Genomic DNA, 56,053 nt, shown 5'->3' on the forward strand with positions numbered 1-56,053 from the left:
CCGTAGCCAGAGACGCCGTCGAACACCGGGCGCAGATCGAGCAGCTTACCCGGGCGCGGTGAGTCGTACATCATGCCGTCGCCGGCGTAGATGCCGATGTGGTAGGCCGGGTAGCCGTAGAACACCAGGTCGCCGGGCTGCGGGTTGCTCACCGGGGTGGCGTACGCCTGCTGGGCGGCGGCGGTGCGCGGCAGCGAGATGCCCACCGCCGCGAAGACGTAGCTGGTGAAGCCGGAGCAGTCGAAACCGGCCGGGGTGCTGCCACCCCACTGGTACGGGGTCCCGACCAGGCCGGCGGCGATGCCGAGCACGCCACCGGTCGGGGCGGGAGCCGCGGCGGGCTCCGGCTGGGACTGCACGGCCGGCTCGGCCGGGGCCGCGGGCTCCGGGGTGGCGGTGCGCTCGTTGGTGCGGCTCGCGCTGGTCTCCTCACGGGCGGAGACCTGCTCGGTGACCTGCTCCTGCGCGGGAGCGGCCTGCTCCTGCTGCGCGGGGGCGGCCTGCGCCGGCTCCTCCACGGCGACCTCGACCTCGGGGGTGTAGGCGGAGAACCCGCCGATGCCGAAGGAGTCGAGCTCGATGTCGGACGGGGCGGCGACGGCCTGCGCCGGACGGTCCACGGTGACCGTGCGGTCGGCGCTGACGCCGGGGCCGAGACGGAGCAGCCCGTCACGGTCCTGGGGCACCTCGGGTGCTGCGTTGGCGCTGAGCGCCGCGCCGGCCAGCAGGCCGGTCGACGTCGCGGCCACGGCCGCCGTGCGGGTCAGGGTGGTGCTGGTCGTGCGGAGACGACCGGGCCGACGGTGGCGGCCGGTGGTGCGCTGCGTCATGTAGATCCTCCAGTGCCTGCGGGGTGAGCTGTCGGGCTTCGGGCTGGAGTGCCCCTGGACCGGGCTGGCCGGTCCGTCGCCCCGAGGAGCCGCAGGGGCGGCTCCAGAGGTGGTTCCCCCGCTCCTGTCAAAGCGGTGTCGTACGTGCCACGGCCCCGATCGACGCGCGGACAGGACTAGGCAGTCGCGCTCGGGGGTCCCCCCAGGGAGGAGGACTCTTCGAGGTTACACAGAGCCGCCGCCAAATGTCACGCTCAGGTAACGACGGTGTGGACAACTCGTGTCGTCCTCACCCGCCACAGAGGCTCTGACCTGCGACGATGCCGGACGACTTGACCGTTCTTCCAGGTAACGAGTGAGTCATCTCACAGCAGCATCGGCACCGGTCACGACACAGAAGACGTGCCCTGCCACGTCCTGCGGCAGGGACACGGCCTCCCCGTCGACGGCGCCGACGATGGTCCGCCCCTCCTCGCCCCAGATCTCCACCTCGGCCCCCGGGCGGATGCCCGAGTCGAGGAGCAGACCCAGCACCTCGGGGTCCACCTGGACCGGTTCGCCGAGCCGCGCGACGCGGGCCGCCGTGCGCCCGCCCCGCTCGGCGATGTCGCTGCTGGCCTGCCCGTCCGCCGCCGGGGCGTCGTCGCGTCCGAGCTCGGCCAGACCCGGCACCGGGTTGCCGTAGGGCGAGCTCGTGCCGTCCTCGACCAGCTCCAGGATGCGCCGCTCGACCTGCTCGCTCATGACGTGCTCCCACCGGCACGCCTCGTCGTGCACGAAGGCCGGGTCGAGGCCGATGACATCGGTGAGCAGGCGCTCGGCGAGCCGGTGCTTGCGCATGACCCGCACGGCTGCGGCGCGCCCGGCCTCGGTGAGCACGAGGTGGCGGTCCTCGGCCAGCTCGAGCAGGCCGTCGCGCTCCATCCTCGCCACGGTCTGGGAGACCGTGGGACCCGACTGGCCCAGGCGCTCGGCGATCCGTGCCCGCATGGGCAGGACGCCGTCCTCCTCCAGCTCGAAGACGGTCTTGAGGTACATCTCCGTCGTGTCGATCAGATCGCCGCTCACGGCGCCATCCTACGGTCGGGGGCCGACACGGCGCCCCGGACGGCGGGGGTCACGGCTGGATCCGTCCGCGCCGCCACGCGTCGGGCTCGTCCAGCCCGCCGGGGGCCACCCGGGTCCAGACCAGCCGGTCGTGCAGGCGGTTGCGCCGTCCGCCCCAGACCTCGACCCGCTCGGCGCGCACGCGGTACCCGCCCCAGTGGGCCGGCAGGGGCACGTCCTCGGGGTCACCGGTGTCCGGCCAGCGCTCCTCGCAGCGGCGGTATGCCTCCTCCAGGGCCGCGCGGCCCGACACCGGGTCGCTCTGGGCCGAGGCGTGGGCGCTGATCCGCGACCCGTAGGGGCGGCTGCGGAAGTAGTCGGCGACGAGGTGGTGCTCCAGCGCCTCGGCATACCCTCGGAAGCGCACCGCGCGGAACATGGAGGGCCAGGTGAGCGAGACGGCGATCGCGTCGTTCTCCCGCAGCTGGCGCCCCTTGGCCGAGGCCGTGCTGGTGAGGAAGCCGGGGCCGCGGCCGTCGAGAAATCGCATGAGGACGGTGCGGACGTCGGGCATACCGTCGCCGTCGACGGTCGCCACCGAGATGGCCGACGGCTCCGGGACGTCGCCCTGCTCCTCCTGGCGCGCGATCGCGGCGTCCAGCCACGCCTGCACCAGCGGCAGCGGCGCGTCCGGTGCGTCCGCCTCGACGATGCCCTCGCCGCTGTAGTCGGTGCGCCCGCCGAGGGCCGGCGTGCCGGTCACCGCTTGCCCCGTCGGGGCAGGTGCACGGTGCGGCGCAGCTCGTCGGGGGTGTGCCGCTTGCCCGGGTCGGCGTTGAGCAGCAGCGTGTCGAAGGCGGCGTCGGTGTGCGGGTGGACCCCGACCGGCTCGTTGCGCGAGAACACCACCCAGTAGGGGTGCCCGCGGTGGAAGACCTGCTGCAGCGAGCCGTCCACGACGGTGTCGGCGTGCGCCAGGGCGTGCTTGCGCGGGTTGGTGCGGGCGCGGGACGCCTGGTCCTGCACGAACTTGGTCGCCGGCTCACGCTGCTTGAGGATCTGGTCCACCACCTGGGGGCCGTACTTCTGGGCCAGCGCGTAGACGACCGGACCGTACTTGATCGCCTGCTTGGCCAACCGTGTCTTGCCAGCCACGGGTCCTCCTGCGGGTCTCGGGGTGCGCTGCCAGCCTAGGCGGTGCACCGGTGTCGATAGGTCAACGCCCGACGGCATACCCCTGCATCCCGCGCGGGTTGGCGGCGGCACCGAGCACGCCGGTCTCCGGGTCGCGGCTGACCGCGCACATCCGCCCCAGGCTCCAAGGGCCCTGGTCCAGCACCTCGTGGCCACGGGCCCGCAGCCCGTCCAGCACGTCCTCGCCCAGCCGGGACTCGGCGACGAGGACGCCGGGCTCACTGGCGCGCGGGTGGAAGGAGCCGGGGAAGCTCGTCGTGTGCACGTTGGGGGCGTCGACGGCCTCCTGCAGCCCGAGCCCGCCGACGAGGTGACGCAGCAGGAAGACGCTCTGCCACTGGTCCTGCTGGTCGCCACCGGGGGTTCCGCAGGCGAGCACCGGTATGCCGTCGCGCAGGACCATGGTCGGCGTGAGGGTGGTGCGGGGGCGCCGCCCGGGGACCAGCGAGCTGGGCAGCCCCTGCTCGAGCCACATCATCTGCAGCCGGCTGCCCAGCGCGAACCCCAGCTCGGGGATGAACGGGCTGGACTGCAGCCAGCCGCCGCTCGGCGTCGCCGAGACGAGCATGCCCCACCGGTCGACGACGTCGACGTGGCACGTGTCGCCGCGGGTGGCCCCGTCGCGCTGGACCGTGGGCTCCCCGGCCGTGGCGTCGCCCGGGTCCACGTCGGCCCCCTCGGTCTGCCGGGCCTGGGCCGCGATGCGTGGGGTGCGGCCGCCGGGCGACCCCGGGCGCAGGTCGCGCGAGGCGTGGGCGTCGATGAGGGCGGCCCGCTGGGCGAGGTAGTCCGCGGCGAGCAGCTCGGCCACGGGCACGTGGGCCTCGGAGCCCTCCTCGGCGCTGTCCCCGAGCCACGCCTCCCGGTCGGCCATGGCCAGCTTCCAGGCCTCCACGAGGGTGTGCACGCCCTCGACGGTGTCGAGGGCGACGTCGGCCTCCGGCCCGCCGGAGGCCTCGTCGACCATGGCGAGCACCTGCAGGAGGGCCGGCCCCTGCCCCCAGGGACCGGTCTTGGCGATCGTGTGCCCGCGCCAGGACGCGGTGACGGCGTCCTCCCAGGTCGCCTCGAAGGAGGCGATGTCGTCGGCGGTGATGACGCCCGGCAGCACGGCGCCGCCGCTGTGCCGGAACGCCCGCCCGGCGAAGGCCCCGATCGCCTCGGCGACGAAGCCCTCCCGCCAGGCGCGCAGCACGGCGTCGATGCCGCCCTCGCGGGTGGCCCCTCCCCGCACGGCTGCCTGCTCCTCGGCGAGCAGCCGCTCCAGGGTGTCCGCCCACGCGGGGTTGGTGACGAGGCTGCCCGGCTCGGGCGGCGCTCCGTCGACGAGCCACTGGTCGGCCGACGGGTGCCAGTCGGAGGTGAAGAGCTCGGCGACCGAGGCGATCGTGGCGCTCACCCGCGGCAGGACGGGGTGGCCGTGCCGGGCGTAGTGCAGGGCGGGCTCCAGGGCCTGCCGGGCGCTCGTCGTCCCGCGGTCGCGCAGGAGGGTCAGCCACGCGTCGACCGCACCGGGCACGGCGGTGGCCAACGGACCGGAGCCGGGGACCCGGTCCAGCCCCGCCTGCGCGAAGTGCTCCGGGGTGGCGCCCGCGGGGGCCGGCCCCTGGCCGCACAGCACCCGCGGGGTCGGGTCCTCCACCGAGGACACGATGAGCGGGAGGTCACCCCCCGGGCCGTTGAGGTGCGGCTCGACGACCTGCAGCACGAAGCCGGTCGCGACCGCCCCGTCGGCGGCGTTGCCGCCGAGCTCGAGCATCCGCATACCGGCCGAGGACGCGATCCAGTGCGTGCTCGACACCATGCCGAACGTGCCGGTGAGGGTGGGGCGCGTGGTGAACGTCGTCATGATGCCTCAGCCCAGCGTCGCGAGGACGGGGACGAGGATGAGGGCGGCCAGGGCCACCAGGACGACGACGCGACGGGTTCGGGCGCTCATCAGACCACCTTCTCAGGGAGGGGCTCGGTCATGCGCACCAGGTAGACCGGACGCGGCCAGGTGGCGCGGAAGCGCAGCCGCAGCTGGTCGTGGCGCATGAGGTAGAGGGTCGCCAGCACCGCGGTGCCGCCGCACATGAGGGTGGCGATGAGCACGGTCGGGCGGGCGCCGAACTGCTCGGCGAACCAGCCGAGGAACGGCGACCCCACCGGGGTCCCGCCCATGAAGACGGCCATGTAGAGCGCCATCACCCGGCCGCGGACCGCCTGGTCGACGGTGAGCTGCACCATGGCGTTGGCGCTCACCATGACGGTGAGGGCGCACAGCCCGGTCGGCACGAGCAGGATCGTGTATGCCGTGAAGCTCGGCGCGAAGGCGAGCGCGCCGGTGAGGACCGCGAAGACGAAGAGCGAGCCGAGCAGGAGCCGCCACCGCGGACGCTCCCGCCGGGCGGCCAGGAGGGCCCCCGCGAGGGAGCCGATCGCCATGACCGAGCCGGTGATGCCGAAGTCGGTGACGCCCTTGCCGAAGACCTGGGTGGACATGAGGGCGTTGAAGATCTGGAAGTTCATCCCGAAGGTGCCGTGCATGAAGGCGACGACGAGGATGAGCATGATGTCCGGTCGACCGCGCACGTAGGCGATGCCCTCGCGGACCCGGCCGCGCGGGCCGGTGCGCGGCTTGCTCGTGAGCTGGCGGGGGTCCATGGCCAGCAGCGCCACGATGACGGCGACGAAGGTCAGCGCGTTGAGGAGCAGGGTGGGGCCGGTGCCGAAGGCGGCGATGAGCAGGCCCGCCACGCCGGGGCCGAGGAGCCGGCCGGAGTGGAAGGAGGCGGAGTTGAGGCCGACGGCGTTCGTCAGCTGCGCCTTGGGCACCATCTCGGAGACGAAGGACTGCCGGGCGGGGGCGTCCACGGCGGCGGCGGTGCCGGAGAGGAAGGCCAGCACGAACATGTGCCACAGCTGCATGTGCCCCGTCAGCACCGCGACCCCCATGACCACGGCGAAGAAGGCCATGGCCGACTGGCTGACGAGCATGACGTTGCGCTTGGAGAAGTTGTCGCTGATGGCCCCGGCCAGCGGGGTGAAGAGCAGGATCGGCAGGAACTGCAGGCCGGTGACGATGCCGAGGGCCTGGGCCGAGTTGTCGGTCAGCTCGGTGAGGACCACCCAGTCCTGGGCGACCCGGCCCATCCAGGTGCCGGTGTTGGAGATGATGGCGCCGGTGGCGTAGATCCGGTAGTTGCGCACCGACAGCGCGGAGAACATCGCGCTCATCGGTCCTCCCCCCTGCGGGAGGGCCGGTCGCCCGCCCGGTCCGCCTCGAGGACCTGCTCGAGGAGGTCGCTGGCCCGGCGCAGCAGCGCGCGGTCCTGCTCGCTCAGCCCCTCGAGCCGGGCGGCCATCCACGCGTCCCGGTGCTCGCGCTCGCGCTCGACGACCTCCCGGCCCTCCGCCGTCAGCGAGAGCCGCACGAGGCGGCCGTCGTCGGGGTCGGGCGAGCGGACGACATACCCCTGGTCGGCGAGCTGGGCGACGCTGCGGCTCATGCTCGGCGCGCTCACCTGCTCGATCGCGGCCAGCTCCCCCAGGGTGCGCGGTTGCTCGTGCAGGCGCACCAGGACGCTGAAGTGGTGCGGGGCGATGGTGTTGTCGGCGTCGAAGCGCACCCGCCGCGCCACCCGCATGCAGGCGATGCGCAGGTCGTGCGCCAGCGCCGCGGTGGCGGGGTCCGGCGTGAGGTCAGGCATACGGTCGTTAGTCTATCTCATTACCTCAACTAACGATCGGCCGAGGGTATGCCGCCTGCCCCGGCATCACCCCTCCGGAGGCAAGTCCGTGTGCACTCATAGCCCCTGCAGGGCCACCACCGCGCACAGTCGTGTGCCCTGCGGGCGCCACCTGCCCCGGCACCACCCCTCCAGAGGCAAGTCCGTGTGCACCCATGGCCCTTACAGGGCCACCACCGCACACACTCCCTGCCCGACGGGCCCCACCGGCCCTCGGCCCGCTGCGGCGCTGGCCTCCTCCTCAGGACAGCCGTACATCGCCGGCGAGGGCGCAGCCCGGGGTGCAGCCGTGCGGGCGTCCGGGCCACCCGTGCCGGATCTGCACCAGAGCCACCTCGACGGCCAGCTCGCAGGGCCGCAGGACGACGTCGCTCCAGCCGGCCCGGAGCATGGCCCGGCCCGCCACCAGGCCGCTGCGGTCCCGTGCCCGGTCGAGGTGCACGCGGTCGTCGTGGAACAGCGCCCCGTCGATCTCGACCCCGACACCCCGCTCCGGGTCGAGGAGGTCGAGGTACTGCAGCCCCTGCGTCGGGGTGGCCCCTCGGATGCCGACCAGCTCACCCGACGGGGCCACTGCCACCTGCGGGGTCATGGTGGGGAGGCCGTGGGCCCGCTCGACGTCACGGACGTAGCGCCACTCGGCCACGCTGCCCAGGCCCAGCTCGGCCGCCTCCAGCACGTCGTCGAGCTCGGCCCGCCGGCGGTGGCGCGGGTGGTGGGCCAGCTCGGCCCGCAGCGCTGCCGGGCTGGAGCGGCCCGGCCGGCACGCCCGCAGCAGCAGGGCCACCATCTCGTCGTCGTCGGTCCGGGGCAGGGCCAGGACGTCGAGGACGCTCTGGTGCAGCCCGGTCACGGGGATACCGGAGCGGACAGCCCGGGTCAGCCGCCGTCGACGACGCACCCGGACACCGCGCAGGTCCGCGCGCAGCGTGCGGGCGGCCGGGATCGCGACGGTGACGACCGGGGGCCGGCGGTCGGTGAGGCCCCACAGGGGCAGGGCGCATCCCTCGCTCGCGACCGCTCCCGCACCGGCGGCCAGCACCGCCGCGGCGACGCGCTCCTCCCAGGAGACCGGCCCGGAATGGGTGAGGTAGACCCCGCGGTGCATCAGCTGCCACTGCCCGCGGCCGAGCAGGCCGCGGACCTGCTTGGCCGACCACCCGTCGGCCAGCGCCTGCGTCCTCGTCACGACCCCCTGCACGGGACCAGCCTGGCAGCGCGACCACGCCGCCGGGCCCCGTCGTCCACAGGCCCCTCCCACCGTGCGCGGTCGTGGCCCCCAGAGGGCCACGCGTGCGCACGGTCACGGCCCCGAGGTGGCCTCGAGCCCGAGCGCGGCCCCACCGTGCGCGGTCGTGGCCCCCAGAGGGCCACGAGTGCGCACGGTCAGACGCCGAGCAGGCCCCGGATCGGGTCGATGCCGAAGTAGACGATGAAGAGCACGGCCACGAGCCACATGAGCGGGTGGACCTGCCGGGCCTTGCCGCGCACCACCTTGAGCAGGACCCACGTGACGAAGCCGGCGCCGATGCCCGCGGTGATGGAGTAGGTGAAGGGCATGAACACGATGGTGAGGAAGGCCGGGAAGGCGATCTCCAGATCGTCCCAGTCGATGCCGACGACCTGCTGCATCATGAGGAAGCCGACGACGACCAGCGCGGGCGTCGCCGCCTCGTGCGGCACGATCGCGACCAGCGGCGACAGGAAGGTCGTCAGCAGGAAGAGCACGCCAGTGACCACGGAGGCCAGCCCGGTCCGCGCGCCCTCGCCGACCCCCGAGGCGCTCTCGATGTATGACGTGTTGCTGCTCACCCCGCCGGCGCCACCGGCGATGGCGCCGATCGAGTCGACGACGAGGATCTGGCGGGTCCGGGGCGGGTTGCCCTCCTCGTCCAGCAGCCCGGCCTCCGCGCCCACCGCGACCATCGTGCCCATGGTGTCGAAGAAGTCGGCCAGCATGAGGGTGAAGACGAGCAGGAACAGCGCGGTGACGCCGATGGCCTCGACCGAGCCGAGCAGGCTGAACTGCCCCAGCAGCGAGAAGTCCGGAGCGGCGACGACGCTGTCCGGCAGGGCCGGCACCCCCAGCCCCCACCCGGTGGGGTTGCTGCCGTCGGGGGTCTGCGGCCCGATCTCGAAGACCGCCTCCACGAGGATGGCCAGCAGGGTCCCGCCGACGATGCCGTAGAGGATCGCCCCCTGCACCCGCAGCGCCATGAGGGCGGCGATCGCGAAGAGCCCGACGAGGAAGACGACCGTGGGCCAACCGGCCAGGAAGCCTCCGACACCGAGCTCGACCGGCACCGGCCCGCTGGCCGGCCGGCGCACGATCCCGGCGTCGACCAGGCCGATGATGGTGATGAACAGCCCGATGCCGACGCTGATGGCCGTCTTGAGCTGGGTCGGCACGGCCCGGAAGACCGCCTCCCGGAAGCCGGTGAGCACGAGGACGAGGATGATGATGCCCTCCAGCACCACCAACCCCATGGCGTCGGCCCAGGTCATCCCGTCCAGGCTGGCGATGCCGTAGGCGACGAAGGCGTTCAGGCCCAGCCCGGTCGCGAGCGCCAGCGGGTAGTTCGCCACGACCCCCATGAGCACGGAGAGCACCCCCGCGACGAGCGCGGTGCAGGCGGCGATGACGGCCAGGTCGCCGCCCGCGAGCAGCTCGCCCGTGCCGTCCGGCACGGTGCCGATGATGAGCGGGTTGAGCACCACGATGTAGGCCATCGTGAAGAAGGTGGCGAGCCCGCCCCGGAGCTCTCGCGCGAGCGTGGACCCGCGCTGCGAGATCTGGAAGAAGCCGTCGAGAGAACCCGTGGAGCGCGTGTCCGGCGCGGTGGTCGACATGCGCGTTAGCGTAGTCGGGTGAGCACCGGTCCCCAGCACGCCGACGACGACCCCGGCGCGGCCGGCCGCGGCGGCAGCCTCGCCCCCCTGCACCCGCCGGAGGTGCCGCTGCGCACGATCACGCTGGTCCGCTGGGGGATCCTCGCCTGGGGCGTCGTGCTGCTCGTGCTGCTGGTCGTGCCGACCCTGCGCAGCGGCGAGCGCGACTGGTGGGTGTGGGTGCCCGTCGCCGGGATCGTCGGTGGGCTGCTGGGGTATGCCTACCTGCGCCGCGGCAAGGGCAACGCCGCCGAGGCGTGACTCAGCGCTCGGTGAAGACGATCTCGGTCTCGTCGTCGAGCACCGGGGGGTCGATCTTCTCGCTGGGCCGCTGCTCGACGTCGACCTCGCTGTGCGCCCCGCAGCCGAAGTCGAGGGCCACGACGGCACCGTCGGCCGGCGACCACTCGTTGGCGCACACGCCGAAGACCGAGCGCAGCGCGCCGGACATGGGGACGAAGTAGCCGCAGGTGCGGCAGGGGGCCGGCGCCTTGCGGGCGGCCTCGCTGCCCGGGCCGCGCTCCCCGTCGTGCCAGCGGGTCGCGGCCGCCTCGCGACCCTCCGGGGACAGGACGCGCGGACGACCGAGGCCGAGCTCCCACAGGGCGACGGCGTCGACGTCGTCCTCGCCGGTGGCCTCGAAGCCGGCCTCCAGCCGCGGGTCGTCCTCGACGTAGGCCGTGCGGTCCCCTGGGCCGATGTCACCGGGCGCGAGACGCTCGGCATACGGCACCCACTCGGGCGCGAGCAGGGCGCCCTCGCCGGGCAGCAGGTGGACCTCGCTGACGGTGGCCTTCCGGGCCCGGGGGACCCGCGACAGGGTGACCGCCCAGCGCCAGCCCGGGTAGGCGGACGCGGAGCAGGCGAAGTAGTGCGTGGCCAGCCGCTCGGCCTCCAGCACCACCTCGAGGTGCTCCCCGACGGTTCCGGGCTCGGCGATCTCGAGCGCGGCGGCGCGGGCGACCTCGACCGCCCCGGTCAGGACGGCGTCGCTCTTGGGGATCCTGGCGGTCGGCATCCGGTCTACTTCCCCGCCTCGAACTGGTCGGCGACCGCGCGCAGCGCCTTCGCCATGGCCGTGCCGTGCGGTCGGTCGGGGTAGTGCCCCCGACGCAGCGAGGTGGAGGCCTGGTCCAGCAGGGTGATGAGGTCCTCGACGACGACCACCATCTCCTCGGCCGGCTTGCGGTCCCGCATCGACAGGCCCCGGGACACCGAGGGCGCCGGGTCCATGATCCGCACGTGCAGCGCCTGGTCGCCACGCTTGCCCGCGACGATGTCGAACTCGACCCTGCTGCCGCGCTCCAGTGACCCGACGCCGTCGGGCAGCGCGGAGCGGGGGACGTAGACGTCGTTGCCCTCGTCGCTGGACAGGAAGCCGAAGCCCTTGTCCTCGTCGAAGAACCTGACCTTGCCGGTAGGCACGGAGCACCTCACGAAGGGTGTGGGGGATGGAACGGGTTCCTCCGAGGGTATCCCGCGTGAGGGCGCGGGTCGAATGGCTTCCCCCGGGGCAGACCTCACCCCCGGTACCGGATGGGCGGCACCGGGGGTGAGGCGACTCGCGTGTCGCCCCGAGCGACTAGACGCGGGCCTCCTCAGCGATGGGGTCGTAGGAGGCATCCCCCTCACTGAAGGCATAGGCGGACTCGCTGTGCTCGGACAGGTCGATGCCGCGCTCCTCGTCCTCCGGGCTGACCCGGAAGCCGATGGTCTTGGCGATGGCGACGGCGATGATCGTCGTCATGATGCCGGTGTAGAGCAGCGTGAAGACGGTGGCCACGACCTGGGCGACCATCTGGTCCATGCCGCCGCCGTAGAACAGGCCGCCGCCCTCGCCGTCGACCGGCAGGGCGACGAAACCGATCATGACGGTGCCGATGATGCCGGCGACGAGGTGGACGCCGACCACGTCGAGCGCGTCGTCGTAGCCGAACTTGTACTTCAGGCCGACGGCGAGCGCCGAGCCGATGCCGGCGACCACGCCGAGGAGCAGGGCGCCCAGCGGGGAGACGCTGGCGCAGGCCGGGGTGATGGCGACCAGACCGGCGACGACGCCCGAGGCCGCACCGATCGAGGTGGCGTGGCCGTCGCGGACCTTCTCGGTGACCAGCCAGGCGAGCATCGCCGCGGCCGGGGCGGCCAGGGTGTTGACCCAGATGAGGCCGGCCTCCTCGGCGGAGCCCGCGGCACCGCCGTTGAAGCCGAACCAGCCGAACCACAGCAGGGCGGTGCCGATCATGACCAAGGGGATGTTGTGCGGCTTGTGGAAGCCCTTGGCGAAGCCGGCGCGCGAGCCGATGACGTAGACGAGGACGAGCGCGGCCAGCCCGGCGTTGATGTGGACGACCAGGCCGCCGGCGAAGTCGATGGCCTCGCCGAAGGTGCTGCCGATCCAGCCGTCGGCCGAGAGCAGGCCGCCGCCCCAGACCATGAAGGCCAGGGGGCAGTAGACGAGGGTGACCCAGACGGGCACGAAGACCGTCCAGGACGCGAAGCGGGTGCGGTCGGCGATGGCGCCGGAGATGAGGGCGACCGTGATGATCGCGAAGGTCGCGCCGAAGCCGATGCCGATGAGGTCTGCGGTGCCGACCGCCCCGGTCAGGCCGAAGTCACCGGCCGGGTTGCCGACGATGCCCCCGAGCAGCGGCGGGGCCGAGCTCATGCCGTAGCCCCACAGGACCCAGGTGACGCCGACCAGACCGATGGAGATGAAGGACATCATCACCATGTTGAGCGCGGCCTTGGCCCGGGCCATGCCGCCGTAGAAGAACGCGAGACCGGGGGTCATGAGCAGCACGAGCGCCGCGGACACCATGACCCAGACATCGCTTGTCGAGAGTTCCATCGTTGTGCCTCCAGTGAGTGGTGCGGACGAGCGGCCTCCCAGGGGTCACGTCGTCGGGGTGGGAGGTCACGTCGCTGTGGGCACCAGTCAAGACCGGCCATGTTTCAGGACGAGGCGCATCCACGTAACAAGTGTGTTGCCGATGTTTCCGTCGCGTAAATCTTTGGCCGGTGCGGCTGTCGACCGGCTCTCAGCTGGCCGGGAGGAGGGCGTGCGCGCGGGCCAGCCGCGCGCGCCACCAGGACTCGCGCCCCGCGTCCCCCCGGTATGCCGTGAGCGCGCCCGGGTCGACCGCGGCACGCGCCGCGTCGGCACGGGCGAGGGTGAGACCGCCCCCCACCGGCACGAGCGGGTCGGCGACGACGTCGGCGGCGAGCAGGGCGCCGGTCCCCAGGCCGCAGTCGTGCTCCAGGACCGGCAGCGCCGCGGCGAGCCGCACCCCCAGGGCCAGCCCGACCGAGGTGTCCAGGGCGGAGGAGACCACGGCGGGGAGCCCGGCCTGCTCGATGATCTCCAGCGCCCGTGCGACGCCGCCCAGCGGCGCCGCCTTGACCACCACCAGGTCGGCCGCCCCCCGCCGGGCGACCTCCAGCGGGTCCTCGGCGCGGCGCACCGACTCGTCGGCGGCGACGGGGACGTCGACCCCGGCCCGCGCCAGCGCCAGCCGGAGGGCGGCCAGGTCGGCGACCGTGGCGCAGGGCTGCTCGGCATACTCCAGCCCGAGCGGCGCGAGCGCGGTGAGCGCCCGGACGGCGTCGTCGACGGACCAGGCGCCGTTCGCGTCCACGCGGACCCGGGCCGCCGGGCCGAGGACGCGCCGCACCTCGCGGACCCGGGCGAGGTCGTCGGCGAGCGACTGGCCAGTCTCGGCCACCTTGACCTTGGCGGTCCGGCGCACGTCGTACCGGGCGAGCACCTGCTCGACGTCATGGGCGGGCACCGCCGGCACCGTCGCGTTGACCCCCACCGCGTCGCGCACCGGGGCCGGCAGCCCGCCCCACCCGGCCTCGACCGCGGCCGCGAGCCAGCGCGCGGCGTCCGCGTCGGCGTACTCGGTGAACGGTGCCCACTCGGCCCACCCGTACGGCCCGCGCAGCAGCACCGCCTCCCGCTCGGTCACCCCGCGGAAGCGCACCCGCAGCGGCAGGGTCACCACGTGCGCGGCGGCCAGCAGCTCGTCCAGGTCAGGCGTCGGGGGCACGCCCCCAGGGTAGGCGTGCGCGCCGGCCGGGCTCACGGACAGCGGCTGACCGGGTGGCCGGGCACACTGAGGTCCTCGACCGAGGTCGGAGAGGACACCCCATGGCACTGAAGTGGTACACCGTCGTCGTCGACTGCGCGGACCCCCAGGCGCAGGCGCGCTGGTGGGCGGAGGCCCTGGACTGGCTCGTGGTCTACGACACCCCCGACGAGGCGGTGGCGGTCCCGCGCCAGGCCATGGAGGCCCCGCAGCACGAGCCCGACCTCGACGCGTGGATGCGGCGCGGGCAGGGCCTGGTCTTCGTCCCGGTGCCGGAGGGCAAGGAGGTCAAGAACCGGCTGCACCTCGACCTCGCCCCGCACGTCAGCCAGGACCGTGACGCCGAGATCCAGCGGCTGCTCGACCTGGGCGCGACCCGCGTGGACGTGGGTCAGACCGAGGAGGCCGGCTTCACCGTGCTGGCCGACCCGGAGGGCAACGAGTTCTGCGTGCTGTCGACCCGCGACGGCTGACCCGCCCGGACCGGCGCCGCCCACCGCCTAGGCTGGCCCGCGTGAGCGACCAGAGCAGCCAGGCAGGCCACCCCTTCGACCCGGACCAGTGGGAGCCGGTCGCGGGCTTCGACCTCACCGACGTCACCTACCACCGGCACCGCGAGCTGGGCTGCGTCCGCATCGCCTTCGACCGCCCGGAGGTCCGCAACGCCTTCCGCCCGCACACCGTCGACGAGCTCTACCGCACCCTCGACCACGCCCGGATGACCCCGGACGTCGGCGTGGTCCTGCTCACCGGCAACGGGCCCTCGCCCAAGGACGGGGGGTGGGCGTTCTGCTCCGGTGGCGACCAGCGCATCCGCGGTCGCAGCGGCTACCAGTACTCCTCCTCCCCCGGCGCCGACCCCACCCGCGACGGGGTGGACGAGGCCCGGGTCCGGGCCGAGGGCGGTCGGCTGCACATCCTCGAGGTCCAGCGGCTCATCCGCACCATGCCCAAGGTCGTCGTGGCGGTGGTCGGCGGGTGGGCGGCCGGGGGCGGGCACAGCCTCCACGTCGTCTGCGACCTGACGATCGCCTCCCGGCAGCACGCCCGGTTCAAGCAGACCGACGCCGACGTCGGCAGCTTCGACGCCGGCTACGGGTCGGCATACCTCGCCAAGATGGTGGGGCAGAAGAACGCGCGCGAGATCTTCTTCCTGGGCCGCGCCTACGACGCCGAGCAGATGCAGCGGATGGGAGCGGTCAACATCGTCGCCGACCACGCCGAGCTGGAGACCGAGGCGGTGCAGGCGGCCCGCGAGATCCTCGGCAAGAGCCCGACCGCGCAGCGGATGCTCAAGTTCGCGCTCAACCTCACCGACGACGGCCTCATGGGCCAGCAGGTGTTCGCCGGCGAGGCGACCCGGCTGGCCTACATGACCGACGAGGCGGTCGAGGGCCGCGACTCCTTCCTGGAGAAGCGTGAGCCGGACTGGCGCGCCTACCCCTGGTACTTCTGAGCCGTCCGCGTCCGTGACGGCGGCGCTCGCGCCCGGCCGCCGACGCCGCACCGTGAGAGGATGACGGGGCCGATCACGGCCGCGACCAGGGAGGACCTTCCGCGATGCGACGCCCACTCATGGCCCTGCTGGCCGCCCCCGTCCTGTTCCTCGCCGCCTGCGACGGCGGCGCAGAGGTCGTGGAGGCCACCGGCGGGGCCCCCTCGGAGGGCACGGACGACGCGGCCCTCACCAGCGGACCGGGCTCCTCCGACGGGACCGCCGCCTCCGCGGACCCGGCCGACCCCGGTGACGACGCCGCGGTGACCAGCGCCGCTCCCGAGGGGGTGGAGGGCGGCGAGGCGGGCCAGGCCGCCGCCGACCGGGCCAAGGCCTTCCTGCTCGCCCTCGTCGACGCGGACCCGGCGGCCTGCGGCCTCATGCTCTCCTTCACCGACACCAGCCGGCCGATGGCGCAGGTGCCGGAGGACCTCGAGCTCTGCGAGCAGCAGCTGCCCGAGACCATGTCGGCCGCCGTCGAGGCCCAGGGGCTCGGCGAGGAGGGCCGCGACATCCTCGGCGCGATGCAGCTGCGGGGTGCCGAGATCAGCGCCGAGGGCGACACGGCCGTCATCGACGAGGACAACTACTCCGAGCTCTTCGCCGAGTCGATGGGCGAGTCGACGATCACCCTGGTCCGGATCGAGGGCGAGTGGTACGTCGACGTCGAGCGCTTCCTGCAGACCCCCGAGCCCGGTGACGGCGGACGCTGACGACCTGGTCGTGCCGGCCGGCGCGACCTGGGCCGACCTCGGGCCGCCGCTGCGAGGGCTCATGACCGGTGCCCGGCCGCGACCGGTCGTCGTGGCGACCTCCGGGTCCAGCGGCACCCCGAAGCGGGTGCGGCTGCCCGCCGCAGCGCTGCGCGCCTCGGGCACCGGCACCGCCGAGCGGCTCGGCGGGCACGGCCAGTGGGTGCTCGCCCTGCCCACCCACCACGTCGCGGGGCTGCAGGTCCTCGCCCGGTCGGCGCTGGCCGGCACCGAGCCCGTCGAGCTGGATGCCGAGCGACCCTTCACCGCCGACGCCCTCGCCGCGGCCGTCGGGAGGCTGGACCCCGGCACCCGGCGCTACGCCTCGCTCGTGCCGACCCAGCTGCACCGGGCGCTCGCCGACCCCGGGGGCGTGGCCGCGCTGCAGGACCTGGACGCGGTCCTCGTGGGCGGTGCGGCCGCCGACGACGCGCTGCTGGCGCGGGCGCGGGCGGCCGGCGCCCACGTCGTGACGACCTACGGCATGTCGGAGACCTGCGGCGGCTGCGTCTACGACGGGGTGCCGCTGCCCGGGGTGCGGGTCGAGGTGACCGGGGAGGGCCGCGTCCGGCTGGGCGGACCGGTGCTGGCGGAGGGCTACGTCGACGACCCGGCCCGCACGGCGCGGTCCTTCGTCACCGACGCCTCCGGCCGGTGGTTCCTCACCGAGGACCGCGGGGTATGCCGCGAGGGCCGGCTCACCGTGCGCGGCCGGGTCGACGACGTCGTCGTCACCGGGGGGCACAAGGTCGAGCCACGCGACGTCGAGACGGCGCTGCGGGCGCTGCCGGGCGTGCGGGACGCGCTGGTCGTCGGGGTGCCGGACGCCGAGTGGGGCCAGCGGGTGGCCGCCCTGGTCGCCCTGGAGGGCGGGTCGGGATCCGTCACCCGTCACGAGGCCGGGGCCGGGGCGGATCAGCACCGCGGCGACCCCCCGACCGGCGAGGACCTGCGCGCCGCGCTGCGCCGCAGCCTGCCCGCGTACGCGGTGCCCCGGCAGGTCGAGGTGGTGGACGGCATACCCGCGCTGCCCACCGGCAAGCCGGACCGGGCGGCGGCGCGTCGGCTGCTCGACGCGGGTGGCAGAATGGAGTCTCACCTGCACTGACGTGGAAGGAGGCGGACGTGCTCCGCGTGGTCGTCGCCGTGGCGCTCCTGGCGTTCGTCGTCTTCACCGTCGTCGACGCCGTGCAGACCGACAAGCACGAGGTGCGCGGTCTGCCCAAGCCCGTGTGGGTCGTCGTGTGCCTCCTCCTCCCGGTCGTGGGCGGCCTGGCCTGGCTCGTCGCCGGGCGCCCCCGCAGCCTGCTCGACATCATCTTCGGTGACCGGGGCGGGCGCTCCGGGCGCCCGCGCGGCCCGCTCGGGCCGGACGACGACCCCGACTTCCTGCGAGACCTGTAGGAGCCCGCCGATGGCAACCCTCGCCCAGTGGATCGAGGGCGCGCGCCCCCGCACGCTCCCCGCCGCCCTCGCCCCCGTGCTCGTCGGCACGGCCGCCGCCGACGCGCTCGGCGCGGCGGACCTGGGCCTGGCCGTGCTGGCGCTGTGCGTCGCGCTCGGCTTCCAGATCGGGGTCAACTACGCCAACGACTACTCCGACGGCATCCGTGGCACCGACGAGGACCGGGTCGGGCCGGTCCGGCTGGTCGGGCAGCGGCTGGCCGATCCTGCCAACGTGCGGACGGCCGCCTTCGCCGCCTTCTTCGGCGCGGGCCTGTGCGGCCTGGCGCTCGTGGCGCTGTCCGGGGCGTGGCTGCTCATCGTGCTCGGCCTGCTGGCCGTGTGGGCGGCCTGGCACTACACCGGCGGCGCCAAGCCCTACGGCTACCGCGGGCTCGGGGAGGTCATGGTCTTCGTCTTCTTCGGGCTGGTCGCCGTGCTCGGCACCACCTGGACCCAGGCGCAGACCCTCGACCTCGCGGCCCTGGGCGGCGCGGTCGGCTGCGGCCTCCTGGCCAGCGCCATCCTCGTGACCAACAACCTGCGCGACCTCGAGGGCGACCGGGCCGCGGGCAAGCGCACGCTGGCCGTCCGCATCGGCTTCCGCCGCACCCGCCGGCTCTACGCCGGGCTGCTCGTGGGCGCCTTCGTCGCGGTCCTGGTCGCCGCGCTGGCCCACCCCCTGGCCCTGCTCGGCCTGCTCGCCGCCCCGCTCGCGTGGCGCCCCTACCGCCTCGTCACGGACCCCGACGCCTACGGCCCGGCGCTGCTGCCCGCGCTGGCGCAGACCGGCGTCCTGCAGCTGGGGTATGCCGTCGCCCTCTCCGCCGGTCTCGTCCTGTCCTGAGCCGGCGCGGGCCCGTCCGCCCGCATGGCCTTCCGCCCGCGTGCCTGCCCGCCCGCATGCCCGTCGCGAGCAGCCCTCCGTGCGCGGTCATGGCCCCCTGAGGGCCACTAGCGCGCACGGCACCCGCCAGTGGAGGGCCTGTGTGTGCGGTCGTGGCCCCCTGAGGGCCACCAGCGCGCACAGATCCGGCCTGGTCGGTGAGCGGCCGGGACCGCATGGCCGGCGAGCCCCCGCGTGTGTGCCGCACCGCCCCCAGTGGCCCTTGCGTGTGCAATTGAGGCCCTCTCAGGGCCACCACCGCGCACGGCACCCGCCAGTGAAGGGCCTGCATGCGCGGTCATGGCCCCCACGGGACCACCGGCGCGCATGGCCCCGCCCGTGGTGGTCCTGCGTGCGCAGCCATGGCCCCTGACGGCCACCAGAGCGCACAGACCCAGCCTGGTCGGCGAGCGGCCGGGACCGAAGGGGGCCGGCGAGCCCCCGGCGGGTGCCGCCACCCGCAGAGGCCCCTGCGTGTGCGGTTGAGGCCCCCTCAGGGCCATGAGTGCGCACGGCACCCGCGAGTGGGGGTCCTGCGTGTGCGGTCATGGCCCCTGAAGGGCTTTCGTGTGCGGTTGAGGCCCCCTGAGGGCCACCACCGCGCACGACCCCCGTCCTCGGGGGCCACGAGCCCCCGGCTCAGTCTTCCTCGTCGACCCGCTCGTCCTCGAGCTGGGCCCGGCGACGCTCCATACGGTCCTCGACGCGCCGCTCGAGGCCGGCGGCGAGCCGCTCCCGGTCCGGTGCGAGGAGGAAGTAGGAGACGACCATCGAGGCCACGGCCGCCAGCACGGCCGCCCACAGCACGTTCAGCGTGAGCAGCCGTCCCAGGGCGAAGAAGCCGATGAAGACCAGCAGCCGCATGGCGGTGTAGCGGGCGACGATCAATTCGCGACCCCCGAGTAGGAGTGCAGCCCGGTCATGAGCAGATTGACCACGGTGTAGTTGACGACGATGCAGGCGAACCCGGCGATGGCGACCCACGTCGCCCGCCGCGTCGTCCACCCGGACGTCGCGCGCGCGTGCAGGTAGGCGGCGTACACCACCCAGATGACGAAGCTCCACGTCTCCTTGGGGTCCCAGCCCCAGTAGCGACCCCAGGCCTGCTCGGCCCACACGGCGCCCGACATCACCGCGAAGGTCCACAGCGGGAAGGCCACGATGTGCACGCCGTAGGTGATGCGCTCGAGCTTCACCGCCTCCGGCAGGGCGGCCAGCCAGCCCCGCACCTCCCCCTTGCGCTGGGCGCTGTCGCGCAGCAGGTATGCCGTGGCCACCGCCGCGCCGAGCAGGAACAGGGCGATGGAGAGGGTGGCGACGGTGACGTGGATGACCAGCCAGATGTTGTCCAGGGCCGGCATGAGCTGGGAGGCCTCGGTGTACCACCACAGCTTGGCGGCCCCGAGGATGAGCAGCACCGGCACGACGACGAAGGCGCCGAGCCAGAGCCGGTCCTTGCGCAGGCTCCAGGCGGAGTAGACCACGAGCGCGAAGGACGCGGTGAACAGGGCGAACTCGTACATGTTGCCCAGGGGCGCGCGGGTCACCGAGAGCCCGCGCAGCACCGTCCCGGCCACGACGAGGAAGGTCGCCAGCCAGGTGAGCTGCAGGCCGACCACGCCCCACCGGCGGGTGGGCGCGGGAGCGTCGGAGGCCGGCGCGAGGACCGGGCCCGGACCCGTCACGGCAGAGCCGGTCGGCGTCGCGACACCGGCCCCGGCAGCGACCGGGACCTCCGCACGGGTCGTGCGGTCGGCGCGGCGGGTGCGCGTGGAACCGGTGACCGCGAGGTGCACCGAGAAGGCGACCATCGCCATGGCCAGCACCACGATGCTGGCCCAGATGGCGAGGTCGCTGGCCTGGGCCAGGGAAGCGTTCGTCATACCTCATCCTTGTCTCGCGCGTCGTCCCGCGCCACGTCCGCGGCGTCACCGGTCGGCCGGTCGGGGTCGAGGACCCGGCCGCCGCTGGCCCCGACGATCTGCTCCACGAGCTCGTCGACCAGGTCGTCCAGGCCGGGGTCGGTGCCCTTGGGCAGGGCGGCGACGCTCAGTCCAGTATGCCGCGAGCCCGGGTCGGCGGGATCGCCCGCACCCGGGTGGACGCGGACGAAGACCCGGCGCCGCCGGACGCCGAGCATGAGCACCAGCCCGACCAGCGCCGTGCCGGCGAAGAGCAGGGCCGGCAGGCGGCCCGGGTCGTGCCGCACGAGCATGCCGCCCCACCGGATGACCGTCTCCATCTCGATGGTGCCCCGGTCGCCGGGGATCTCCAGGACGTCGCCCGGGCGCAGCAGCATCCGGCTCGGCTGCCCGTCGTCCTGCATGACCTGGTCCAGGGACTCGGTGGGCAGCGAGAAGACCGACTGCGAGCGACCCTCCGGGAAGAGCTCGCCCTCGTAGGCGGTGAGCACCAGGGCCGGGTCGACCAGCCCCGGGAAGGAGGAGGTCATCCCGGCCTCGCTGATGTCCAGGGTGGGCAGGAAGCCGCCGGCGAAGCCCAGCCCGGGCTCGGCGCCGGGCACCTTGATGACGCCGTCCGAGCCGTAGGTGTTGTCCTGGGGCAGGAAGGTCACGGCGTCGGAGAAGAGGATCTCGCCCTCGGCGTCCGTGACGGTGACGACGGGGGCGTAGCCGTTGCCGAGCAGGAACATCGAGGTGCCGTCGACGGACAGCGGGTCGTTGACCCCGAAGCCGACCTGGCGCTCGGACCCGTCGGCCTCGATGGTGGCCACCCCCCGGAAGACCCGCGGCTGGCCGAACTGCGCACCCTCGGCCTGGGCCTCGAACTGCACGTCGAGGTCGTCCAGTCGGACGGTGAAGGCCGGGATGTCGGACTCGTCGACGAGCGGGCCGAGGCTGAGGGTGTCGAAGGTGCCCGCCCCGGCCGTCCAGGACTCGCCCTCCTTGATGATGATCTCGCCGCGCCAGCCGAAGAGGTGGCCCACCGCGACGGCCACGATGATCCCCAGCAGGGCCAGGTGGAAGAGCAGGTTGCCGGTCTCCTTGGCGAAGCCCTTCTCGGCGGCCACGACGAGGGCGCCGTCCTCCTCCTCGCGCAGCCGGAAGCGGCGCGCGGCGAGCTTGGCCCGGGCCGCCGAGACCACGTCGTCGGGCGCCGCGTCCAGGACGACGTGACGGTGCACCGGGAGCCGCCCGAGCCGGGCCGGGGTGCGCGGCGGCTGCGCCCGCACCGCCCTTAGGTGCTGGCGCATCCGCGGCAGCACGCACCCGACGAGGCTGATCATGAGCAGCAGGTAGATCGAGGCGAACCAGGGCGAGGAGTAGACCTCGAACATCCCGAGCCGGTCCAGCCAGCGGGCCAGGCCGGGGTCGTCCTCGAAGTACTGCCGCACCCGGACCGGGTCGACGCCGCGCTGGGGGAAGATCGACCCGGGGACGGCGGCGACCGCCAGCAGCAGCAGCAGCGCCAGCGCCGTCCGCATGCTCGTGAGCTGCCGCCAGGCCCAGCGCGCCCAGCCCACCGGGCCGAGCCGCGGGCCGCCGAGGGTGGTGCGGTCCTTGGGGTAGCTCGCCTCGATCCGCTGGCGGGCCTGCTGGTCGGTGGCCATCAGAGCACCGTCTCGAAGTTGCTGACGAGCTGGGCCTGCACCCACGCCGTCAGGCCCGCCCACACCCCGCTGAGCATGAGCAGCCCCAGCACGACGAGGATGCCGCCGCCGACGCGCTGGATGACGAGGTAGTGGTCGCGCAGCCAGCGGGAGGCCCGGCTCACCCAGCCGACCCCCGCCGCCACGAGGAGGAAGGGCAGGCCCAGGCCCAGGCTGTATGCCGTGCCCAGCACCACCGCACGGCCCACCTGGTCCTCCCCCGGGACGATCGAGGTGCCGAGGGTCTGGATGGCCGCGAGCGCCGGGCCGGTGCAGGCGGTGAAGCCCAGCCCGAAGGCCACGCCGAGCAGGGGCGCCCCGGCCAGGCCGGCGGCGGGTCGCCAGCGCAGCTGCCAGGAGGCGCCGGGCTGCACGATCATCACGAGGCCCAGGACGAGCACGACCGCGCCGGCCACGCGCAACAGCAGGTCCTGGTGCTGCACGAGGGCCAGCCCCAGCCCCGAGATGGCCACGCTCATGAGGAGGAAGACGGCGGTGAAGCCCAGCACGAAGAGCAGCGCGCCGAGCACCAGCCGGCCCCGCGCCCGCCCGGCACCGCCGGCCGCCGCCGCGTCCTCGCCCGGGCGACCGGGCGTCATGCCGCCGAGGTAGCCGAGGAAGCCGGGCACGAGCGGGAGCACGCAGGGGGAGGCGAAGGACACCACGCCCGCGAGCGCGGCCACGCCCACGGCCAGCAGCAGCGGACCGGTGAGGACGAGGTCGCTCACCCGGCCGCCCCCTCCCCGTCCGCCTGCACGGTGCCGTCCGCCAGGACGTCCTCGACGAGGCTGCGCAGGGTGCTGGCGTCGACCTCGCCGCTGACCCGGGCCGCGAGCCGCCCCTCGCCGTCGACCACCAGGGTCGTCGGGGTGGCCACCGCCAGGCTGCCGAGCTGGGCGCGGGTCCGGCCGCCGTCGTCCTGCAGGGACGGGTAGGGGACGTCGTACCTCTTCTCGAAGGCCAGCGCGTTGGGGATGGTGTCGCGCGAGTTGAGGCCGATGAAGGTCACCGGCTCCCCCGCCTCCCGCAGCGCGGTCTCGACCTCGACGAGGTCCGGGACCTCCGCGACGCAGGGCCCGCACCACGAGCCCCAGACGTTGACGACGACCACCTCGCCGGCGTGGTCGGCCATGCTCCAGGGCTCGTCCTCCAGGGTGGTGCCCTCGAGCGCCACCTCCTGGTCGCGCTCGCCGACGGCCACCTGCTGGATGGTGCCGTCACCGGCGACGTAGCCCTTCTGGTCGCCCTGTCGCATCTGCTCGTTGATGCTCGTGCCGTCGTCCCCGGTGCAGCCGGCGAGGGCGAGGGCGAGGGCGGGGATCAGCAGGGTCCGCGCGCCTCGCGGGCCGCGGCGCCGCACCCGGGTGCTCACCGCGTCACCTCGCCGGCCTCGCCGGTCACGTCCACCGCGGCGTCGAGTAGGTGCCCGGCCGGCTCGGCATACATGACCCGCACGGGCAGCGGGCCGTGGAACAGGACGGTGGTCACCGAGGCCAGGCTGCACCGGCGCCGCCGCGGGTGGTGCCACAGCCGCTCCCCCTGCACGGCGCGGCGCAGCGTCCAGATCGGCAGCTGGTGGCTGACCACGACGCCCTCGTAGCCCTTGACCTGCTGGCGCAGGGCGTCCAGCCCGGCCCGCATCCGGGTGGCGATCTCGGCGTAGGGCTCCCCCCAGGAGGGCCGGAAGGGGTTGACGTAGAGCGGCCAGTGCCGGGGGTCGGCCAGCATGCGCCGGTCCACCCGCTCGCCCTCGAAGGCGTTGCCGCTCTCGACGAAGCGCTCGTCGACGTCGACCTCCAGGCCGTGGGCCCCCGCGATCGGCTCGGCCGTCTCCCGGGCCCGCTCCAGGGGGGAGCTCACGACCCGCCGGACGTCCCGGTCGGCCAGGTGCTTCGCGGTGGCCTGCGCCATCCGCCGACCGAGGTCGGACAGGTGGTAACCGGGCAGCCGGCCGTAGAGGACGCGCTCGGGGTTGTGCACCTCGCCGTGCCGCACGACGTGCACGAGGGTGACGGGGGTGCCGTCGTGGAGGGTCCGTGGGGTGCCTTCGCTGGGGGGCAGACCGTCGGCTCCAGACATACGCGCGATTCTCCCACGGCTCGCTGAGCAGCCGCTGGGACGCCCCTCAGGCGATCTCGGCGGCGCTCTGCCCGATCGCCCGCACCGCGTGCTCGACCGCCTCGTCGTCGTGCGCGGCGGAGACGAACCACGACTCGAAGCAGCTCGGCGGCAGGTGCACCCCCCGGCGCAGCATGGCGTGGAAGAAACGGCCGAAGAGCGCGGTGTCCTGGTCCTTGGCGTCCTCGTAGCCGGTGACCTGGCCCTCCCGGAAGAAGACGCTGAACATCGAGCCCGCCCACTGGATGCGGTGCGGTATGCCGTGGCGCGAGAAGGCGTCGGTCACGGCGGCGGCGAGCGCCTCGCTCACCTCGTCCAGACGCTGGTAGACCTCGTCCGTGCACCGCTGCAGGGTGGCGAGCCCGGCGGCCGACGCGACCGGGTTCCCCGACAGCGTCCCGGCCTGGTAGACCGGCCCGTCCGGGGCGAGCCGGGCCATGACGTCGGCCCGACCCCCGAAGGCCGCGGCCGGGAAGCCGCCGCCCATGACCTTGCCGAAGGTGAACAGGTCGGGTGCCCCGCCCTCGGGCACCCCCTCCAGCCCGAGCCAGCCCGAGGCCGAGCAGCGGAAGCCCGTCATCACCTCGTCGCTGACCAGCAGGGCACCGTGCGCGCGGGTGAGCCGCCGGAGCGCCTCGGTGAAGCCGGGCGCCGGGGGCACCACGCCCATGTTGCCCGCGGCGGCCTCGGTGATGACCGCCGCGATCTCCGACCCCCGCTCGGCGAAGGCGGCCTCGAGCGCGGGGACGTCGTTGTAGGGCAGGACCACCGTCTCGCCGGCCGCGCTCGCCGGGACACCCGGGCTGTCCGGCAGCCCGAAGGTCGCGACCCCGGACCCCGCCGAGGCGAGCAGCGCGTCGACGTGCCCGTGGTAGCAGCCGGCGAACTTCACCACGACGGACCGGCCGGTGAAGCCCCGGGCCAGCCGGATGGCGCTCATGGTGGCCTCGGTGCCCGAGCTGACCAGGCGCACCTGCTCGACCGGCTCCACCCGGGCCACGATCTCCTCGGCGAGCGCGACCTCGCGGGCCGTGGGCATGCCGAAGGAGAAGCCCTGGGCGGCGGCCTCGGTGACCGCGGCGCGGACCTCCGGGTGGGCGTGGCCGAGGATCATCGGGCCCCACGAGCAGACGAGGTCGAGGTAGCGGCGCCCGTCGGCGTCCCACAGCCAGGGGCCCTGCGCCCGCTCCATGAACCTCGGCGTGCCCCCGACCGAGCGGAAGGCCCGCACCGGGGAGTTCACGCCGCCGGGGATGACGGAGCGCGCGCGGGCGAGGAGGGCGTCGGAGGCCGGGGCGGTGTCCGGGTGGGTCACGGGGTCGGCGGTCATGTCGACCAGCCTACGAGTGGGCCGCGGCGCGCCGGCCCGGTGGGCGCCCTAGACGGCGTCGAGCGCCTCGTCCTCGCCGTGCCGGATCGCCCGCACCACCCGGCGCATGAGGTCGCCGTGGGTGATGAGCTCCTCCCGGGTGAGGTGGTCCAGCAGCGCCGAGCGCACGCTCTGCACGTGCACCGGCGCGAGCTTGTGCAGCTGGTCCTGCCCGGACTCGGTGAGCACCAGGACGACGCCGCGGCGGTCCTGGGGGGTGCGCACCCGCTCCACCCAGCCGCGCTTCTCGAGCCGGTTGGCGGTGTGGCTCACCCGGCTGCGCGACTGCACCACCAGGTGGGCCAGCTCGGCCATCCGCATCCGGCCCCCCGGCGCCTCCGAGACCATGCTCATGAGCTCGTACTCACCGAGGGAGACCCCCAGCTCGTCCAGCGCCTCCTCCATGAGCAGCCGCACGAGGTGCGAGCCCCGCAGGATCGAGCGCCAGGCCCGCTGCTCCTCGTCGTCCAGCCAGCGCACCATCCCCGTCATCCTCCTAGGAGTCGCGCCGCCTCCGTCGCGTAGTAGGTCAGCACCACCTGGGCCCCTGCCCGGCGGATCGACGTCAACGTCTCCACCACCATACGGTCCCTGTCCAGCAGTCCCTGGGACGCCGCCGCCTCGATCATGGCGTACTCCCCGCTCACCTGGTAGGCCGCGACCGGCACGTCCGCGGCAGCGGCCACGTCGGAGAGCACGTCGAGGTAGGGCAGGGCCGGCTTCACCATGACCATGTCGGCGCCCTGCTGGAGGTCCAGGCGCAGCTCGCGCAGGCTCTCGTCCCGGTTGGCCGGGTCCTGCTGGTAGGTCGCGCGGTCCCCGGTCAGCGTGGAGGCGACGGCCTCGCGGAACGGGCCGTAGCAGGCGCTGGCGTACTTCGCGGTGTAGGCGAGCACCGCGACGTCCGTGCGGCCGGCGCCGTCGAGGGCCTCCCGCACCACCTGGACCTGCCCGTCCATCATCCCGCTGGGGCCGACGACGTGCGCACCCGCACGGGCCTGCGCGAGGGCCATCTCGGCATACACCTCGAGGGTGGCGTCGTTGTCGACCCCTCCGGCGTCGTCGAGGACGCCGCAGTGGCCGTGGTCGGTGAACTCGTCCAGGCACAGGTCGCTCATGAGCACCGTGGTGTCGCCCAGCTCCTCGCGCAGGGTGCGCAGCGCGGCGTTGAGCACGCCGTCCTCGCTCAGCCCGGCCCGACCCGTCGCGTCCTTGTCCTCCGGTCGCGGCACGCCGAAGACCATGAGACCGCCCACGCCGGCGTCACGGGCCTCCCGCGCGGCACGCACGAGGCTGGTCGGTGTGTGCTGGACCACGCCCGGCATCGACCGGATCGGCTGCGGCTCGCCGATGCCGTCCCGGACGAAGACCGGGAGCACCAGGTCGGCCGGGTGCAACCGGGTCTGCGCCACGAGCCGGCGCAGGGCCGGGGTCGCCCGCAGCCGCCGCGGCCGCTCCTGCGGTCGGGTGTATGCCGTCACCGGCGCGACCGGGCGCGCCGCGGCGCCGGCTTGCGGCGGCTCGGGCGCACGAACTCCTCGCCCTGGGCGTGGGCCTGCGCCATGAGCTCCCGGGTGTGCTCCGCGAGCGCGTCGACGAGGCTGGTCGAGCTGGGCTCGGGGGCCACCACGTCGACCCGCAGGCCGTGCTCCTCGGCCGCCTTCGCGGTCGCCGGTCCGATGCACGCGACCACGGTGTGGGGGTGCGGCTTGCCGGCGATGCCCACGAGGTTGCGGACGGTCGAGGAGGAGGTGAAGCAGACGGCGTCGAAGGCACCACCCTTGATGGCCTCACGGACCGAGGCGGCGGGCGGCGCGGCGCGGACGGTGCGGTAGGCGGTCACGTCGTCGACCTCCCAGCCCATGGCCTCCAGACCCGCCACGAGGGTGTCGGTCGCGATGTCCGCGCGCGGCAGGAAGACCCGGTTGATCGGGTCCAGGACGTCGTCGAAGGGAGGCCAGGACTCCAGCAGGCCCTGGGCCGACTGCTCGCCGTCCGGGACGAGGTCGGGCTCCAGGCCCCACTCGCGCAACGCCTCGGCGGTGACCCCGCCCACGGCCGCGAGCTTGAGACCGGCGAAGGCCCGGGCATCGAGCCCGAGCGCCTCGAACTTCTCGCGGACCGCCCGCACGGCGTTGACCGAGGTGAAGCCGATCCACTCGTAGCGGCCGGTCACCAGGCCCTTGACCGCGCGGTCCATCTGCTGCGGGGTCCGGGGCGGCTCCACGCTGATGGTGGGGACGACCGAGGCGCTCGCGCCGTACCCGGCGATCCGGTCGGCCATCGGCCCGGACTGCTCCTTGGTCCGCGGCACGAGGATGGACCAGCCGAAGAGCGGCTTGGACTCCCACCAGGACAGCTCGGCCTGGAGCTCGACCGGGTGACCGACGACGGCGACCGCGTCCTCGCCCAGGTCAGCGGCCTCCTCCAACGCCTCCCGGAGGGTCGTGACCCGGGTCTGCTGCGTGGTCGTGGTGCCGTGCTCGGTGAGGGCGGTGGGGCTGTCCGCGGGCCGACCCGCCTGCAGCAGCTGCTGCAGGGCGCGCTGCAGGCGTCCCTGGGCGCCGCGCACGACGACCGTCACCTCCTCGGCGACCGAGTGGGACCAGTCCACCCCGGTGTCGGCCGCGTCGACGACGTGGACCTGGCCGCGCTGGCCGTCGGGCAGCACGCCGGCGTAGGCCGGCACCGCCCAGGCGGCGCTCACCCCCGGGACGATCTCGAAGGCGATCCCGGCGTCGTGGCACGCGCGGGCCTCCTCCACCAGCGACCCGCCGGAGACGTCGTCGGCGAGCAGCCGGACCACCAGGTGGGTGGCGTCGTCGAAACCGCGGGCGGTCCGGACGAGCAGCTTGGACCGGGCGGCGGGGGTCAGGGCCGGGCCCTCCTCGCCACGGACGGTGCGCACGATCTCGGTGCGCTCCCCCACCCAGGAGCGCACGTCCTGCTCCTGGGTGGCCGCGTCGACGACGACGACGTCGGCGACCGCGAGGTAGTCCCGCGCCCGCACGGTGAGCAGCCCCGGGTCACCGGGACCGGCACCGACGAAGGCGACGCGGGCGGCGGCGCTCGTGGGCAGGGAGGCGTGGGTCAGGTGGACGGGGGCGGCGTCGGTGCTCACAGGTCGGACTCCGGGGTGTGTGACCCGGCGGCGACGAGGCCGGTCGGGTCGGGACGGTTCAGCAGGAGCGCGGCCATGGCACGGCCCAGCTCCTCCGGCGCGTCGACCGCGCCGGACGTCACGCGTCGCTGGGCCCCGGTGTCCAGGGCGGCGAAGGCGTGCAGGACGAGGGTGGCGGACGACGGGTCGTCCGCGGGGTGGCGCTCGTCGGACGAGCCCGGCTCGGCGAGGGCGCCCACGGGGGCGGTGCAGCCCGCCTCGAGCGCGGCGAGCGCGGCCCGCTCGGCGCTGACCTGCGCCCGGGTGGCGGGGTGGTCGAGGATCTCGGCCAGCTCGGCCGCGAGCCCGGTGTCGTCGGCCCGGCACTCGACGGCGAGCGCCCCCTGGCCGGCGGCCGGCACCATGTCGTCGGTGCCGAGGACCTCGGTGGCCTCGTCCAGCCGGTCCAGCCGGGCCAGTCCGGCCCGGGCCAGGACGACGGCGTCCAGCACCTGGTCACGGACCATCCGGATGCGGGAGTCGACGTTGCCGCGGATGTCGCGGACCTCCAGGTCCGGGCGCAGCAACCCCAGCTGGGCGGCTCGTCGCGGTGACCCCGTGCCGACCACCGCGCCGGGGGGCAGGTCCCGGAGCGCGAGGCCGTCGCGGGCGACCAGGACGTCGTGCGGGTCCTCCCGCTCGGGGACCGCCGCCACCACCAGGCCGTCGGCCGGGGCGGTGGGCAGGTCCTTGAGGGAGTGGACGGCCAGGTCGATGCGGCCGTCGAGCAGGGCCCCCCGCAGGGCGGAGGCGAAGACGCCCGTGCCGCCGATCTCGGTGAGGCTACGTCGCGAGGTGTCGCCCTCGGTCGTGACCAGCACCAGCTCGACCCCGCGCCCGGCCGCGCGCAGCCGGTCCGCGACCCAGCCGGACTGGCTGGTGGCGAGCGCGCTGCGGCGGGTGCCGAGCCGGAGCGGGCGGGTGGCGTCGGCCGGGGCGGTGGTTCCCGTGCCGGGGTCAGTCATCGCCGCCCCCGTCCACCGTGGGGTCCGCGGCCCTCTCGACCACGCCGAGCGGTGGTGTCGACACGCTCGCGACCTCACGGCTGTCGAGGTCGAAGAGCTCGCGCAGGGCGTGCGCGTAGTCGGCGGGGACCTCGTCGTAGCCGGCCTGCAGCTGCTTGACCCGGGTGGTCGGCGTGTGCAGCAGCTTGTCGACGACGCGCTGCACGGTCTGCCTGACCTCGGCACGCTCGTCCTCCGGCAGGTGCGGCAGCCGGTGGTCCAGCCGGCTCATCTCGGCGTCGACGACGCGGGCGGCGCTGGTGCGCAGCGCGGCCAGCGTGGGCCCCAGCCGGGCCGCGTGGCGTTCGGCGAGGTAGCCGGCGACCTCGCTGGTCACCAGCCCACGGACGGCCTCGACGGGGCCGGGCTCGCCCGTACCGGGGTCGGTGCGCTCCTGCGCGGGACGCTGGAGGTCGGCCAGACCCCAGAGGTGGACGCCGCGCAGGCGGGTGACCGTCGGGTCGACGTCGCGCGGGAGGGCGAGATCGAGCAGGACCGTCGGCGCACCGCTGCGGCCGGCGTGGCTCCGGGCGCGAGCGACGAGGGGCTCGTCGAGGACGTGACCCACGGCGCCGGTGCAGGTGAGCACCAGGTCCGCGGACCCGACCGCGGCGGCGAGGTCGGCCCAGGGCAGGGCACGCACGCCGTGCTGCTCCGCCAGCCGCGCGGCACGGGCCGGGGTGCGGTTGACCACGACGACGTCGCCGACGCCCTCGCGCACGAGGGTGGCGACCGCCAGCCCCGACATCGCGCCGGCGCCGATGACCACGGTGCGCGCGCCACCCAGGTCACCGAGCACCGCCCGGGCCTGGTCGAGACCGAGGGTGACCAGCGACCGGGAGACCCCGTCGATGCCGGTCTCGGCGTGCGCCCGCTTGCCGACCCGCAGGGCCTGCTGCACGAGGGGGTTGAGCGAGGCCCCCAGGTGCCCGTGCCGCTGGGCCTGCGCGAGCGCCTGGCGGAGCTGGCCGAGCACCTGGCTCTCGCCGACGGCCATGGAGTCCAGCCCGCAGGCCAGCTCGAAGAGGTGGGCGACCGCACGGTCGTCGTAGTGGACGAAGAGGTGCTCGGTCAGCTGGTCCCGGGTGAGCCCCCCGACCTCGGTCAGGGCCGCGCCGATCTCCTCGAGCGCCCCGTGGAAGGTGCCGGCCTCGACGACGACCTCCAACCGGTTGCAGGTCGAGAGGACCAGCGCCTCGTGGACGTGGTCGCCGGCGCGGAGCCGGGACGCGAGCCGGTGCGACGCCTCGTCGTCCAGGACCACCTGCTCGAGCAGGGAGATGGGGGCCGAACGGTGGGACAGCCCCACCACGAGCGCGCTCACGAGACCTCCTCCACGCCGGACCCCGGGACCGCCACCGCGCGCTGGTGCTGGTGGAAGGTCAGGATCTGCAGCTCGGTGGCGAGGTCCACGCGGCGGACGTCCACGTCCGAGGGGACCTCGAGGACCCCCGGGGCGAAGGTGAGCAGGGAGTGCACTCCCAGTCCGACCAGGACGTCGGCGACCTCCTGGGCGGCGTGCGGCGGGGTCGTGATGACGCCGACCGCCACCGGACCGTCGGGACGCAGGTCCCCCAGCGCCTGCACCGTCATCCCCTCGACCCGGCTCCCCACCACGGCGGGGTCGTTGTCGGCCAGGGCGACGACGTGGAAGCCCCGGGTCGCCAGACCCTCGTAGCTCGCCAGCGCTCGCCCGAGGTTGCCCATGCCCACGATGACCACCGGCCAGTCCCGGCTCAGCCCGAGCTCGGCCGAGACCTGCTCGGCGAGCCGGGCGACGTCATACCCCACACCGCGCACGCCGTAGGTCCCGAGGTGGGAGAGGTCCTTGCGCACCTGCGCCGACCGCACACCCGCGAGACCGGCGAGCTCCTCGCTGGAGATCGAGGCCCGCCCCTGCTCGGCGAGGGTGGACAGCGCCTGCAGGTAGCCCGGGAGTCTGCCGACGGTGGCCTCTGGCACACCTCGCCGGTTCGACTCAGCCATCACGGCGGCACCGGCTCCTCTCTGGATGGGCAGCGCCGACCCGGCGGGGGCTTATATCAGACCCTCGTGCACCGATCGGCGCGGACCCCGTCAACTCTAGGCTCGGACCCCGTCTTCCTCCAAAACGGCGCCGGGCCGACGGCTCCGGCGCAGCGCTACCGACGCCGCCCGGAGGACAGGGCGGTCCGCAGGTCGGCCGGGTCGATCTCCCAGCGGGCGACGGGCTCCCCGTCGACGAGCAGCACGGGCACCTGGGTGGTCCAGCCGTCGTGCTCACCCTCGTCCATGACCCCTGCCCGACGTTCCGCGTCGATGTCCCGGACGACCACGTCGGGCACCTGCTGCGAGACCACCCGGAGCATCTGCTCGCACAGGTGGCACCCGGGGCGCGACAGCATCTCGACGCGCGGCGCGCGGGATCGTCGCGGCAGGCGCATGGACCCTCCCTCCGGAGACGACGAGGCGCCCCGGGTCACGGGGCGCCTCGGTCGGGTCGTCGGCGGTGTCGCCGGACGTCCTACTTCTTGTTGCGACGCTGGTGACGCGTCTTGCGCAGCAGCTTGCGGTGCTTCTTCTTGGCCATCCGCTTGCGGCGCTTCTTGATCACAGAGCCCATGGGGCCATCCTTCTCGTCGTCGGTCCGGGTGGTGCAGCCGGCGGCCCGGTCCAGGAGGACGTCGGGCGGCGCTGCACAGCCACGTCAGCGTAGCGCGAGGGGCGCCGGGCTCCCAAAAGCCGGGGTCACCCGGCGGGCGGGCGCCCGCCGACGACCGGCGGGGACGGGGTCACGCGGTGCCGTGGTAGGACTCCTCCAGGTAGGCGTGCACCGCCTTCTCGGGCACCCGGAAGGACCGGCCGACGCGCACCGCGGGCAACTCGCCCGAGTGCACCAGCCGGTACACGGTCATCTTCGACACACGCATGACGGCAGCCACCTCGGCCACGGTCATGAACGTCATCTCAGCGAGCTGGCGCTCATCTGCCATAGGACGCATCCCGTCTCTCAAATATGTGCAGGCAGCGCGCGCGGCTTCCCCTCCGGCATGCTGCCTGCCTCCGTTGTCGGGCTAACACTAGGGGCAGGAGTGCAGGTTGCGAAAGTCGTGACGACAAATTTGTCCAGCGCGACACGCCGTGCGTGACCAAAGATGCAGGTGGGCGCCGTGTGCCTCGATGGTGCTGGCGAGCGGACACGCCGCGCGACCGGCCCTCAGTCGAGGTAGGGGTCCAGTCCCCAGCCCGGGAAACAGGCTCGGCGGGTCGCCATGACGGCCAGGTCGACCGGGTCGTCGAGGTCGTGACCGTCCTCCCACCGACGGACCCGGATCTCCCGGCCGCCTCGGTCCCCCATGGTCCGCGGGGCGTCCTGTCCGTAGACCTCCTCCACGTGGCTCCGCCAGGTCTCCGGGACGGGGGTGGTGGGGTCGACCGGCCGGCCCGTGACCACCCCGATGAGGTGCGTCCAGGCGCGGGGCACCACCTCGACCAGCTCGTACCCCCCACCGCCGAGGGAGACCCAGCGGCCCTCCGTCAGGTCGTCGGCCAGGTCCCGGACCCAGCCGTAGGCGACCGCCAGCGCCTCCATCGACACGGCGAGGTGGGCCAGCGGGTCGGCGTAGTGGCAGTCGCAGCCGTGCTGGCTCACGACGATCTGCGGGTCGAAGGCCCGGGCGAGGGTCGGGACCACGGCCTGGTAGGCCCGCAACCACCCCTCGTCCCCGGTGCCCGGGGGGAGGGCGATGTTGACCGCCGTGTCCGGGGCCCGGGGGCCGCCGGTGTCTCCCGGGAAGCCGGTGCCGGGGAACAGCGCCCGGCCCGTCTCGTGGATCGACACCGTCATGACCCTCGGGTCGTTCCAGAAGCAGCGCTCGACCCCGTCGCCGTGGTGGACGTCCAGGTCGAGGTAGAGGACGCGTTCGGCGCCGGAGTCCAGCAGGTCCTGGATCCCGACGGCGATGTCGTTGTAGACGCAGAACCCGGAGGCGGCCTGCGGCATCGCGTGGTGCAGGCCGCCGGCGATGTTGCACGCGCGCACCGTCTCGCCCGACCACACCGCGCGGCAGGCCTCCAGCGTCGCCCCCACGGCCAGCGTGGAGGCGTCGTGCATCCCGGCGAAGGCAGGGGTGTCCTCGGTGCCCACCCCCTGTCGCCCGCGGGCGAGGGAGGGGTCGGCGGACGCCTCGCGCACCACCTCGACGAGATCGCGGGTGTGGACCGTGAGCAGCTCGTCGTCCGTGGCGTGCCGGGCCGGCAGCAGCCGCACGTCCTCGTGCCCCAGCAGCCCCAGGTCCAGCGCCAGGCGGTGGGTGAGGAGCAGGCGGCTGGGGTGCATGGGATGCCCCAGGCCGAAGTCGTAGGCCGCGTAGCGCTCGTCCCACATCACCCACGACGACGTCATGGGCTCACGCTAGACCACGCGAGTCACGGCTCAGAGCGAGGTCGGCACCCCGGCGGCGTCACCGAGCGGGTAGACCATCATCATCTCCTCGGACTCGGCGTCCTCCTCGTCCACCCCGCGGATGCGCATGGGACGCCGGTCGTCCGTCGGTCGGAAGCCGAAGCTCGAGGCGAACGCGACGGCGCGCCCGTTGTCGGTCCCCACCCAGTAGACGAGCTGACGCAGGCCGATCTCGCGCCCCACCTTGGCGGCCTTCTCGAGCAGGCGTCGGGCCACGCCGGTGCCCCGGCGGGCCGGCGCCACCCACAGGCCGAACAGCTCGCCGGCGCCGGGGATGTTGGTCCGGTGGCCGGTGCCGACGCTGACGACGCCGACGACCTCGTCACCGTCGTGGGCCAGGACCCGGCGGGAGCGCTCCATCCGCTCCTGCCAGCGGGAGTCGGGGAAGGCCTCCTCCTCCTCGGCCGAGGCGACGAAGGCCTCCGGGGACTCACGCAGGGCTCGCAGCCTGACGTCCTTGTACGACGCCCACTCGTCAGGGCCCAGCACGCGTACGTGAATCTCGCTCATAGCTGCCTACTCTTTCACACGCGTCGCCCGGGCCCCGCCGTCACGGGTGAACACTCGGTGACACGGCACCGAGGCTCATTCCTCGCGCGGCGACAGCTCGTGCGACCTCCTCGCGGCCGCCTCCATGGCGGTCAGGAAGGCGGCCCTGACCTTGTGATCCTCGAGCGCCCGCAGGGCGGCGACACTGGTGCCACCCGGGCTGGAGACCTGTTCCCGCAGCACCGTCGGGTGGGTCCCGGTCTCCCGGATCATCGTGGCCGCACCATACAACGTCTGGACGACGAGCTCGGTCGACGTGTCGCGCGGGAGCCCGAGCAGCACCCCCGCCTCGATCATCGCCTCCACCACGTAGAAGATGTAGGAGGGGCCGCTGCCGCTGATCGCCGTCACCGCGTCCTGGTGACCCTCGTCGAGCACCACGACCCGGCCGACGTGCGCCATGAGGGCTCGCGCCCGCTCCACCTGCTCCGGGGTGCAGTGCCGCCCCGGGCTCATGGCGGACATGCCCTGGTCCACCAGCGCCGGGGTATTGGGCATGACGCGCACCACCGAGGTGCCCTCCGGCAGCCGGCGCTCGAGGAACTCCGTGGTGATGCCCGCGGCGATGGACACCACGAGGGCGTCCGGGCGCACCTGGTCACGGATCTCGGCGACCAGGGCGGCCATGTCCTGCGGCTTGACCGCCAGCACCACGACGTCGGCGGCCCCCGCCGCGGCCGCCGGCGCGTCGTGCCGGGTGCCGTGCTGGGCCGCGACCTGCTCGGCCCGGGCGCTGACGCGGTCGCTGAGGACGAGGTCGGCGGGGTCGTGACCGGATCGGATGAGCGCCGCGGCGAGCGTGCTGCCCATGACGCCGGCCCCGAGGAGAGCGATCGGCACCGCGGTCAGCCCTTGGTCGCGAGGCTGCGCAGGAAGAAGGTCAGGTTGGCCGGGCGCTCGGCCATCCGACGCACGAGGTAGCCGTACCAGTCCTCGCCGTAGGGCAGGTAGACCCGCATGCGGGACCCGGCCCCGGCGAGGCGCAACTGCTCGTCCGGGCGGATGCCCAGCAACATCTGGAACTCGTAGCTGTCGGCGTCGCGCTGGGCCTTGGCGACGAGCACCGAGGCGATCTCGACCAGGCGCGGGTCGTGGGTGGCGATCATCGGGTACCCCTGACCCTCGACGAGGATCTTGAGGCACCGGACGTAGGCCTTGTCGACGTCGTCCTTGTCCTGGAAGGCGACCGACTCCGGCTGCTTGTAGGCGCCCTTGCACAGCCGGATGCGCGACCCCTCGTGGGCGAGGTCTCGGCAGTCCTGCTCGGTGCGGTGCAGGTAGGCCTGCAGCGCCACGCCCACCCACGGCCAGTCCTGGCGCAGCTCGGCGAGGGCGGACAGCGTCGGGTCGGTGGTGGTGTGGTCCTCCATGTCCAGGGTGACCGTCGTGCCGGCGTTGGCCGCTGCCTGGCAGATGACCCGGGCGTTGTCCAGCGCGATGGCGTGGCCGTCGCGGCCCAGGAACTGGCCGAGGGCCGAGAGCTTGAGGCTCACCTCCGCCGCGCCGTTCTGGGTCAGGCCCGCCTCGGACAGGGCCGCGATGAGCCCCAGGTAGGCGTCCCTCGTGGCCTCGGCCTGCGCCGGGTCGGTCGTGTCCTCGCCGAGGTAGTCGATGGTCACCTGCCGGTGGGTGTCGACGAGCTCGCCCGTCACGCGCACGGCGTCCGGGGTGCTGTCACCGGCGACGAACCGCCGGACGACGTCCCGGCTCACCGGAGCCTGCTCGATCACCTGGCGCAGGGTCGTGTTGCGGCTGACGCCCAGCAGCGTCTGGCGCATCAGGGCGGACGGGTTGAGGTCGGCGAGCTCCATGGCCACAGGCTACGCCTCACGGGGTGCGCCGTCGCAGGGTGAGCGAGGCGAGCGCGAGGGAGCCCACGACGAAGGCGGCCAGCACCGCCAGATCGGCACTCAGCTCCCCCGCGGGCGCCACGGTGGTGGCCACGGCACCCAGGGCGTCGACGGCGTAGGACAGGGGCAGGGCGGCCGAGAGGAGCTCGAGCGCGCGCGGCATCTGGTCACGCGGCACGAACAGCCCGCAGAGCAGCAGCTGCGGCAGCACGAAGGCGGGCATGAACTGGACCGCCTGGAACTCGGTACGGGCGAAGGCACGGGCGAGCAGACCCAGGGAGGCGCCCAGGACCCCGCTCGCGACGGCGACGACCACCAGCCACCCCACCGGTCCCTGCACCTCCAGCCCGCACACCCAGACGGCGAACCCGGTGGCCACGAGGGCCTGCAGGACCGCCATGGCACCGAAGGCCAGGGCGTACCCGGCCAGGAAGTCGGTCCTGCCCAGCGGGGTGGAGAGCAGCCGTTCCAGGGTGCCGGAGGTCCGTTCGGCCAGGGTCGTCACGCTGGTGACGACGAACATCACGAGGAGCGGGAAAAGCCTGAGCAGCTGGGCCCCCGAGCGGTCGAAGAGCGGGGTGTCCAGGCTCATCCAGGCCAGCAGCCCCAGCAGGACGCAGGGGACCACGAGCATGAGCGCCAGGGTGCGCCGGTCGGCCCGCAGCTGGGCGAGCACGCGGCGGGCGGTCGCGGCGGTGCGGGTGGGGTTCATCGCCGCCTCCGGCGGGGTGCCGGCCCGGACGCCGACGAGGCGGTCCGGGCGCCCGTGGCGTCGTCGACCAGGTGGAGGAAGGCACCCTCGGCGTCGTCGGCCCCGGTGCGCTCCAGCAGGGCCGGGAGGGTGTCGTCGGCGAGGATGCGCCCCTCGTGCAGCAGGACCAGCCGGTCGCACCGGGCGGCCTCGTCCATGACGTGGCTGCTGACGAGCACCGTGGTGCCGGCGGCGGCGAGCGCGGTGAAGAGCTGGCACAGGCTGCGGCGCAGCACCGGGTCCAGGCCCACGGTGGGCTCGTTGAGGACCAGCAGCTCGGGGCTGCCCACGAGGGCGGCCGCGAGGGACACCCGGGAGGCCTGGCCGCCGGACAGGTCGGCCACCCGCTGGTCGACCTGCGCGCCCAGGTCGACCTGCCCGAGGACCTGGTCGACCCGATCGCCGTCCGCGCCGACGAGGGTCGCGAATCAGCGCAGGTTCTGGCCGACGGTGAGGTCCCGGTAGACGCTCGGGCTCTGGGTGACGTAGCCGACCCGGCGGCGTAGGGCCGCCGACCCGGCCGGTTCGCCGAGCACCTCGACCGTCCCCGACACCCGCTCCTGGACCCCGACGACGGAGCGCATCAGGGTGGACTTGCCCCCACCGCTGGGCCCCGGCAGGCCGACCACCTGGCTGACCGGGACGGCCAGGTCGACGTCCAGGAGGACCTCGTGCCGTCCGCGGCGCACGGTCAGCCCCTCGGTCCGCACGGCATATTTCATCATGTGATGAAAATACTCCCGCCGCGTCCGCCCCCGCAAGGCCCCGGACCCGACCGGCCTCAGCGAGGCAGCAGGTAGCCCTGGAGCACCGGGCCTACGCGCCGCACGAGGGTCTCCGGGTCGGCGTCGGCGACCCCCGGCAGCCGCACCACGTAGCGCCCCATCGCCAGGCCCGTCGCCGCGGTGGCGGCGAGACCGGCCCGCAGGTCGCGCTCGTCCTCCTCCAGCCCGGGTTCCAGACCCGAGACCACCCTCCCGAAGATCTCCTGGGTGAGGAACTCGCGCACGGCCCGCGCCACCTCCTCGCTGGTGACGATGCTGCGCAGCAGGGCCTCGAAGCTCGACCTGCGGGCCTCCCACACCCCCAGGAAGGTCCGCACCGCCCGCAGCCCCACCTCCTCGCGCGGCCCCTCCATCACCTGCGCCGCCAGCGACGCCGGGGGGCCGGGCAGCGAGACGAGCACCACCGACTGCGCGAAGAGGTCGTCCTTGCCCTCGAAGTAGTGGTGCACCAGCGCCGGGTCCACCCCGGCCGCCCGAGCGACGGCGCGCAGGCTGGTCCCGGCATACCCGGCCCGGGCGAACTCGCCCCGGGCCGCCTCCAGGATCGCCGCCCGGGTGTCCTCGCCCCGCCGCGGGCCCCGTCTGGCCTCGGCAGCCACGACCGCTCAGACCCCCCGGGCACCCGGGAGGTCGTGCTGGCCCAGGTGCTCACGGGCGAAGGCCAGCGACTCGGCCAGCGCCGCCTCCCGCTCGGCGGTCTTCATGGTGCGCGTCCCGACCTCGAGGCTCACCACCCCGGGGAAGCCGGTGGCCACGAGGTGCTCCAGCACCTCGCGGCAGCGCTGGTCGCCGCGTCCGGGGACGAGGTGCTCGTCGCGGAAGGAGCCGAAGGAGTCCCCCAGGTGCACGTGGCGCACCCGGTCCCCCAGGTCGCGCACCATGTCGAGGGCGTCCTCCCCGGCCGTGGCGGCGTGGCTGATGTCGAAGGTCACGTCGCTGTAGGGGTAGTCGCGGGGGTCGGGGCCGGGGAGGTAGGCCTGCATGGCCGAGCCTCCGGTACGCCAGGGGAACATGTTCTCCACCGCGATGGGGATGCCCCAGCGCTCCTGCCGCTGCGCCACCCCCTCGACGAAGCCCTCGGCATACCCCCGCTGCCAGCGGAACGGCGGGTGGACGACCACGCACTGCGCCTGCACGTCGTGGGCGAGGTCGAGCGCCCGCTCGATCTTGCCCCAGGGCTCCCAGCCCCACAGCCGCTGCGCCAGCAGCAGGGTCGGTGCGTGGATGGCGCCGATCTGCAGCTCGTGCAGGGCGGCCAGCGCGCTGAGCGCCCCCGCCTCCTGCGTCACCGGGTCGGTCCAGACCATGATCTCGACACCGTCGTAGCCGAGCCGCTCGGCCAGGTCGAAGGCGTAGGCGGCGTTCTCGGGGTAGACCGAGGACGTGGACAGGTGGACGGGGATGCGCGCGGTCATCGGCCGAGCCCGTCCAGGAAGCGCAGGATGAGGCCCTCGCGCAGCGCCCACGGGCAGACCGCCAGCTCCTCGACACCGCTCAGCTCGAGGACGGTCTTGCTGGTGCCGGCCACGAGCTGGGGCGTCCCCACCTTGGTGAGGGCCGGCTGGGCGGCGGCGACCTCGGACCGGACCCGTTTGCGCAAGGCCCTGGTCTCGGCCGGCTCCGGGGGGTCGTGCGCCAGCTCACGGCTCAGCCGGCCGGCGCCGAGAGGGAGGGAGACCGCGACGTCCGGCTGCTCGTCGAGCCCGGCCGCCAGCTCCAGGGAGCCGCCGCCGATGACCACGGTGAGCAGGCGGCCGGCGGACCAGCCGAACCACCGTCGGGCGGCCAGGAAGGTCGTCCGCGCCTCCTCCTGCCCCGGCAGGACGTCGAGCTCGACCCCCGAGCGGTCCCGCACCAGGGCCAGCACCTCGTCGGTGTTGCCGGCGTCACGGATCGCGCTGGTGGCGAAGGGCAGCAGCTCGGTCGCCCCTCGGCTCTCGGCGACCTCCACGCAGTCCGCGACGAACCCGGCGAGCGTCTGCGCCCCCTCCTGGCTGATGTCTCCGGTCTCCGTGAGGTGCTCGGCGAGGCGCAGCTCCACCTTGTGCGAGAAGTCGGGCGTCGGGTGGCCGCCGGGGTGGGCGTCCACGACCAGCAGGTGGACCGTGTTCGATCCGACGTCGATGACACCCAGGCGCATGCGGGCCATGATGCCGCACCTCCCCGGGGACGGACCCACAGGCGTGCGGCGGACCGCCGGCCGGGCCTGCGCCCGGCCGGGTCCCGGCGCCGTGCCCGACGCGGCGGGACTGTCGGGACCGGCACCTACCCTGGGGGCGTGGCCAAGGCGAACAGGACGGCATACCGCTGCACGGAGTGCGGCTGGCAGGGCGTGAAGTGGGCGGGGCGGTGCCCGCAGTGCCAGGCGTGGGGCACCGTCTCCGAGAGCGGTGGGGCGGCCACGGTCCGCACCAGCGCGGTGCGTCCCTCCCGGCCGGCCGTGCCCATCGCGACGGTGGACGCCGACGCCGCCCAGGCGCGCCCCACCGGGGTCGGCGAGTTCGACCGCGTGCTGGGGGGCGGGATCGTGCCGGGCGCGGTCGTGCTCATGGCGGGCGAGCCCGGCATCGGCAAGTCGACCCTGGCGCTGGACGTCGCCGCCCGCGCGGCCCGCGAGGGCCGGTCGGTGCTCTACGTCTCCGGGGAGGAGTCCGCCGCCCAGGTCAAGCTGCGGGCCGAGCGCATCGGAGCCGTGGCCGACACCCTCTACCTCGCCTCGGAGACCGACCTCGCGACGATCCTCGGACAGCTCGAGCAGACCGACCCCGACCTGCTCGTCGTCGACTCGGTGCAGACGGTGGCCAGTGCCGAGGTCGAGGGGGCCCCCGGCAACGTCGGGCAGGTGCGCGAGGTCGCCTCGGCCCTCATCCAGGCGGCCAAGACCCGCGGGACCGCCGCCGTCCTCATCGGGCACGTCACCAAGGACGGCGGCATCGCCGGCCCCCGGGTGCTGGAGCACCTGGTGGACGTCGTCGTCGCCTTCGAGGGCGAGCGGCACAGCCGGCTGCGCCTGGTCCGGGCGGTCAAGAACCGGTTCGGCCCGACCGACGAGGTGGGCTGCTTCGACCTCGGCGACTCCGGCATCTCGGGTCTCGCGGACCCCAGCAACCTCTTCCTGTCCAGCCGCGACCGGCCGGTGCCCGGCACCTGCGTGACGGTGACCCTCGAGGGCAGGCGGCCGCTCGTCGCGGAGGTGCAGGCACTGGTCAGCGAGGCGGCTGCCGGGTCGGCCCGGCGGACGACGAGCGGGCTCGACCCGGCCCGGCTGGCGATGGTCCTCGCCGTGCTGGGGCAGCGCGGCGGGGTCCCCCTGGCCAAGGACGACTGCTACGCCGCGACCGTCGGCGGGGTGCGCCTCTCCGAGCCGGCCGCGGACCTCGCGCTCGCCCTGGCCCTGACCAGCGCCAAGGCCGACCTGGCGCTGCCGGTGAGCACCATCGCGGTGGGCGAGGTGGGCCTGTCCGGCGACCTGCGCCCGGTGACGGGTGCACCGCGGCGGTTGGCCGAGGCCTCCCGCATCGGCTTCACCGAGGCGGTCATCCCGGTGGGCTCGCTCACCGAGGGTCGTCCGCCTGCCGGCATGCGCGTGCACGAGGTCGCGACGCTGAGCGACGCCGTCGCCCTGGTGCTCGCGGCGGCGCAGGCGAGCACCGGCGCGACCGCGTCCGCGGCACCGGGCCGCTGATCAAGAATCCATAACGGTCCGACCGGCTCGCCGGAGCGGACCGCGGGGCCGCCTAGGATCGGCCCAGTGCCCCACCGGCACGCGAGCACCGCCGGCTGCGCAACAGGAGGGAGGTGGGCATGCCTGAGCGCAACGACGAGGCCCTGCTGCGCGCCACCCTGGGCGCGGTCGCACCGGGCACCGACCTGCGGGACGGGTTGGAGCGCATCCTGCGCGGTCGGACGGGGGCGCTCATCGTCCTCGGCAGCGACCGGACGGTCGACTCCATCAGCACCGGAGGCTTCGAGCTCGACGTCGAGTTCTCCGCCACCCGGTTGCGGGAGCTGGCCAAGATGGACGGGGGCATCGTGCTGAGCCGGGACGGCACCCGCATCGTGCGAGCGGCCACCCAGCTGGCTCCGGACCGCACCATCGAGACCCGCGAGAGCGGCACCCGGCACCGCACCGCCGAGCGCACCGCCAAGCAGACCGGCTTCCCCGTCATCTCGGTGAGCCAGTCCATGTCCCTCATCGCGCTCTACGTCGGCGACATCCGGCACGTCCTCGAGGACCGCAGCCAGCTGCAGGCGCAGGCCAACCAGGCCCTGCAGACCCTGGAGCGCTACCGCTCGCGGCTCGACGAGGTGACCGGGACGCTGTCCGCGCTCGAGATCGAGGACCTCGTCACCGTGCGGGACCTCGCCTCGGTGCTGCAGCGGCTGGAGATGGTGCGCCGCATCAGCGCCGAGATCGAGCAGTACGTCGTCGAGCTGGGGGTGGACGGACGGCTCATCGGCCTGCAGCTGGAGGAGATGACCGGTGGGGTCGAGCGCGAGCGCGCCCTCGTCGTCCGCGACTACATCGGCGCCTCCGACGGGGCCCGGGACCCGGTGCAGGTGCAGGCGGCGCTCGGCGCGCTGGACAGCACCGAGCTCCTGGACCTTGCGGCCGTGGCCCGCTGCCTGGGCATCACGGTCGTCGGCGACGGCATGGACCACCAGCAGCTCAGCCCCTCCGGCTACCGGTTGCTGCACCGCATACCCCGCCTCCCCGGGGCGATCGTGGACCGGCTGGTGGCGCACTTCGGCACCTTCCAGCAGCTGCTCTCGGCCGGCCTCGAGGACCTCATGCAGGTCGACGGCGTCGGCGAGGCGCGGGCGCGCGCGGTGCGGGAGGGGCTGTCGAGGCTCGCGGAGAGCTCGATCCTCGAGCGCTACTCCTGACGTGCCGGCCCCAGAGGTCCTGCACGACCGTCTGCTGCCCTGGTATGCCGCGCACCGCCGCGACCTGCCCTGGCGGGCTCCGGAGCGCTCGCCCTGGGGGGTGCTCGTCTCCGAGGTCATGCTGCAGCAGACGCCGGTGGCGCGGGTCCTGCCCGTCTGGGAGCGGTGGATGAGCAGGTGGCCGACCCCGTCGGCGCTGGCGGCCGCGCCGACGGGGGACGCCGTGCGGGAGTGGGGCCGGCTGGGGTACCCGCGGCGCGCCCTGCGCCTGCACGCCGCCGCCACCGCCGTCCGCGACGCCCACGACGGGCAGGTGCCCGCCGACGAGGCGGTCCTGCGCACCCTGCCGGGGGTCGGTGACTACACCGCGGCGGCCGTCTCCGCCTTCGCCTTCGGGCGGCGGGCCACCGTCGTCGACACCAACGTGCGGCGGGTGCAGGCGCGCTCGGTCAGCGGGCTCGCCCTGCCGGCCCCCGCCCTCACCCGGGCCGAGACCGCCCTCGCCGCACGGCTGCTGCCCGAGGACGACGAGCAGACCGCGACGTGGAGCGTGGCGGTCATGGAGCTGGGCGCGCTCGTGTGCACGGCCCGCGCACCCCGGTGCTCCGCCTGCCCCCTCGCCGACGTGTGCGCCTGGCGCGCGGCCGGGTCGCCGGCCCCCACCGGCCCCCCGCGCCGGGGTCAGCGCTGGACCGGCACGGACCGGCAGTGCCGGGGCACCCTCCTGCAGGTCCTGCGCGACTCCGCGGGGCCGGTCCCCGCACACCGGCTGCAGGCCGCCTGGCCGGTGCCCGGGGTCCCGGACGAGCAGGGGCAGGCCGCGCGGCAGCGGGAGCGCTGCCTCGACGCGCTGGTCGCCGAGGGCCTGGTCGAACCCCTGCCCGGAGCCCGGTTCCGCCTCCCCGGCACCTGAGCGACGCCGGCCGGGGCGGGTCGCGGACCGGCGGTGGGGGACGCCGTCGATACGATGCCTGGCATGACGCTGCGCTGGGACACCTATGAGTCGGCCGAGCAGTGGCGCGCGCGCCTGCTGGAGACGCCGGGCCGCCCGTCAATGTTCCAGACCCCGGAGTTCGCCCAGGTCAAGAGCCTGGCCGGGTGGACGCCGAGGTATGCCGACATCGACGGTTTCCCGCTCACCGTGCACGAGCGACGGGCCCCCGGTTTCGGGAAGGTCTGGTACCTCCCCAAGGGGCCCGGGGTGGCGTCCGTGCAGGGTCTGGCCGCGCTGCTGCCCGACCTGCGCACCGCCGCGCACGATGCGGGGGTCTTCCTCGTCAAGATCGAGCCCGAGCTGGTCGAGTCGCCGGAGACGCTGCAGGCGCTGGAGCGCCTGGGGCTGCTGCCCGCCGGGCGCATCCAGACCAACAAGTCCACCGTCTTCGTCGACGTGACCGGCACGCCGGACGAGCTCATGGCGCGCCTGCCGTCCAAGACCCGCAACACCATCCGCCGCGGCCTCAAGCAGGGCGTCGTCACGGAGGCGGCACCGCTGGAGGAGTCGACCTACGAGCGCATGTGGACCCTCTGGATGGAGGTCGTGCAGGACCAGGGCATCGCCCCGCGCTCCCACGAGTACCAGGTGGCGATGTGGCGCACCTTCTGCGACGCCGGGCTGGGGCGCGTCTTCCTCGCCCAGCACGAGGGTCGCGACGTGGCCGGTGCGTTCGTCACCGTCGTCGGGGACGTCGCGTGCTACCGCGACGGCGCCAGCGTGCGCGAGCGCCCGGTCCGCGGGGGCAGTCACGCGCTGCAGTGGGAGGCGATGCGCTGGGCCCAGGAGCAGGGGGCGACCTCCTACGACATGGCGGGGACGCCGCACTCCACGCGGGTGGACGACCCCAGCGACCCCTACTTCGGCATCGGGGAGTTCAAGCGCAGCTTCAGCAAGGAGGTCACCGACTTCGTCGGCGCCTACGACCTCGTGCTGCGACCGCGTCGGTATGCCACCTGGCAGCGGGTGGGGCACCGGGTCACGGCCAAGGTGGTCTCCGGCGGACGTCCCGGCGCGACCTTCTACTGAGCCTCAGAACCCGGTCGCCGAGGGACGCGGGTAGAACCTGGCCAGCTTCTTGGCGTGGTTCAGCCGGTTCGCCATGACGTAGGCGCGCCGGCGCCAGTTCCCACGCTCGTAGAGCAGGGGGTGCACGATCCCGCGCCGGGCAGCGCGCAGGACACGACGGCGCAGGGCGCCGTCCCGGACGTAGTAGGGGAGCACGGCCGGGCTGACGATGCTGTAGAGCACCTCGTCCGTGCCGCGGACCGGCTCGCGATCCACCCCGCGGACGAGGTCGTCCACCAGCGCCCCGGCGAGGTCGGCGCCGGCCGCGGTGGCGTAGAAGCTGTTGCGCCCCATGCGCGGGTTGACCTCCATGTAGTAGATCGTCCCGGTGCGCGGGTCCCGCTTGGCGTCGATGTTGGCGAAGCCCCAGTAGTCGACCGCCCCGAGGATGCGCTCGGCGGCGTCCATGAGCTCGGGCATGGGGGTGGTGATCATGGCGATGGGGTTGCCGACGGTCGTCGGGTCGTGCTCGCCCAGGAGGACCTGCGCCGTCGCGACCGCGGTCAGCCGGCCGGTGCGGTCGACATACCCCACGATCGAAAGCTGGTGGGTGTCGTCGCCGGGGATGTGCTCCTGCACCAGGAAGTCCTGGCGGACCCCGCCGGCCACCAGGACCTGCACGAGGTCCTCCCACTCCTGCGGCGTCTGCAGGAACCACACCTTCTGCGCGCCCGGGAACTTCAGGTTCTCGAAGTGCGCGCTGTTGGCCGGCTTCGCGACGACCGGGTAGGTGACGTCGACCGGCTCGGGCGTCCAGCCGGGGCGGTCGGCGTCGCCGAAGCGCACGACGGTGGTCCGTGGGGTGGGCAGGCCCAGACGCTCGCAGAGCTGGCCGAACTGCTGCTTGTCGGCGACCTGCTCGAGGGTCCGCGGCGACATCCGCGGGAAGGCGAAGACCTCCCCCAGCTCCTCGGCGTGCTGGGCGATGAGGTCGGTGTGCGAGTCGGAGTTGCAGCCCAGCAGCAACGGCACGTCCGGCTCGCGCTCGCGGGCCGCCCGCCCCTCGGCGAGGAGCGTCGCGAGGAGCTGGGCGCGGCCCGTGTCGTGGCCCGCCTCGACGGGCCGCAGGATGCGCGAGTGCGCGATCGCGCCGGTCTGTCCGCGGGAGACGAGGGTCGTCTCGACGCCGTAGCTCTCGTGCAGCGCGCGGGCCAGGCCGTAGGTCCCCGGGTCGGTGCCGAGGAAGACCGGTCGGAAGGCGACGTCTGGGGCAGGCGAGGGCACAGGGGCGACCGAGGGCATACCGCGAATGCTACGTCACGGACCCTCGGCCGCCGGGCCGGCGAGACCGCTCAGCCGACCCCGTCGACGCGCCCGTAGCCGGACACCCCGCTGAAGATCGCGCGGTACTGCGTGGGGACGCCGGGCCGACCGGTGTCGTACATCATGCCGTCGCCGGCGTAGATGCCCACGTGGTAGGCCGGGGAGCCGTGGAAGACCAGGTCACCGGGCTGCGGGTTGCTCACCGGGGTGGTGGCCGCCTGTTGCATCGCCGCTGTGCGCGGGAGGGTCAGACCCACCTCGGCGAAGACGTACTTCGTGTACCCGGAGCAGTCGAAGCCCTCCTGCGGGCTGTTGCCGCCCCACTTGTAGGGCGTCCCGAGGTACTTCGCCGCGGTGTCGAGGATCAGCTGCCGGGTGGCGGTGGGCGCCGGATCCGGAGCCGGGGCGGGCGCGGGGGCCGGCGTACTGCCGGAACCGGGGTCGCTGGCGGTGAGGACCGAGGAGGCCATGTACTGCGACCCGGCCATCTTCAGCCAGCCGTTGCTCGTGAGTGTGCCGGTGACCTTCGTCCCCCGGGCCTTGCTCCCGACGACGGAGTATGACGTGGACGGCCCGGAACGCACGTTGGCGAGGGAGGGGGTGACCCAGCGGGTCACCTCGCTCGGCGAGGGGTCCGGCTGCTCGCCACCGCCACCGCCCCCACCGGGGTTGGTCCCGGTGAGGATGGTGCCGGAGATGAACCGGCCGCCGCTGATCTCGAGCCAGCCGTTGCTGGTCCAGGTGCCCTGCACCTTGGTGCCCTTGCGCATCGTCGTGACGACCGAGTGGCCCAGACCCGGACCGGAGCGGACGTTGCCGATCGAGGCCTCCATCCACTGGGTGACCTCCTGGGCACCGCCACCGCCACCGCCGCCACCGCCGCCGGGGTCGGTGCTGGTGAGGATGGTGCCGGAGACGAACTTGCCGCTGCTGATCTTGAGCCAGCCGTTGTTGGTCCAGGTGCCTTGCACCTTGGTGCCCTTGCGCATCGTCGTGACGACCGGGTGACCCAGGCCCGGGCCGGAGCGGATGTTGCCGATCGAGGCGTCCATCCAGCGCGTGACCTCCTGGGTGCCACCGCCGCCACCGCCGCCCTCGGAGCCGACCCGGGTGAGGTTCCAGGCGGCGACGAAGCGGTTCTCCCCGATCTTCAGCCAGTTGTTGGAGGTCAGGGTCCCGGTGAGCTGCTTGCCCCGGGCGTAACCGCCGACGACGCCGTAGGAGGTCGACGGGCCGCTGCGGACGTTGACGCCCGCGGAGGCGCTCACCTCCATGGTGACCGTGCTCGTCGGCGCCGGGGTCGGCAGGATCCGGGGCTGGGCCACCGGGGTGGTGGGTGCGTTCGGCAGCAGGGGCTGCTGCGGCAGCTGTGGGGTGCTCGCGGGCGCGGCCTGCACGGCCGGAGCGAGAGTGACGACGGGGGCGGCCGCCGCGGTGACGGCGATCATGGTGCGAGACAGGCGCCGGGTGCTCAGGGTCATGGATGTTCCGTACGTGTGGTGGGACAGGCCGTGGTGTCCGGGTCGCCGGACGGGTGCTTCGGGACGACCCGCGGGCGGGCCAGGAGCAATCAAACCCACCCGCGCGAGCCCGTGCAACCCCCACCCCTACCCGGCGAGTGCATTTCTCGGGGGCACCACAAGCGTGTAACTAGTGATGTTCGTCACATGCTCTCAGCATTTCCGCAGGTCACCCCGGATATCACACGTATGTAGTTCGCTGACCTGCACTTTTCTCGCATTTCACACGTCTCTCGGGCGTCTCTGCGGCCTCGTGACGCCTGTGACTCACGCGGTGAGAAGTGGCCCCGGTGGGCGTGTCCCGCCGCTCCTGCGCCGTGGACCCCTTCCCGCCCCCGGCATCCCCCCAGGACGGCCTCGGACACGCCAGAGGGCGGGGAAGGGCATACCTGCCCCTCCCCGCCCTCGGCGGTGCTGCGCCTGCCTCAGCCGGCCTGTTCCTCCAGCGGCACGGTGTCGGGCACCTCCGCGGGCTTCTCCTGGCCGCGGAAGGTGAACACCTTGTCGCGGTTCTTGCCCTCGCCGACCGTGTCCTCCACGTCGACGATGACGATCTGACCCGTCCCCAGATCACCGAAGAGGATCTTCTCGGACAGCTGGTCCTCGATCTCGCGCTGGATCGCCCGACGCAGCGGCCGCGCACCCAGCACGGGGTCGTAGCCCCGCTTGGCGAGCAGCTCCTTGGCGGCCGAGGTGAGCTCGATCGCCATGTCCTTGTCCTTGAGCCGCTCGTCCAGGCGGGCGACCATGAGGTCCACGATCTGGATGATCTCGTCCTGGCTCAGCTGCGGGAAGACGATGGTGTCGTCCACCCGGTTGAGGAACTCGGGACGGAAGTGCTGCTTGAGCTCGTCCGTGACCTTGTTCTTCATCCGCTCGTAGGAGCTCTGGGTGTCCGGCCCCGCGGAGAAGCCGAGCGAGACGCCCTTGGCGATGTCCCGGGTGCCCAGGTTGGTGGTCATGATGATGACGGTGTTCTTGAAGTCGACCACCCGGCCCTGGGAGTCGGTCAGCCGACCGTCCTCCAGGATCTGCAGCAGGCTGTTGAAGATGTCCGGGTGCGCCTTCTCGATCTCGTCGAAGAGCACGACCGAGAACGGCTTGCGCCGGACCTTCTCGGTCAGCTGGCCGCCCTCCTCGTAGCCGACGTAGCCGGGGGGCGAGCCGAACATCCGCGAGACGGTGTGCTTCTCGGAGTACTCCGACATGTCCAGGGTGATGAGGCTGTCCTCGTCACCGAAGAGGAACTCGGCCAGCGTCTTGGCCAGCTCGGTCTTGCCGACACCCGTGGGCCCGGCGAAGATGAACGACCCACCGGGACGCCGCGGGTCCTTGAGGCCTGCGCGGGTGCGCCGGATGGCCTGGGACAGCGCCTTGATGGCGTCGTTCATGCCGATGATCCGCTTGTGCAGCTCGTCCTCCATGTTGAGCAGGCGGGAGGACTCCTCCTCGCTCAGCTTGAAGACCGGGATGCCGGTGGCGGCGGCGAGGACCTCGGCGATCAGCTCCTCGTCGACCTCGGCGACCACGTCCATGTCGCCGTTCTTCCACTCCTTCTCCCGCTCGGCGCGCGCCTGCGTGAGCTTGTGCTCCTCGTCGCGCAGCCGGGCCGCCTTCTCGAAGTCCTGGCCGTCGATGGCCGACTCCTTCTCGCGCTTGGCGTGCGCGATCTTGTCGTCGAACTCGCGCAGGTCCGGCGGCGCGGTCATCCGCCGGATGCGCAACCGCGCACCGGCCTCGTCGATGAGGTCGATCGCCTTGTCCGGCAGGAAGCGGTCGTTGATGTAGCGGTCGGCCATCGTGGCGGCCCCCACGAGGGCGCCGTCGGTGATGGTCACCCGGTGGTGCGCCTCGTAGCGGTCGCGCAGCCCCTTGAGGATCTCGATGGCGTGCTTGAGCGTCGGCTCGGCGACCTGGATGGGCTGGAAACGGCGCTCGAGGGCGGCGTCCTTCTCGATGTGCTTGCGGTACTCGTCCAGGGTCGTGGCGCCGATGGTCTGCAGCTCGCCACGGGCCAGCATCGGCTTGAGGATGCTGGCGGCGTCGATGGCGCCCTCGGCGGCACCCGCCCCGACGAGGGTGTGGATCTCGTCGATGAACAGGATGATGTCACCCCGGGTGCGGATCTCCTTGAGGACCTTCTTGAGCCGCTCCTCGAAGTCACCGCGGTAGCGCGAGCCCGCGACCAGCGCGCCGAGGTCGAGGGTGTAGAGCTGCTTCTCCTTGAGCGTCTCCGGCACGTCGCCACGGACGATGTCCTGGGCCAGGCCCTCGACGACGGCGGTCTTGCCGACGCCGGGCTCCCCGATGAGCACCGGGTTGTTCTTGGTCCGGCGGGACAGGACCTGCATGACCCGCTCGATCTCGCTCTCCCGGCCGATGACCGGGTCGAGCTTGCCCTCCCGGGCCGCCTGGGTGAGGTTGCGGCCGAACTGGTCGAGCACCAGGGAGCCGGACTGCTGGCCCTCCTGCTGGCTGCCGGCGCCGACGCCCGCCGTGGCGGACTCCTTGCCCTGGTAGCCCGAGAGCAGGGTGATGACCTGCTGGCGGACCCGGTTGAGGTCGGCGCCCAGCTTGACCAGCACCTGCGCCGCGACACCCTCACCCTCGCGGATGAGGCCGAGCAGCAGGTGCTCGGTGCCGATGTAGTTGTGCCCCAGCTGCAGGCCCTCGCGCAGCGAGAGCTCGAGGACCTTCTTGGCGCGGGGCGTGAACGGGATGTGGCCGGTGGGGCTCTGCTGGCCCTGGCCGATGATCTCCTGCACCTGCTGGCGCACGGCGTCCAGCGAGATGTCCAGCGACTCCAGCGCCTTGGCGGCCACGCCCTCACCCTCGTGGATCAGGCCCAGCAGCAGGTGCTCGGTGCCGATGTAGTTGTGGTTGAGCATGCGCGCCTCTTCCTGCGCGAGCACCACCACACGTCGAGCCCGGTCGGTGAACCGTTCGAACATGCTCTTCTCCTCCACTGTGGGCTACCACCCACTGTACGTGCGTCTGGTCCGGGTCAACGTCCTCATCCACCACCGATGTTCCGTGTTCGCCCCCGGCGCAATGGCCCGGGTGGGCCCCTCCCGGTGCGCGAGGACGGGCACGACACGGCATACCGGTCTCATCGTGCGGGACCTGGGCTCGTGGTGCCCGTCCGACGGCACGGGGGTATGCCGTGTGTCCCGAGTTCCTCGCGGGCCCTCAGGGTCTCCGCGCAACCGGACCGGCGTGCGCGGCGGGGCGGGCACCGGGTGGCCGTCCCGGGCGCGCACCCACGAGCGGACCGCCCAGCGGACGAACTCGGGCTGCAGCATGACGTCCTCCCAGGAGAAGCGCAGCACCGTCCAGCCGAAGACCACCATCTCGGTGTAGCGGCGGACGTCCTTGCGGAACCCCTTCCTCGTCGCGTGGAACTCGTGGCTGTCCGCCTCCACGACCAGCCTGCGCGAGGTGTCGACCAGGTCGGCCTGCGCCCAGAGGCCGTGGGCCACCACCTGGTGCTGACAGACGACGTCGAGCCCCTCCTCGAGGCAGATCGCCCGCAGGACGGACTCGAACGGGTTGGCGGCCCGCCCGTCGGCGAGCCGCGCCACGCGTCGCAGCTGACGCGACCCGTCCCCCCGGGCCTGGGCGGCGGCCGCCGCCAGCCGGCCGCGCCGGACCTGGCCGGAGCGAAGCGCCGAGTCGGCGACGGCGAGCGCCTCGTCGAAGGGCAGGTCCCGGGCGCAGTCCACGACGGTCCGCAACGGCGCCGTCACCCCGTCGGCGGCGTCCCCCGGCCCCAGGCGGCGCCACCGCACCACGGCCGTCCGTTGGTCCTGCGCGCAGACGTTGCGGTTGCGCGGCACGACCACCTCCGGCAGCTCGGGGTCGTTCTTGACGGCCCATCCGTGCTGCACGGCCGCCGAGCGGTGGGACAGGACGGCGCTCATCCGGTGCGCCTGCGCCGCGTGGGTCTCGAGCGAGGCGAGGCGGTACCGTCCCCGCCGGCTGCGATGCAACCGCCCCTCCCGCACGGCGGCCGCCAGGTCCCGGGCCCGTGCACCCGACCGCCGCAGCTGACGCGTCGTGGCGCAGCCGCCCAGCTGGGCGACGACGGCAGCGGGGTCAGGGGCGGACACACCCGCAGCCTGCCGCGGTCCGGCAGCACCCTGCGGAGGTTGTCCACAGGACGCCCCGGCCACGCCACGGGCGCGGCCCGACCCGGCTGCTGCCCCCCGGTTCGTCTGGTCACGACGGACGGGGGTATGCCGCCCCGGTGGGCTCGGCTGAGTCCGCAGCCCGGCTCAGCCCGCCTTCTTGGACTCCGAGTCCTTGGTCGAGGACTTCTTCTTCGAGGTGGACGACGACCTGCTCCCCGAGGCCTTCTTCTTCGAGGTCGACGAGGACGTGCCTGCCGAGGACTTCTTCGTGGAGGAGGACGAGCCCGCCGAGGACTTCTTCGCCGAGGACGTGCCCCCCGAGCCGCTGCCACCCCCGGAGCTCTCGCCCCGGCCCTTCTTGGCCCGGTCCACCGAACGCTGCAGCGCCGCCAGGAGGTCGACCACCTCTCCGCTGTCGGCCTCGTCCTCCTCGTCGGGGCTCTCGGTGACCTCTCCGCCGCTGATCTTCTTCTCCACCAGCGCGTCGACGGCCTCCTTGAAGTCGTCCACGTGCCCCTCGGGCTCGAAGTCGCCGGACATCGAGTCCACGAGCATCCGCGCCATCGCGACCTCGTCCTTCTTGGGCTCGCTCACCTCGTCGAGGTGGTCGAGCTGCTCGGAGGTGCGGATCTCGTCGGGCCACAGGAGGGTCTGCAGGACGATCGCCGCGTCGTCCTCGCGCACCCGGAGCACCGCCATCGTCATCCGGCTGCGGACCGAGACGGTGACCACGGCGACGCGGTCGGACTCGCGCAGCGCCTCGCGCAGCAGCCCGTAGGCCTTGGCCCCCATGGCGTCGGGCTCGAGGTAGTAGGCCTTGTCGTAGAGGATCGGGTCGATCTGCTCGCGCGGCACGAACTGCTCGACCGAGATCTCCTTGCTGCTGCGGTGGGGCAGGGTGGCGAGGTCCTCGTCGGTGAGCACGACCGTCTTGCCGTCGTCGGTCTCGTAGGCCTTGGCGATGTCCTTGTAGGCCACCTCCTCGCCGTCGGCCTGCGCCACCCGCTTGTAGCGGATGCGGCTGCCGTCGCTGCGGCGGACCTGGTGGAAGCTCAGGTCGTGGTTCTCGGTGGCGGAGTACAACCGCACGGGCACGTTGACCAGGCCGAACGAGACGGCGCCCTTCCAGATCGCTCTCACGCACCCCAGGATGGACCCATGCGCCCCATGCTCGCCACCCCGGGGGAGGTCCCCGCCCGTCCCCCGACGGGTCCGGCGTGGGTGCACGAGATCAAGTGGGACGGCATCCGGCTGCTCGCCGACGTGACCGAGGGCCGACTGCGGCTGCTGACCCGGGGCGGGCGCGACATCGCGCACGCCTTCCCCGAGCTCGCGGCGCTGGGTGCGGTCGCCGAGGACCTGCTCCTGGACGGCGAGGCCGTCTGCCTCGTCGAGGGCCGGCCCTCCTTCAGCCACGTCGTCGAGCGGGTCCACGTGGGTCGGGGGGCCGCCGCGGAGCGCCTGGCCGCCGCCCGCCCCGCCACCTACGTCGTCTTCGACCTGCTGCGCCTGGACGGCCTCGACCTCACCGCGCTCCCGTGGTCGTCGCGTCGGGAGGCGCTGGAGCAGCTCGTCGAGGACGTGCCGGGGGTCCAGCTCTCCCCCGTCTACGACGACGGCGCGATGCTGCTCACCGCCACCCGGGAGCAGCACCTCGAGGGGGTGGTGAGCAAGCGGCGGGACGCGGCATACCACCCGGGGACCCGCAGCACCGCCTGGGTGAAGTTCCCGCACCGCGACCGGGTGTCGGTCGTCGTCGGCGGGTGGCGGCCCGAGACCGACCGCCCGGGACGCATCGGCGCGGTGCACGTCGGTCTGCCGCTGCGCGGCCCCGACGGTATGCCGCAGCTCGCCGCCGACGGGTCGCTGCGCCTGCGGTACCGCGGCCGGGTCGGCAGCGGGCTGGCCGGGCGCGCCGGCGAGCAGCTGCAGCGGCTCCTGGCCGGGGTGCCCGCCGGGGACTACCCCTTCGACGCCCCGATCCCGCCGGTCGAGGCACGCGGGTCCACCTGGCTGCGGCCGCAGGTGGTCGTCGACGTCGCCGCGCTGGGCGCCGACGGCACGGTCGGCCGGCTGCGCCAGCCGTCCTTCCAGGGCGTGCGGCCCGACCTGGCCCCGGCCGACCTGGTCGCGCCCGTCGAGGAGCCCCGGTGAGCAGCCAGCAGGTGAGCGTGGCCGGGCGCACGCTGCGGGTGAGCAACCTGGACAAGGTGCTCTACCCCGCCACCGGGACCACCAAGGGGGAGGTGCTCACCTACTACGTCACCCACGCCGAGCAGATCCTGCCCGAGCTCGCGGACCGGCCGGTCACCCGCATCCGGTGGCCGGAGGGGGTGACCGGGGCCCACTTCTTCGAGAAGAACCTGCCCTCGGGGGCGCCGGACTGGCTCCCCCGGGTGACGCTCCCGACGCCCGGCTCCTCCCGGGGCCACACCCACCTCACCTTCCCGCTGGTGACCGACCTGGCCGTGCTGGTCTACCTCGTCAACCTCGGCAGCCTGGAGCTGCACGTCCCGCAGTGGCGGGTCGACGACGACGGCGCCGCGCTGCCGCCGGACCGGCTCGTGGTCGACCTGGACCCCGGGCCCGGCGCCGGCCTGCGGGAGTGCTCGCGGGTGGCCCTGCTCGTGCGCGAGCGCCTGGAGGCCGTGGGCCTGGGGCCGCGACCGGTGACGAGCGGGTCCAAGGGCATGCAGCTGTATGCCGGGCTCGAGGGCACCCGTGGTGCCGACGAGGTGAGTGCCGTCACCAAAGCCCTCGCCGAAAAGCTCGCCGAGGACCATCCGGACCTCGTGACCGCACGGATGAGCAAATCTTTGCGCTCACACAAGGTGTTTCTGGACTGGAGCCAGAACAATGGCGCCAAGACCACCATCTGCCCGTGGTCGCTGCGGGCACGGGAACGGCCCCAGGTCGCCCTGCCCCGGGAGTGGGCAGAGGTCGAGGCCGCGGCCTCGGGAGAGGCCGATCTCGAGCAGATCACGATGGACCGCGTCTGAGGGCCCCGCGCCGTGGACGACGAGAAAGGGCCGGCCTCCCCGCACGGGGACGACCGGCCCTTCTCCTGGCCTCCGAGAGGTCAGTGAGCCGCCGCGTAGGCGTCCTGGAGCTCCTGCGAGACGCGGCCGCGAGAACTCACCTTGTAGCCGTTCTCCCGGCCCCACTCACGGACCTTGGCGAGCTCGTCGCTACGGCCTCCGGCCGCCGCGGTGGTGCCGCGCCGCCGGGTCTGGCGACGACCGCCGGCCCGACGGGCCTGACCGATCCACGTCGCGAAGTCCTCACGCAGCTTCGCGGCGTTCTCGTCGCTGAGGTCGATCTCGTAGTGAACCCCGTCCAAGGCGAACTCCACCGTCTGGTTCGCCTCCCCACCACTGAGGTCATCCACGAGGATGACCTGCACTCGCTGTGCCATTTCTTCTCCTTTGTGCCGAGCATGCACCGCTACAGGTTGCGGCGCAGGAGAAGACTAGCGCCATTTTCTCGCTGCGCGAAAGTCAGCACATTTAGTGGGGGAATTCTCGGGAAATGCTGGCAATGCGGTCGACGTGAAGATCCTCACGTGCGGTCGGCGGGGTCGGCGCCCTGCCCGGGGTCCGTCGTCGCCGGGCTCGGCCCGGGCCCGCCGTCCGGGTCCACGGCACGGTCGGCCTCCCGGTCCGCCGCCCGCTGGGCCGCCCGCTCCCGACGGTCGCCCTCGACCATGTGCTTCATGACGACGTAGAAGAGGTAGAGCAGCCCGGCCGAGGGCAGCAGCGCGGCCAGGATCATCCACCCCTCGTGCAAGATCTCGCCCATCAGGCCTCCGGCTTGAGGAAGGGGAAGAGGATGGTCTCGCGCACTCCGCTCCCGGTGAGCAGCATGAGCACCCGGTCGAGCCCCATCCCGAGGCCCCCCATCGGCGGTGCGGCGTACTCCAGCGCCCGCAGGAAGTCCTCGTCCAGCTGCATGGCGTCGGCGTCCCCCCCGGCCGCGAGGAGGGACTGCTCGGTGAGCCGGGCCCGCTGGATCTCGGGGTCGACCAGCTCGGAGAAGGCCGTCCCCCGCTCGATCCCCCCGATGATGAGGTCCCAGGCCTCGACCAGGCCGGGACGGTCGCGGTGCGGTCGGGCCAGCGGCTGGGCGATCGCCGGGTAGTCGCAGACGAAGGTCGGCTGGACGAGGGTCGGTTCCACGACGTCGCCGAAGATCTCCAG

General features: G+C 73.6%; 59 protein-coding genes and 1 pseudogene (1 of these 60 cut by a window edge). 13 read left to right on the plus strand and 47 right to left on the minus strand.

The annotated features are described in order from the left end of the window. The 9 genes from AVL62_RS12780 to AVL62_RS12820 form a co-directional block, all read right to left on the minus strand. The coding region (locus AVL62_RS12780; RefSeq protein ID WP_058892052.1) for a C40 family peptidase at positions 1-830 on the minus strand (830 nt) is incomplete at its 3' end. 360 nt (positions 831-1,190) lie between these two features. After that, positions 1,191-1,898, minus strand: coding sequence for a metal-dependent transcriptional regulator (locus tag AVL62_RS12785; RefSeq protein ID WP_058892053.1), 708 nt, complete (start codon positions 1,896-1,898; stop codon positions 1,191-1,193). A gap of 49 nt (positions 1,899-1,947) precedes the next feature. After that, positions 1,948-2,640: a pyridoxamine 5'-phosphate oxidase gene (gene pdxH, locus AVL62_RS12790; protein WP_058892054.1), complete on the minus strand. Its 693-nt coding sequence runs from the start codon at positions 2,638-2,640 to the stop codon at positions 1,948-1,950. Beyond that, the gene (locus tag AVL62_RS12795) at positions 2,637-3,032 is read right to left on the minus strand and encodes a hypothetical protein (protein ID WP_153011792.1); all 396 of its coding nucleotides are present in this window, start codon (positions 3,030-3,032) and stop codon (positions 2,637-2,639) included. Before AVL62_RS12795 ends, pdxH begins: the two co-directional genes overlap by 4 nt. A gap of 61 nt (positions 3,033-3,093) precedes the next feature. After that, positions 3,094-4,920 (minus strand): gamma-glutamyltransferase family protein, encoded by a 1,827-nt coding sequence (locus tag AVL62_RS12800; protein WP_058892056.1) that lies wholly within the window; start codon positions 4,918-4,920, stop codon positions 3,094-3,096. An 89-nt stretch (positions 4,921-5,009) separates the two neighbouring features. Further along, positions 5,010-6,290, minus strand: a complete 1,281-nt coding sequence (locus AVL62_RS12805; protein WP_058892057.1) for an MFS transporter — start codon at positions 6,288-6,290, stop codon at positions 5,010-5,012. Continuing rightward, positions 6,287-6,763, minus strand: a complete 477-nt coding sequence (locus AVL62_RS12810) for a MarR family winged helix-turn-helix transcriptional regulator (protein ID WP_058892058.1) — start codon at positions 6,761-6,763, stop codon at positions 6,287-6,289. The genes AVL62_RS12805 and AVL62_RS12810 overlap by 4 nt, the downstream gene beginning before the upstream one ends. 280 nt (positions 6,764-7,043) lie before the next feature. Then, complete coding sequence (locus AVL62_RS12815; RefSeq protein WP_161937887.1) at positions 7,044-7,991, minus strand: hypothetical protein; 948 nt, start codon at positions 7,989-7,991, stop codon at positions 7,044-7,046. A gap of 197 nt (positions 7,992-8,188) precedes the next feature. Further along, complete coding sequence (locus AVL62_RS12820) at positions 8,189-9,652, minus strand: NCS2 family permease (protein ID WP_058892060.1); 1,464 nt, start codon at positions 9,650-9,652, stop codon at positions 8,189-8,191. An 18-nt stretch (positions 9,653-9,670) separates the two neighbouring features. On the opposite strand from AVL62_RS12820, the gene AVL62_RS12825 reads away from it, so the two are divergent. Next, complete coding sequence (locus AVL62_RS12825; RefSeq protein ID WP_058892061.1) at positions 9,671-9,952, plus strand: hypothetical protein; 282 nt, start codon at positions 9,671-9,673, stop codon at positions 9,950-9,952. A gap of 1 nt (position 9,953) precedes the next feature. Here the strand turns inward: AVL62_RS12825 and AVL62_RS12830 are convergent, their stop codons facing one another. From AVL62_RS12830 to AVL62_RS12845, 4 genes are all read right to left on the minus strand, one after another. Next, entirely contained in the window at positions 9,954-10,709 is a 756-nt protein-coding gene (locus AVL62_RS12830) for a DUF3027 domain-containing protein (protein ID WP_058892062.1), read from the minus strand. Positions 10,710-10,714: 5 nt separating this feature from the next. After that, positions 10,715-11,116 carry a cold-shock protein gene (locus AVL62_RS12835; protein ID WP_058892063.1) on the minus strand — a complete coding sequence of 134 codons (402 nt, stop codon included), beginning with the start codon at positions 11,114-11,116 and terminating at the stop codon, positions 10,715-10,717. Between the two features lie 157 nt (positions 11,117-11,273). Beyond that, positions 11,274-12,539 carry an ammonium transporter gene (locus AVL62_RS12840; protein WP_058892064.1) on the minus strand — a complete coding sequence of 422 codons (1,266 nt, stop codon included), beginning with the start codon at positions 12,537-12,539 and terminating at the stop codon, positions 11,274-11,276. A 190-nt stretch (positions 12,540-12,729) separates the two neighbouring features. Further along, the gene (locus tag AVL62_RS12845) at positions 12,730-13,740 is read right to left on the minus strand and encodes an o-succinylbenzoate synthase (protein ID WP_058892295.1); all 1,011 of its coding nucleotides are present in this window, start codon (positions 13,738-13,740) and stop codon (positions 12,730-12,732) included. A 101-nt stretch (positions 13,741-13,841) separates the two neighbouring features. Between AVL62_RS12845 and AVL62_RS12850 the strand changes: the two genes are divergently transcribed. From AVL62_RS12850 to AVL62_RS12875, 6 genes are all read left to right on the plus strand, one after another. Continuing rightward, positions 13,842-14,252: a VOC family protein gene (locus AVL62_RS12850; RefSeq protein WP_058892065.1), complete on the plus strand. Its 411-nt coding sequence runs from the start codon at positions 13,842-13,844 to the stop codon at positions 14,250-14,252. Between the two features lie 41 nt (positions 14,253-14,293). Then, complete coding sequence (locus AVL62_RS12855) at positions 14,294-15,235, plus strand: 1,4-dihydroxy-2-naphthoyl-CoA synthase (protein ID WP_058892066.1); 942 nt, start codon at positions 14,294-14,296, stop codon at positions 15,233-15,235. A gap of 104 nt (positions 15,236-15,339) precedes the next feature. Then, positions 15,340-15,987 carry a hypothetical protein gene (locus AVL62_RS12860; protein ID WP_153011793.1) on the plus strand — a complete coding sequence of 216 codons (648 nt, stop codon included), beginning with the start codon at positions 15,340-15,342 and terminating at the stop codon, positions 15,985-15,987. After that, on the plus strand, positions 15,971-17,134 hold the full coding sequence (menE, locus tag AVL62_RS12865) for an o-succinylbenzoate--CoA ligase (RefSeq protein WP_058892068.1): 1,164 nt from the start codon (positions 15,971-15,973) through the stop codon (positions 17,132-17,134). Before AVL62_RS12860 ends, menE begins: the two co-directional genes overlap by 17 nt. Before the next feature lie 17 nt (positions 17,135-17,151). Next, positions 17,152-17,430: a PLDc N-terminal domain-containing protein gene (locus AVL62_RS12870; protein WP_058892069.1), complete on the plus strand. Its 279-nt coding sequence runs from the start codon at positions 17,152-17,154 to the stop codon at positions 17,428-17,430. 10 nt (positions 17,431-17,440) lie between these two features. Next, positions 17,441-18,316 carry a 1,4-dihydroxy-2-naphthoate polyprenyltransferase gene (locus tag AVL62_RS12875; protein WP_058892070.1) on the plus strand — a complete coding sequence of 292 codons (876 nt, stop codon included), beginning with the start codon at positions 17,441-17,443 and terminating at the stop codon, positions 18,314-18,316. Positions 18,317-18,994: 678 nt separating this feature from the next. On the opposite strand, the gene AVL62_RS12880 is transcribed toward AVL62_RS12875, so the two are convergent. The 26 genes and pseudogenes from AVL62_RS12880 to AVL62_RS12995 all read right to left on the minus strand — a co-directional run bounded on the left by AVL62_RS12880 (position 18,995) and on the right by AVL62_RS12995 (position 40,135). Continuing rightward, entirely contained in the window at positions 18,995-19,243 is a 249-nt protein-coding gene (locus tag AVL62_RS12880) for a DUF4229 domain-containing protein (RefSeq protein WP_058892071.1), read from the minus strand. Continuing rightward, positions 19,240-20,238 carry a c-type cytochrome biogenesis protein CcsB gene (ccsB, locus tag AVL62_RS12885; RefSeq protein ID WP_058892072.1) on the minus strand — a complete coding sequence of 333 codons (999 nt, stop codon included), beginning with the start codon at positions 20,236-20,238 and terminating at the stop codon, positions 19,240-19,242. Before ccsB ends, AVL62_RS12880 begins: the two co-directional genes overlap by 4 nt. Continuing rightward, positions 20,235-21,926, minus strand: a complete 1,692-nt coding sequence (resB, locus tag AVL62_RS12890; RefSeq protein ID WP_083518940.1) for a cytochrome c biogenesis protein ResB — start codon at positions 21,924-21,926, stop codon at positions 20,235-20,237. Before resB ends, ccsB begins: the two co-directional genes overlap by 4 nt. Continuing rightward, positions 21,926-22,693, minus strand: a complete 768-nt coding sequence (locus AVL62_RS12895) for a cytochrome c biogenesis CcdA family protein (protein WP_058892073.1) — start codon at positions 22,691-22,693, stop codon at positions 21,926-21,928. Before AVL62_RS12895 ends, resB begins: the two co-directional genes overlap by 1 nt. Beyond that, positions 22,690-23,337: a TlpA family protein disulfide reductase gene (locus AVL62_RS12900; RefSeq protein ID WP_235585701.1), complete on the minus strand. Its 648-nt coding sequence runs from the start codon at positions 23,335-23,337 to the stop codon at positions 22,690-22,692. The genes AVL62_RS12895 and AVL62_RS12900 overlap by 4 nt, the downstream gene beginning before the upstream one ends. Next, entirely contained in the window at positions 23,334-24,044 is a 711-nt protein-coding gene (locus tag AVL62_RS12905; RefSeq protein ID WP_083518941.1) for a histidine phosphatase family protein, read from the minus strand. Before AVL62_RS12905 ends, AVL62_RS12900 begins: the two co-directional genes overlap by 4 nt. Before the next feature lie 46 nt (positions 24,045-24,090). Beyond that, a complete protein-coding gene (gene hemL, locus AVL62_RS12910; protein ID WP_058892074.1) occupies positions 24,091-25,413 on the minus strand; it encodes a glutamate-1-semialdehyde 2,1-aminomutase in 1,323 nt (440 codons plus the stop codon). Positions 25,414-25,461: 48 nt separating this feature from the next. Continuing rightward, positions 25,462-25,935: a MarR family winged helix-turn-helix transcriptional regulator gene (locus tag AVL62_RS12915; RefSeq protein WP_083518942.1), complete on the minus strand. Its 474-nt coding sequence runs from the start codon at positions 25,933-25,935 to the stop codon at positions 25,462-25,464. Positions 25,936-25,940: 5 nt separating this feature from the next. Beyond that, positions 25,941-26,933, minus strand: coding sequence for a porphobilinogen synthase (gene hemB, locus AVL62_RS12920; protein WP_058892076.1), 993 nt, complete (start codon positions 26,931-26,933; stop codon positions 25,941-25,943). Continuing rightward, positions 26,930-28,573: a uroporphyrinogen-III synthase gene (locus tag AVL62_RS12925; RefSeq protein WP_083518943.1), complete on the minus strand. Its 1,644-nt coding sequence runs from the start codon at positions 28,571-28,573 to the stop codon at positions 26,930-26,932. Before AVL62_RS12925 ends, hemB begins: the two co-directional genes overlap by 4 nt. Then, the gene (gene hemC, locus AVL62_RS12930; RefSeq protein WP_058892077.1) at positions 28,570-29,577 is read right to left on the minus strand and encodes a hydroxymethylbilane synthase; all 1,008 of its coding nucleotides are present in this window, start codon (positions 29,575-29,577) and stop codon (positions 28,570-28,572) included. The genes AVL62_RS12925 and hemC overlap by 4 nt, the downstream gene beginning before the upstream one ends. Continuing rightward, positions 29,570-30,940, minus strand: coding sequence for a glutamyl-tRNA reductase (locus tag AVL62_RS12935; RefSeq protein ID WP_058892078.1), 1,371 nt, complete (start codon positions 30,938-30,940; stop codon positions 29,570-29,572). The genes hemC and AVL62_RS12935 overlap by 8 nt, the downstream gene beginning before the upstream one ends. Continuing rightward, positions 30,937-31,602 carry a redox-sensing transcriptional repressor Rex gene (locus tag AVL62_RS12940; protein ID WP_058892079.1) on the minus strand — a complete coding sequence of 222 codons (666 nt, stop codon included), beginning with the start codon at positions 31,600-31,602 and terminating at the stop codon, positions 30,937-30,939. The genes AVL62_RS12935 and AVL62_RS12940 overlap by 4 nt, the downstream gene beginning before the upstream one ends. Positions 31,603-31,757: 155 nt before the next feature. After that, complete coding sequence (locus tag AVL62_RS12945) at positions 31,758-32,039, minus strand: glutaredoxin family protein (RefSeq protein ID WP_058892080.1); 282 nt, start codon at positions 32,037-32,039, stop codon at positions 31,758-31,760. Between the two features lie 80 nt (positions 32,040-32,119). After that, on the minus strand, positions 32,120-32,218 hold the full coding sequence (locus AVL62_RS16695) for a 30S ribosomal protein bS22 (protein WP_003792170.1): 99 nt from the start codon (positions 32,216-32,218) through the stop codon (positions 32,120-32,122). Between the two features lie 169 nt (positions 32,219-32,387). Beyond that, positions 32,388-32,597, minus strand: a complete 210-nt coding sequence (locus AVL62_RS12950) for a helix-turn-helix domain-containing protein (protein ID WP_062946265.1) — start codon at positions 32,595-32,597, stop codon at positions 32,388-32,390. 215 nt (positions 32,598-32,812) lie between these two features. Further along, positions 32,813-34,000 carry an acetoin utilization protein AcuC gene (locus AVL62_RS12955; RefSeq protein WP_058892082.1) on the minus strand — a complete coding sequence of 396 codons (1,188 nt, stop codon included), beginning with the start codon at positions 33,998-34,000 and terminating at the stop codon, positions 32,813-32,815. A gap of 30 nt (positions 34,001-34,030) precedes the next feature. Then, positions 34,031-34,570 (minus strand): GNAT family N-acetyltransferase, encoded by a 540-nt coding sequence (locus tag AVL62_RS12960; RefSeq protein WP_058892083.1) that lies wholly within the window; start codon positions 34,568-34,570, stop codon positions 34,031-34,033. A gap of 75 nt (positions 34,571-34,645) precedes the next feature. Then, entirely contained in the window at positions 34,646-35,449 is an 804-nt protein-coding gene (proC, locus tag AVL62_RS12965; protein ID WP_083518945.1) for a pyrroline-5-carboxylate reductase, read from the minus strand. Between the two features lie 5 nt (positions 35,450-35,454). After that, positions 35,455-36,420: a proline dehydrogenase family protein gene (locus AVL62_RS12970; protein WP_201023271.1), complete on the minus strand. Its 966-nt coding sequence runs from the start codon at positions 36,418-36,420 to the stop codon at positions 35,455-35,457. Positions 36,421-36,436: 16 nt separating this feature from the next. Further along, complete coding sequence (locus tag AVL62_RS12975; protein ID WP_058892084.1) at positions 36,437-37,171, minus strand: ABC transporter permease; 735 nt, start codon at positions 37,169-37,171, stop codon at positions 36,437-36,439. Next, positions 37,168-37,521: an AAA family ATPase gene (locus AVL62_RS18240; RefSeq protein ID WP_419177494.1), complete on the minus strand. Its 354-nt coding sequence runs from the start codon at positions 37,519-37,521 to the stop codon at positions 37,168-37,170. Before AVL62_RS18240 ends, AVL62_RS12975 begins: the two co-directional genes overlap by 4 nt. Next, a pseudogene (locus AVL62_RS18245) lies at positions 37,522-37,935 on the minus strand (ATP-binding cassette domain-containing protein); the annotation flags it as partial. 56 nt (positions 37,936-37,991) lie between these two features. Next, complete coding sequence (locus AVL62_RS12985) at positions 37,992-38,594, minus strand: TetR/AcrR family transcriptional regulator (RefSeq protein WP_058892085.1); 603 nt, start codon at positions 38,592-38,594, stop codon at positions 37,992-37,994. Between the two features lie 6 nt (positions 38,595-38,600). Continuing rightward, complete coding sequence (locus AVL62_RS12990; RefSeq protein WP_058892086.1) at positions 38,601-39,410, minus strand: sugar phosphate isomerase/epimerase family protein; 810 nt, start codon at positions 39,408-39,410, stop codon at positions 38,601-38,603. After that, positions 39,407-40,135, minus strand: coding sequence for an exopolyphosphatase (locus AVL62_RS12995; protein ID WP_058892301.1), 729 nt, complete (start codon positions 40,133-40,135; stop codon positions 39,407-39,409). The genes AVL62_RS12990 and AVL62_RS12995 overlap by 4 nt, the downstream gene beginning before the upstream one ends. A 138-nt stretch (positions 40,136-40,273) precedes the next feature. Here AVL62_RS12995 and radA point away from each other — a divergent pair, with 138 nt between their 5' ends. The 4 genes from radA (at position 40,274) to AVL62_RS13015 (ending at position 44,905) form a co-directional block, all read left to right on the plus strand. After that, the gene (gene radA / locus AVL62_RS13000) at positions 40,274-41,680 is read left to right on the plus strand and encodes a DNA repair protein RadA (RefSeq protein WP_058892087.1); all 1,407 of its coding nucleotides are present in this window, start codon (positions 40,274-40,276) and stop codon (positions 41,678-41,680) included. Between the two features lie 119 nt (positions 41,681-41,799). Then, positions 41,800-42,882: a DNA integrity scanning diadenylate cyclase DisA gene (disA, locus tag AVL62_RS13005; RefSeq protein ID WP_058892302.1), complete on the plus strand. Its 1,083-nt coding sequence runs from the start codon at positions 41,800-41,802 to the stop codon at positions 42,880-42,882. A gap of 1 nt (position 42,883) precedes the next feature. Further along, a complete protein-coding gene (locus tag AVL62_RS13010) occupies positions 42,884-43,795 on the plus strand; it encodes an A/G-specific adenine glycosylase (protein WP_083518946.1) in 912 nt (303 codons plus the stop codon). 63 nt (positions 43,796-43,858) lie between these two features. Continuing rightward, the gene (locus AVL62_RS13015; protein ID WP_058892088.1) at positions 43,859-44,905 is read left to right on the plus strand and encodes a lipid II:glycine glycyltransferase FemX; all 1,047 of its coding nucleotides are present in this window, start codon (positions 43,859-43,861) and stop codon (positions 44,903-44,905) included. Positions 44,906-44,908: 3 nt separating this feature from the next. On the opposite strand, the gene AVL62_RS13020 is transcribed toward AVL62_RS13015, so the two are convergent. The 5 genes from AVL62_RS13020 to AVL62_RS13040 all read right to left on the minus strand — a co-directional run bounded on the left by AVL62_RS13020 (position 44,909) and on the right by AVL62_RS13040 (position 52,997). After that, the gene (locus AVL62_RS13020; RefSeq protein WP_153011795.1) at positions 44,909-46,186 is read right to left on the minus strand and encodes a hypothetical protein; all 1,278 of its coding nucleotides are present in this window, start codon (positions 46,184-46,186) and stop codon (positions 44,909-44,911) included. 50 nt (positions 46,187-46,236) lie between these two features. Then, positions 46,237-47,688, minus strand: a complete 1,452-nt coding sequence (locus AVL62_RS18135) for an SH3 domain-containing protein (RefSeq protein ID WP_058892090.1) — start codon at positions 47,686-47,688, stop codon at positions 46,237-46,239. Between the two features lie 464 nt (positions 47,689-48,152). Further along, complete coding sequence (locus tag AVL62_RS13030) at positions 48,153-50,678, minus strand: ATP-dependent Clp protease ATP-binding subunit (RefSeq protein ID WP_058892091.1); 2,526 nt, start codon at positions 50,676-50,678, stop codon at positions 48,153-48,155. Positions 50,679-50,699: 21 nt separating this feature from the next. Continuing rightward, complete coding sequence (locus AVL62_RS13035; protein WP_083518948.1) at positions 50,700-51,836, minus strand: type IV toxin-antitoxin system AbiEi family antitoxin domain-containing protein; 1,137 nt, start codon at positions 51,834-51,836, stop codon at positions 50,700-50,702. Positions 51,837-52,001: 165 nt separating this feature from the next. Beyond that, on the minus strand, positions 52,002-52,997 hold the full coding sequence (locus AVL62_RS13040) for a Ku protein (protein WP_058892092.1): 996 nt from the start codon (positions 52,995-52,997) through the stop codon (positions 52,002-52,004). 18 nt (positions 52,998-53,015) lie between these two features. Between AVL62_RS13040 and ligD (AVL62_RS13045) the strand changes: the two genes are divergently transcribed. Both ligD (AVL62_RS13045) and ligD (AVL62_RS13050) read left to right on the plus strand, forming a co-directional pair. Continuing rightward, on the plus strand, positions 53,016-54,011 hold the full coding sequence (ligD, locus tag AVL62_RS13045; protein ID WP_058892093.1) for a non-homologous end-joining DNA ligase: 996 nt from the start codon (positions 53,016-53,018) through the stop codon (positions 54,009-54,011). Continuing rightward, positions 54,008-54,856 (plus strand): non-homologous end-joining DNA ligase, encoded by an 849-nt coding sequence (ligD, locus tag AVL62_RS13050; RefSeq protein WP_058892094.1) that lies wholly within the window; start codon positions 54,008-54,010, stop codon positions 54,854-54,856. Before ligD (AVL62_RS13045) ends, ligD (AVL62_RS13050) begins: the two co-directional genes overlap by 4 nt. An 80-nt stretch (positions 54,857-54,936) precedes the next feature. Here ligD (AVL62_RS13050) and AVL62_RS13055 read toward each other — a convergent pair whose 3' ends face one another. From AVL62_RS13055 to lysS, 3 genes are all read right to left on the minus strand, one after another. Next, entirely contained in the window at positions 54,937-55,272 is a 336-nt protein-coding gene (locus AVL62_RS13055; protein ID WP_058892095.1) for a histone-like nucleoid-structuring protein Lsr2, read from the minus strand. Positions 55,273-55,415: 143 nt separating this feature from the next. Next, a complete protein-coding gene (locus AVL62_RS17560; protein ID WP_058892096.1) occupies positions 55,416-55,655 on the minus strand; it encodes a hypothetical protein in 240 nt (79 codons plus the stop codon). Continuing rightward, on the minus strand, positions 55,655-56,053 hold the 3' portion of the coding sequence (gene lysS, locus AVL62_RS13065) for a lysine--tRNA ligase (RefSeq protein WP_058892097.1). It continues 1,104 nt past the right edge of the window; only the last 399 of its 1,503 coding nucleotides appear in the window; the start codon falls outside the window, past its right edge; the stop codon is at positions 55,655-55,657. The genes AVL62_RS17560 and lysS overlap by 1 nt, the downstream gene beginning before the upstream one ends.

It is taken from the genome of Serinicoccus chungangensis (assembly GCF_001483745.1).
GTDB classification, from domain to species: Bacteria; Actinomycetota; Actinomycetes; order Actinomycetales; family Dermatophilaceae; genus Ornithinicoccus; species Ornithinicoccus chungangensis_A.

Coding starts and splice junctions, on each gene's coding strand:
- AVL62_RS13055 (WP_058892095.1), bottom strand. CDS start 55,272: ATGGCACAGCGAGTGCAGGTCATCCTCGTGGATGACCTCAGTGGTGGG.
- disA (WP_058892302.1), top strand. CDS start 41,800: ATGCCTGAGCGCAACGACGAGGCCCTGCTGCGCGCCACCCTGGGCGCG.
- AVL62_RS13020 (WP_153011795.1), bottom strand. CDS start 46,186: ATGCCCTCGGTCGCCCCTGTGCCCTCGCCTGCCCCAGACGTCGCCTTC.
- hemL (WP_058892074.1), bottom strand. CDS start 25,413: ATGACCGCCGACCCCGTGACCCACCCGGACACCGCCCCGGCCTCCGAC.
- AVL62_RS12960 (WP_058892083.1), bottom strand. CDS start 34,570: ATGAGCGAGATTCACGTACGCGTGCTGGGCCCTGACGAGTGGGCGTCG.
- AVL62_RS17560 (WP_058892096.1), bottom strand. CDS start 55,655: ATGGGCGAGATCTTGCACGAGGGGTGGATGATCCTGGCCGCGCTGCTG.
- AVL62_RS12860 (WP_153011793.1), top strand. CDS start 15,340: ATGCGACGCCCACTCATGGCCCTGCTGGCCGCCCCCGTCCTGTTCCTC.
- AVL62_RS12975 (WP_058892084.1), bottom strand. CDS start 37,171: ATGAACCCCACCCGCACCGCCGCGACCGCCCGCCGCGTGCTCGCCCAG.
- AVL62_RS18135 (WP_058892090.1), bottom strand. CDS start 47,688: ATGACCCTGAGCACCCGGCGCCTGTCTCGCACCATGATCGCCGTCACC.
- ccsB (WP_058892072.1), bottom strand. CDS start 20,238: ATGACGAACGCTTCCCTGGCCCAGGCCAGCGACCTCGCCATCTGGGCC.
- AVL62_RS12875 (WP_058892070.1), top strand. CDS start 17,441: ATGGCAACCCTCGCCCAGTGGATCGAGGGCGCGCGCCCCCGCACGCTC.
- AVL62_RS12810 (WP_058892058.1), bottom strand. CDS start 6,763: ATGCCTGACCTCACGCCGGACCCCGCCACCGCGGCGCTGGCGCACGAC.
- AVL62_RS12970 (WP_201023271.1), bottom strand. CDS start 36,420: ATGGAGCTCGCCGACCTCAACCCGTCCGCCCTGATGCGCCAGACGCTG.
- AVL62_RS12945 (WP_058892080.1), bottom strand. CDS start 32,039: ATGCGCCTGCCGCGACGATCCCGCGCGCCGCGCGTCGAGATGCTGTCG.
- AVL62_RS12805 (WP_058892057.1), bottom strand. CDS start 6,290: ATGAGCGCGATGTTCTCCGCGCTGTCGGTGCGCAACTACCGGATCTAC.
- AVL62_RS12800 (WP_058892056.1), bottom strand. CDS start 4,920: ATGACGACGTTCACCACGCGCCCCACCCTCACCGGCACGTTCGGCATG.
- AVL62_RS13030 (WP_058892091.1), bottom strand. CDS start 50,678: ATGTTCGAACGGTTCACCGACCGGGCTCGACGTGTGGTGGTGCTCGCG.
- AVL62_RS13015 (WP_058892088.1), top strand. CDS start 43,859: ATGACGCTGCGCTGGGACACCTATGAGTCGGCCGAGCAGTGGCGCGCG.
- ligD (WP_058892093.1), top strand. CDS start 53,016: ATGCGCCCCATGCTCGCCACCCCGGGGGAGGTCCCCGCCCGTCCCCCG.
- hemC (WP_058892077.1), bottom strand. CDS start 29,577: ATGACTGACCCCGGCACGGGAACCACCGCCCCGGCCGACGCCACCCGC.
- AVL62_RS12995 (WP_058892301.1), bottom strand. CDS start 40,135: ATGCGCCTGGGTGTCATCGACGTCGGATCGAACACGGTCCACCTGCTG.
- AVL62_RS16695 (WP_003792170.1), bottom strand. CDS start 32,218: ATGGGCTCTGTGATCAAGAAGCGCCGCAAGCGGATGGCCAAGAAGAAG.
- AVL62_RS12850 (WP_058892065.1), top strand. CDS start 13,842: ATGGCACTGAAGTGGTACACCGTCGTCGTCGACTGCGCGGACCCCCAG.
- AVL62_RS12820 (WP_058892060.1), bottom strand. CDS start 9,652: ATGTCGACCACCGCGCCGGACACGCGCTCCACGGGTTCTCTCGACGGC.
- AVL62_RS12830 (WP_058892062.1), bottom strand. CDS start 10,709: ATGCCGACCGCCAGGATCCCCAAGAGCGACGCCGTCCTGACCGGGGCG.
- AVL62_RS12905 (WP_083518941.1), bottom strand. CDS start 24,044: ATGTCTGGAGCCGACGGTCTGCCCCCCAGCGAAGGCACCCCACGGACC.
- AVL62_RS12915 (WP_083518942.1), bottom strand. CDS start 25,935: ATGGTGCGCTGGCTGGACGACGAGGAGCAGCGGGCCTGGCGCTCGATC.
- AVL62_RS12990 (WP_058892086.1), bottom strand. CDS start 39,410: ATGACCGCGCGCATCCCCGTCCACCTGTCCACGTCCTCGGTCTACCCC.
- AVL62_RS12955 (WP_058892082.1), bottom strand. CDS start 34,000: ATGACGTCGTCGTGGGTGATGTGGGACGAGCGCTACGCGGCCTACGAC.
- AVL62_RS12840 (WP_058892064.1), bottom strand. CDS start 12,539: ATGGAACTCTCGACAAGCGATGTCTGGGTCATGGTGTCCGCGGCGCTC.
- AVL62_RS12940 (WP_058892079.1), bottom strand. CDS start 31,602: ATGGCTGAGTCGAACCGGCGAGGTGTGCCAGAGGCCACCGTCGGCAGA.
- resB (WP_083518940.1), bottom strand. CDS start 21,926: ATGGCCACCGACCAGCAGGCCCGCCAGCGGATCGAGGCGAGCTACCCC.
- AVL62_RS12950 (WP_062946265.1), bottom strand. CDS start 32,597: ATGCGTCCTATGGCAGATGAGCGCCAGCTCGCTGAGATGACGTTCATG.